A 57,671-nucleotide genomic window follows, 5' to 3' on the forward strand; every position below is an offset into this window, starting at 1 on the left:
CCGCAGGTTGCTCAAAACAGTGTTTTGAGGTTGTGGATAGAACTGACAGAGTCAGTATCATATACCTACGGTAAGGCGACGCTGACGTGGTTTGAAGAGATTTTCGAAGAGTATTAGTCAATCTTATGCTGTTTTTTCCAAGATTGGATGGCCCATTTATGGCTACCACGTTTGAGGTTCTCAATAGCCTCGTCAATAGGGAACCAGGCAATATGATTAAAGTCTTCTAGTGGCTTTTGAACTTCCTTGAAAGAAGTCGCTTCATAGAGGTAGGCAGGATTGTAGTAGTAGGTATCACGGTGACGAGAGTAGAAATATTCGTCAGCTTGTCCATAATAGGTACCAATTTCAGCAGTGAATCCAAGTTCTTCAATCAATTCACGTTTTAGGGCTTCCTGATGATTTTCCCCTGCTTCAATTTCGCCACCTGGTAAGAACCAAGCACCATTAGGAGCTTGAACTAAAACTATTTGTTTTTGTTCAGCGTCAGGAATAACTGCATATACACCGTAACGTGAAACATAGTCTGTATTCGCTTTTTTTTCTCCGAAAGTTGGGTTTGCCATTGCATTTTCCTCATTATCTAGTATCGTTATTATTATCATAATGGACAAAGGCCAAGCTGTCAAGAAATTACAGTTATTTTAGTAAAAAAGAGCAGAAAATTTTCATTTTCTACTCCTTTTCTATAGGATTTATTTTTCTTTTTCAGAAGTTTTAATTTCAGCTTTTTTGGCAGATTTAATTTGAATGTTTCCCTTGCTAGTCATAACTGCCTTGAGGTCTTTTTCGCTTGGATTTTCAAGGTAGTAGTCAGTGATTGCGTCCTCAATATAGTCTTGAATAGTGCGGCGAAGTGGGCGTGCTCCCATTTTTGGATCATAGCCGAGGTCAACTAATTTTTCCTTGACCTTGTCTGTCACATCGAGATGGATATTGTTGCTAGAGAGGCGCTTGTTAACATCTGCTAGCATGAGCTCGACAATCTGAAGGAGATTATCTTTGCTGAGAGCCTTAAATTCGATAATGCCATCAAAACGGTTCATAAACTCTGGGCTAAAGAAGTTACCGAGTTCACCGAGAACAGAGTTGGTACGTCCTTCTCTAGCAGCCCCAAAACCAACGCTGGCTTCGGCCTTACCTGTCCCTGCATTTGAAGTCATGATGATGATGGCATCCTTGAAGCTGACGGTACGTCCTTGCCCATCTGTCAAACGACCATCGTCCAAGACTTGAAGGAACATGTGCATAACATCTGGGTGAGCTTTTTCCACTTCATCGAGAAGGATGAGAGAATATGGATTGCGGCGAACTTTTTCAGTTAATTGCCCAGCCTCATCGTAGCCAACATAACCTGGAGGGGCACCAACTAATTTAGCTACACTGTGTTTTTCCATGTATTCGCTCATGTCAAAGCGTATCATACTGTCAGCAGAACCAAAGAGTTCGATAGCTAGTTGTTTGGAAAGTTCTGTCTTACCGACACCAGTTGGGCCGACGAAGAGGAAGCTTCCGATTGGGCGGTTAGGGGTCCCAAGTCCAACCCGATTACGGCGAATAGCCTTGGCAATCTTATCGACTGCATCATCTTGTCCAATAACATGAGACTTGAGGTCTTCGGCTAGATGGATGAGTTGAGATTGTTCTTTCTCTTTCAAATCCCCAACAGGGATGTTGGTTTTCTGCTCAATAATGTGCTCAATGGTTTTCTCACTGATGATAGGAGTATCTTGGTCTGTGACCTTTTTCTTTTGCATTTCCTTATACTTGGCAATCTGGTCGCGGAAATAAGCCGCCTTCTCAAAATCTTCCTCTCGTGTAGCTTGAGATTTAAGATTTTCAGCCTCAATCAAGCGCTGATCAATGACTTTAGGATCCACAAAATTCAAGGTCAAGTTCATCTTAGAACCAGCTTCATCTAGGAGGTCAATGGCCTTGTCAGGTAAGAAGCGATCTTGTATGTAGCGATTGGAAAGAGTTGCAGCTGCTTCAATTGCAGCATCAGTATATTGAACGTGGTGATAGTCTTCGTATTTCTTTTGAATCCCTTTGAGGATAGTGATTGTTTCGTCCACCGTTGGTTCATCGACTTTGACAGGCTGCATACGACGCTCTAAGGCAGCATCCTTTTCAATGATACGGTATTCATTGAGGGTAGTAGCACCGACCAGTTGCAGTTCCCCACGAGCAAGGGCTGGTTTGAGGATATTTCCTGCGTCCATATTACCATCACTCGCAGAACCTGCACCGACAATTTCATGGATTTCATCGATAAAGAGGATGATGTCTTCACGTTTGCGAATTTCTTCCATGAGTTTTTGCATGCGTTCTTCAAATTGTCCACGGATACCCGTTCCTTGAACCAAGCTAACCACATCCAGACGGATGACTTGTTTACCTTGTAGTTTATGTGGAACGTCGCCATCAACGATTTTCTGAGCTAGACCTTCGACAACGGCAGTTTTTCCGACACCTGGTTCACCGATAAGGACAGGATTATTCTTGGTTCTACGATTGAGAATCTCGATGACACGGATAATCTCATCATCGCGCCCAATAACGGGGTCGATATCGCCACGACGGGCAATTTCAGTTACGTTGATACCAAATTCTTCTAGCAGGCCTTTTTCTTGGCTTGGAGGCGGAGTTTGAGCAGGTCCACGATTTTGGGAACCATAACCGCCGTTTCCACCGTAACCTCCACCTGATTGGGTTGGGGGAGTCGGAGGAGTATTGCTAGAAGGTCTAAAATTGTTTAGGTCATTGAAGAAATCACCAAAGGGATCAAAGTCACGATTATTCAGATCCGTCATGCCTTTAAAGAGGCTATTGTTAGGATCTGTCTTGATAATCTTATAACAGTTTTGACAGAGGTCAATTTGTTTTTGCTTTCCATTAAGATTGGTATAAAGATGAATTGTTGAGTCATTGATTTTACAGTTTTGACAAAGCATACATCTACCTCATTTCTTTCTTTAGCTTGACCTGTCCAAAGGTCAAAAATAGTCAAATTTCTATACTCTCATTATAACAGGATTGGGGTGTAAAGCAAGTAAAAAGATTGCAGCTTTGAGAAGTTGTTACAATGAAAATTTTTGTGAATTTGGACTATAAAAAAATCCTATTTGTGAGACAAAAAGGATTTTGGTTAGACATGCAGGGTGTAATCCCAGCTTGTTTTGTATTAGTAAAGGAGTTCGTAAATCTCCATTGCAATCAAGTCAATGCTATCAAACGTATAAGTTTCGCGAGCTTCGACATCACGAAGGGTAAAGATTGAGCCGTTTTCTTCGTCGTGGCTGTATGCAACTTCTGCAACAACAACTCCTTCGCGTTCAAAATTACGTTTTAAATTTCCGCCATCTTTTGCCATTGCTTCAAGGCGGTTGATGATTCTAACCAAATGTGATTCCATTTTGATTCTCCTTCATTTCTTATCGTTACTATTTTACCATAAAGGAGGCCAACTTGCCTAGAAAAAACTAAGATTTCTCGCTAATTCTACTAGCTTAAAGTTTTTTTGAATAAATCGGATAAAAAGTTTGAATTTTAATTCAACACATGTTATAATCATACAGTATTCTATTTTAGAAAGCAGTGTGACTATGAATTTTTCTTTTTTACCTAAGTATTTACCTTATTTTAACTATGGGGCTGTCGTGACGGTTCTCATTTCTATCTGTGTTGTCTTTTTGGGAACTATTTTGGGTGTTGTCTTGGCTTTTGGGCAACGTTCAAAGTTTAAACCGCTTGTCTGGCTGGCCAACTTGTACGTTTGGATTTTCCGTGGGACACCGATGATGGTTCAGATTATGATTGCTTTTGCCCTTATGCACATCAATGCTCCGACTATTCAGGTTGGAATTTTGGGTGTTGACCTTTCTCGTCTGATTCCAGGGATTTTGATTATCTCTATGAACAGTGGTGCTTATGTTTCTGAGACTGTTCGTGCTGGGATTAATGCGGTTCCAAAAGGTCAGCTAGAAGCGGCTTATTCGTTAGGGATTCGTCCTAAAAATGCGATGCGCTATGTGATTTTGCCACAAGCAATCAAAAATATTTTGCCAGCATTGGGGAACGAATTTATCACCATTATCAAGGACAGCTCCCTCTTATCAGCTATCGGTGTTATGGAGTTATGGAATGGGGCTACAACAGTTTCTACAACAACCTATTTGCCTTTGACACCACTTTTATTTGCAGCCTTTTATTACTTGATTATGACCTCTATTTTGACCGTAGCCTTGAAAGCTTTTGAAAAACGTATGGGACAAGGAGATAAGAAATAATGACAGAAACCTTGATAAAAATTGAAAATTTACATAAATCCTTTGGAAAGAATGAAGTATTGAAGGGCATCAACCTCGAGATTAAAAGAGGAGAAGTTGTCGTTATCATCGGTCCTTCAGGAAGCGGGAAATCTACCTTGCTTCGCTCTATGAATTTGTTGGAAGAAGCAACCAAAGGGAAGGTTATCTTTGAGGGAGTTGATATTACGGACAAGAAGAATGACCTCTTTGCCATGCGTGAGAAGATGGGCATGGTTTTCCAACAATTCAATCTCTTTCCTAATATGACTGTGATGGAAAATATCACCTTGTCACCTATCAAGACCAAAGGTGAAAGCAAGGCAATTGCAGAGAAGAGGGCCAAAGAGCTTTTGGAAAAAGTTGGTTTGCCAGATAAGGCAACTGCTTATCCACAGAGTCTGTCGGGCGGACAGCAACAACGGATTGCCATCGCGCGTGGGTTGGCCATGGAACCAGATGTTTTGCTCTTTGACGAGCCAACTTCAGCTTTGGATCCTGAAATGGTAGGTGAGGTATTGGCTGTTATGCAAGATCTTGCCAAGTCAGGGATGACTATGGTTATCGTAACACATGAGATGGGATTTGCCCGTGAGGTGGCAGACCGTGTCATCTTTATGGCAGACGGTGTAGTTGTTGAAGACGGGACACCTGAGCAGATTTTTGAACAAACCCAAGAACAACGAACTAAAGACTTCTTGAGTAAGGTTTTATAATCTATTTTAAAATTTCAAGACAAGATATTAAAGAAAAGCTCGACCTGAGCTTTTTCTTATAGTTTGAAACTATAGGATAGCCTAGGAAAGAAGTGTTAGAGGGTGCTGGCAGTTTTTGGTATAATGGAAGATATTTGAAAGAAAAGAGAAGTGATATGACACAGATTATTGATGGGAAAGCTTTAGCGGCCAAATTGCAGGGGCAGTTGGCTGAAAAGACTGCAAAATTAAAGGAAGAAACAGGTCTAGTGCCTGGTTTGGTAGTGATTTTGGTTGGGGACAATCCAGCCAGCCAAGTCTACGTTCGCAACAAGGAACGTTCTGCCCTTGCGGCTGGTTTCCGTAGCGAAGTAGTGCGAGTTCCAGAGAACATTACGCAAGAGGAATTGTTAGACCTGATTGCCAAATACAATCAGGATCCAGCTTGGCATGGGATTTTGGTTCAGTTGCCATTACCAAAACACATTGATGAAGAGGCGGTTCTATTGGCTATTGACCCAGAAAAGGATGTGGATGGTTTCCATCCTCTAAATATGGGACGCCTTTGGTCTGGTCATCCAGTCATGATTCCTTCGACACCTGCAGGAATTATGGAAATGTTTCATGAATATGGGATTGACTTGGAAGGTAAAAATGCGGTCGTCATCGGTCGTTCCAATATCGTTGGAAAACCTATGGCCCAGCTTCTTTTGGCCAAGAATGCTACAGTGACTTTGACCCATTCACGCACCCATAATCTTGCCAAGGTAGCTGCTAAAGCAGATATTCTGGTTGTTGCAATCGGTCGTGCCAAGTTTGTGACTGCTGACTTTGTAAAACCTGGTGCGGTTGTCATCGATGTCGGGATGAACCGCGATGAAAATGGTAAGCTCTGTGGGGATGTTGATTATGAGGCAGTTGCCCCACTTGCTAGCCATATTACGCCAGTTCCTGGAGGTGTAGGTCCTATGACCATTACTATGCTGATGGAGCAAACTTATCAAGCAGCACTTCGAACATTGGATAGAAAATAAGAGAAAAATCGCTGAAGAGAGTGTATTTTCTATAGCTATATCTGAAATGGCAGAAATGAGTATTAAATTTTAGAAATAAGTTTATAAAAGGAGGTCTGCGCCTCCTTTTTGTTGTATAATGGAGTGAGGTGATTAGATGATTTTAAAAATTTATAATGGGGAATATAGTTTACAATGGGATGGAATATACTACTTAGCACTAATTGATTATCCAAATATTCAAGAGTGGGAATTAGAAAAAATTGCTAAATTTATAGCTTACGAAAAACTTCATAAACGTCAAACAAGTATTGAGTGTGCTGATTCTTGTTTAAAAAAAGAAATTTTAGATTACATCTGTCAGCATCTCTTTCTGCCACCATTTACCCCTACAGATAAAAGAGTAGCCTCGACTTATGATCTACATAAGAGGTTAGTGACTTCAGACTACTGTAGTCATACTACGACTATAGATGCAGCGATTTCTATCTTTAAAACAGGTCAGCTCTTATCTGCTGTGAAAGCCTTTGGGCGAGATGCTGAGGAGTTGGTTTTGGATAGTAGAAATGCTGCATCGGATCCGATAGATTATTTTGACTATGTCATGTTAGGGTGGTCAAATACAAGTTCTGGTTATCGATTAGCGATGGAGCGTTTATTAGGTCGAGCTCCTTTAGAGAAAGAATTACAAGACAAGTTTATTCCTGGAGTGAGTTTTCATTTTATCTATACAGATTTGATTAAAGTTACTGGTTATATTTTTGATGGCTACCATGTTGCAAAAATTAAGGACATATTGAATTTATTTAGTGAGTTGTATATTTGCATTATTCCAACTCATAATAAGAGCCAATTTGAAAATATTATTCCAAGTCAATTACTGGATAGGGTGTATTATCTTGACCATGATGGAGAAGGTTTGGAGGAGTGGGTTAAAAAAGTATATCGGATTGTTTTAAAACGATCGGGTAAAGGATAGTTGAGGAAAAACGATGAAAGTGATTGATCAAACCTTACTAGAAAAAATTATTATTGAACGTTCTCGTACAAGTCATAAAGGAGACTACGGTCGTCTGCTGTTGCTGGGTGGAACTTATCCTTATGGTGGTGCCATCATCATGGCTGCCTTGGCAGCAGTAAAAAGCGGTGCAGGATTGGTGACCGTTGGAACGGACAGGGAAAATATCCCAGCTCTGCACAGCCATTTACCTGAGGCTATGGCCTTTTCTCTTCAAGACCAGCAATTGTTACAAGAGCAATTGGAGAAGGCAGAAGTTGTCTTGCTGGGGCCTGGTTTACGAGACGATGCTTTTGGAGAAGAACTAGTCAAACAGGTCTTTGCTGGCTTAAAAAAGAATCAGATTTTGATTGTAGACGGAGGTGCCTTGACCATTCTTGCTAGAACAAGTTTGTCATTTCCCTCAAGCCAGCTTATCCTAACTCCTCACCGAAAAGAATGGGAAAAGCTGTCTGGTATTGCTATTGAAAAGCAAAAGGAAGCTGCAACGGCTAGTGTCTTGAGTTCCTTCCCTCAAGGAACTATTTTGGTGGAGAAAGGTCCAGCTACTCGTATTTGGGAAGTTGGTCAATCTGATTATTACCAGTTACAGGTTGGCGGTCCCTATCAGGCGACTGGTGGTATGGGAGATACACTAGCTGGGATGATTGCAGGATTTGCAGGCCAATTCCGACAGGCCAGTCTCTACGAACGTGTGGCAGTATCGACCCATCTTCATTCAGCTATTGCCCAAGAACTAGCTCAAGAACAGTATGTGGTCTTACCAACGGAGATTAGTAATTGTCTTCCTAAAGTAATGAAAATTATTTGTCAAAAAGAGAGGGTAAGCAAAGATAAACTTGTTTAAAATAGACAGATAAATCTACTTCCTTCTCTTAATTTATGATTCTTGAAATGCGCCTGCTTTAATGCTAAACTAGACGTATCAAAGTTAAGGTCTTGTTTTTGGAACTGGAAAGAGATGAACAAAGCAAATACATAAAAGATAAACTCATTTTTATTCGTTTGGTAAAAAGAAAATGCATATTTTTAAAGAAAGATTGATGAAAAATGTAAATTTGATCTTTTCACTTGAATAAAAAGCGGTTTCATAGTAAAATAAGAACTGAGAATGATGGAGGTAAATCGGTGGAAAATCTGAAGAAAATGGCAGGTATCAAGGCTGCTGAGTTCGTAAGCGATGGAATGGTCGTTGGACTTGGAACAGGCTCGACTGCCTATTATTTTGTCGAAGAAATCGGTCGTCGTATCAAGGAAGAAGGATTGCAGATTATAGCTGTAACGACTTCTAGTGTGACCACTAAACAGGCAGAAGGCCTTAATATCCCACTCAAATCTATTGACCAAGTAGACTTTGTCGATGTGACAGTTGATGGCGCAGATGAAGTGGATAGTCAGTTTAATGGAATCAAAGGTGGTGGTGGTGCTCTTCTGATGGAGAAGGTTGTTGCGACACCATCAAAAGAATACATTTGGGTGGTGGATGAAAGCAAGCTAGTCGAAAAACTAGGTGCTTTTAAATTGCCAGTAGAAGTGGTTCAGTATGGTGCAGAACAGGTCTTTCGTCGTTTTGAACGAGCTGGCTACAAACCAAGTTTCCGTGAAAAAGATGGCCAACGTTTTGTGACGGATATGCAGAATTTTATCATCGATCTTGCCTTGGATGTCATTGAAGATCCAATTGCTTTCGGACAAGAATTGGACCATGTCGTTGGTGTCGTAGAGCACGGTTTATTCAACCAAATGGTGGATAAGGTCATTGTTGCTGGACGAGATGGGGTTCAGATTTTAACCTCAAGAAAAGAAAAATAGAAGGGGGCATAAGATGTCTAAATTTAATCGTATTCATTTGGTGGTACTGGATTCTGTAGGAATCGGTGCAGCACCAGATGCTAATAACTTTGTCAATGCAGGGGTTCCAGATGGAGCTTCTGACACACTGGGACACATTTCAAAAACAGTTGGTTTGAATGTCCCAAATATGGCTAAAATAGGTCTTGGAAATATTCCTCGTGAAACTCCTCTTAAGACTGTACCGGCAGAAAGCAATCCAACTGGATATGCAACAAAATTGGAAGAAGTATCCCTTGGTAAGGATACCATGACTGGGCACTGGGAAATCATGGGACTCAACATTACTGAGCCTTTCGATACTTTCTGGAATGGATTCCCAGAAGAAATCTTGACAAAAATCGAAGAATTTTCAGGACGTAAGGTCATTCGTGAAGCCAACAAACCTTACTCAGGAACAGCCGTTATCGATGATTTTGGACCACGTCAGATGGAAACTGGAGAGTTGATTATCTATACTTCAGCTGATCCTGTTTTGCAAATTGCTGCCCACGAAGATATTATTCCTTTGGACGAATTGTACCGTATCTGTGAATACGCTCGTTCAATTACCCTTGAGCGCCCTGCCCTTCTAGGTCGTATCATTGCTCGCCCTTATGTAGGTGAACCAGGCAACTTCACTCGTACAGCCAACCGTCGTGACTTAGCCGTTTCTCCATTTGCACCGACTGTTTTGGATAAATTGAATGAAGCTGGTATCGATACTTATGCTGTTGGTAAAATCAATGATATATTTAACGGTGCTGGTATTAACCATGACATGGGCCACAACAAGTCAAACAGCCATGGAATTGATACACTATTGAAGACCATGGGCCTTGCTGAATTTGAAAAAGGATTCTCATTCACAAACTTGGTTGACTTTGATGCCCTTTACGGCCACCGTCGTAATGCTCATGGTTATCGTGATTGCTTGCATGAGTTTGATGAACGCTTGCCTGAAATTATCGCAGCCATGAGAGAGGATGACCTTCTTTTGATTACTGCTGACCATGGAAATGACCCAACCTATGCAGGAACAGACCACACTCGTGAATATATTCCACTTTTGGCTTACAGTCCTGCCTTTAAAGGAAATGGTTTGATTCCAGTTGGACATTTTGCAGATATTTCAGCGACTGTTGCAGATAACTTTGGTGTTGAAACAGCCATGATTGGGGAAAGTTTCTTAGATAAATTGGTATAAAATGACGCACTATGCTTTGCTGGTGAGGGGTATTAATGTTGGTGGCAAGAATAAGGTCGTCATGGCGGAGCTTCGTCAAGAACTGACAGACTTGGGACTGGAAAAGGTTGAAAGCTACATCAACAGTGGCAACATTTTCTTTACTTCGACAGACTCAAAAGTCAAATTGATTGAAAAATTAGAGACTTTCTTTGGGACTCGTTATCCATTTATTCAGAGCTTTTCTTTACTGAGTCAAGAAGACTATGAAGCAGAAGTGGAGAATCTACCAGATTGGTGGACCAAAGATTTGGCACGAAAAGACGTCCTCTTTTACACTGAGGGCTTGGACGTGGAGCAAGTCATCGCGACAGTTGAAAGTTTAGAGCTGAAAGATGAGGTGCTTCATTTTGGAAAACTTGGTATTTTCTGGGGAAAATTCTCTGAAGAAACCTACTCTAAAACTGCCTATCACAAGTACTTGCTCAAGGTGCCTTTCTATCGCAATATTACTATTCGCAATGCCAAAACCTTTGACAAAATCGGTCAAATGCTAAAAAATAATAATAAAGGAGACACACAATGACATTTTTAGACAAAATCAATGAAACAGCTGCTTTCCTGAAAGAAAAGGGAATCCAAACGCCTGAGTTCGGTCTAATCCTTGGGTCAGGTCTTGGAGAATTGGCAGAAGAAATCGAAAATCCAGTTGTAGTAGACTATGCGGATATTCCAAACTGGGGCCGTTCAACAGTAGTTGGTCACGCTGGGAAATTGGTATATGGTGAACTTGCAGGTCGCAAGGTCTTGGCTCTTCAAGGTCGCTTCCATTTCTACGAAGGGAATCCTCTGGAAGTGGTGACTTTCCCAGTACGTGTCATGAAAGTTCTTGGATGTGAAGGTGTCATTGTAACCAATGCAGCTGGTGGTATTGGATATGGCCCTGGTACTTTGATGGCTATCTCAGACCATATCAATATGACGGGGCAAAATCCATTGATGGGTGAAAACTTGGATGACTTTGGTCCTCGTTTCCCAGATATGTCTAAGGCCTACACACCAGAATACCGTGCTACTGCCCATGAAGTGGCTAAAAAACTTGGTATCAAGCTTGATGAAGGTGTCTATATCGGTGTAACTGGTCCAACTTATGAAACACCAGCAGAAATTCGCGCCTATAAGACACTGGGAGCAGATGCAGTTGGTATGTCCACTGTTCCTGAAGTGATCGTGGCAGCCCACTCAGGTTTAAAAGTTCTGGGAATTTCATGTATTACTAACTTTGCGGCTGGTTTCCAAGAAGAACTTAACCACGAAGAAGTTGTAGAAGTGACTGAACGTGTTAAAGGTAATTTCAAAGGCTTGCTTAAAGCGATTCTTGCAGAATTGTAAGAAAAAAGATTTAAAAGGGGGAATGCCTCTTTCCTTTCATGGTTGACTATTCGGAACAAAGAAGAAACATAGGTAGACTATGGGTTTCTTCCTACTCTTGTACCTGAAAGAATCTGATAGCCAGCATTGTGAAAGACAAGATTCTAGGATACTAGCATTAGCTTCCTAGCCAAGCAGACTAGGATGATAAGAAGAGATAAGAATGAATTTACTTTCTGAATTTCTCAGTCTTATCATATATAGCACAATGAGATTTTGCTTGAGTCTGCTTACAAATAAACGAAAAGAAAGATAAGAAATAATGAAAATTGGTCAACGAATTATGCGCTTTGGCATAAAAAAATTAAGTATCGGGGTTGTATCTGTTGCAGTCGGCTTCGCATTTCTAGCTCCAGCTGGAATTTCAGCCAATGAACTAAAACAAGATGTAACATCTGAAGTAGCAACAAGAGTGCTAGATTCTAAGGAGGAATTGAGAGAGCCGGAAAATGTTGTTCCAAAACTAGAAACTCCTCTTAGAGAGGAGTCAAGACTAGCTCCTCAACCGCTTACGGAAGCAGGTGAAGTTCTTGAAAACAAAAGGGAAGAGTCAAAAGTAGAGACAACAGAGCCAGCTCAAGACTCGCCTATTCTTGCTCCTGTAGAAGAAACTAAAGATGAAGTTGTGACAGAAAAACCAACAAATACTCGTTCTCTAACTGCAGAAGATTTGGTGAAGATTTCCAAAGGGGAATTGCATTTAGAAAATGATTTGATTGATGAATCTCTCTATGGTGAAAAAGTTCTTGATTTGGAAGGGGATGATGACCAAGATGGTATCAAAAACAAAGATGAACTTTATGTGTACAACAAAGATGGTAAGGATTATCTAGGATATAACAGCCATCCCTTGCTAGCAGACAGTGATGGGGATGGTTTGGCAGATGGAGAAGATGACAATAAGAAAGAATGGTATGTCACAGACCGTGATTCTCTTCTCTTTATGGAGTTAGCCTATCGAGACGATGATTATATTGAGAAAATTTTAGATCATAAGAATCCTTTCCCTAGTCTCTATCTTGACCGTCAAGAATACAAACTCATGCACAATGAATTGGCTCCTTTCTGGAAGATGAAAAAAGCCTACCATACAGATAGTGGCTTAGATGCTTTCTTATTTGAGACCAAGAGCGACCTTCCTTATCTCAAAGATGGCACGGTTCATATGTTGGCTATTCGTGGAACGCGGGTTAATGACGCCAAGGATTTAAGTGCAGATTTGGTCTTATTAGGCGGAAATAAACCAGCTCAAGCTGATGATATCCGTAAGGTTGTTGGGGAATTAGCCAAGGATACAAGTATTACGAAACTGTATATGACAGGTCATTCTCTTGGAGGCTACCTAGCTCAGATTGCAGCGGTTGAAGCTTACCAAAAATATCCTGATTTTTATAACAATGTATTGAGGAAAGTGACGACTTTCAGTGCTCCTAAAGTGATTACTTCCAGAACTGTTTGGAATGCTAAGAATGGTTTCTGGGATGTTGGTTTGGAAAGCCGTAAATTAGCTGTTAGTGGAAAAATTAAGCATTATGTGGTTGATAATGATAATGTTGTGACTCCCTTGATTCATAATGATCGTGATATTGTTACATTTACAGGTAATTCACGCTTTAAACACCGTTCTCGTGGCTATTTTGAAAGTCGAATGAATGATATTCCTAACTTTAATATTGGTAAACGAGCTACCTTGGATAAACATGGTTATCGTGATCCAAAATTGGATAAAGTGCGCTTCTTTAAGAAACAGGCTCTGCCTCAATCTGCTAGTCAACCAAGTGCTGAACCAATGGAAAATATTGCCTTAGGGAAACAGGTTAGTCAAAGTTCGACAGCTTTCGGAGGAGATGCTAGAAGAGCTGTGGATGGCAAAGTTGATGGTAACTATGGTCACAATTCTGTCACTCATACAAATTTCCAATCCAAGCCTTGGTGGCAAGTAGATTTGGCTAAAGAAGAAACCATTCGCCAAATCAATATTTACAACCGAACAGACACTGCTCAGGATAGATTGGCAAACTTTGATGTCATTCTTTTAGACAGTTCTGGTAAAGAAATTGAGAGAAAACGAATAACATCTCTTAAAGATGTGTCAGCACAAATTGCAATTAACCATAAAAAAGCGCGCTATGTTCGGATTGAGCTAGAAGGCTATAATGCCCTCAGTCTTGCAGAAGTCCAAGTATATCGTGCTGAGAATATCGCTTGGAAAAAGCAAGCTAAGCAAAGTTCTACTGATTTTGGTGGAGATGCTAGTCGTGCCTTGGATGGCAATACCAATAGTAGTTATAGCCAGCAATCAATTACCCATACAAAATTTGAAAACCAGCCTTGGTGGGAAGTTGATTTAGGTCGTACAGAACAGGTAGGACTTGTTCGCCTTCATAATCGTGGGGATGGAGAACTTTCTAAACGTCTGTCAGACTTTGATGTGATTTTATATGATGAAAAAGGGAAAGAAGTTGCTAGACAGTATGTTTCTAAACTTGACGGAACGAGCTTGGATGTTCAATTAAATGGGAAATTGGGACGCCGTGTTCGTGTGCAACTACGTAAGAACAATCAAGCCCTCAGTCTTGCAGAAGTAGAAGTTTTCCGCTTTATCGCTACGAATGGTGAGACGGCGACACAAATTTCTAAGCCAGTTCAACCAATCAGTCAGACTCCTGCAAAAGACAAAACATTAACAATTCAACATAGTGGAGCTTACATTGCCCGCTACTCTATCACTTGGGAAGAAGTTACAGTAGATAAAGATGGAAACCAAGTTGTTCGTAGTCGTTCTTGGGAAGGAAACGGTCGCAACCAGACTGCAGGATTTGTCCTCAACCTCCCAATCAAAGAAAATATGAGAAATCTGCGAATTAAGATTGAGAAAAAGACAGGTCTACTATGGAATAGATGGCAAACAATCTATGAAAACAGACCAATTTTAGCTCAACCCCACCGTAAAATTACCCATTGGGGAACAACATTAAATTCTAAGATTTCTGATGACGATGTCTTGTAAAAAATCCTACTATTTAATAATGAGATGATTTAGTTTATAAGAGAAGAACTACCTGAGCTTGAATAGAACTCAGGTAGCTCTCTGTGAAAGAACAAAATTAAACAGAAAGGATGGGTTAACTGTATTCACTGAACTGAATACGGGCGGAGAACTGTGTAAAAAAGATAAACTGTCTAGCATCTGCGATGCGTCGTCAGTTTCCTATTTTTACTTTGTTCTCTGTCGCCCTTTATATCTTAACTATGTCTATCCATATTGCTGCTCAGCAGGGTGAAATTGCTGATAAAATTCTTCTTCCTGGGGATCCTCTTCGTGCTAAGTTTATTGCGGAGAATTTCCTTGAAGATGCTGTTTGTTTTAACGAAGTGCGTAACATGTTTGGCTACACTGGTACATACAAGGGTCATCGTGTATCTGTCATGGGAACTGGGATGGGGATGCCATCTATTTCGATTTATGCGCGTGAGTTGATTGTTGACTACGGTGTGAAGAAATTGATTCGTGTGGGAACTGCAGGCTCTTTGAATGAAGATGTCCACGTTCGTGAATTGGTTTTGGCGCAGGCAGCTGCAACTAATTCAAACATCGTCCGTAATGACTGGCCACAGTATGATTTCCCACAAATCGCTAGCTTTGACTTGCTGGACAAGGCCTACCATATCGCCAAAGAACTTGGTATGACAACCCACGTTGGGAACGTTTTATCATCTGATGTCTTTTACTCAAACTACTTTGAAAAGAATATCGAGCTTGGTAAATGGGGAGTCAAGGCTGTGGAAATGGAAGCAGCAGCACTTTACTATCTGGCAGCCCAACACCATGTTGACGCACTTGCCATCATGACTATTTCTGATAGTTTGGTCAATCCAGATGAAGACACGACTGCAGAAGAACGTCAAAATACCTTCACTGATATGATGAAGGTTGGTTTGGAAACCTTGATTGCAGAATAATTATAGCCAAAAAAGGAAGCCCTTCTTTATGAATTGGAGGACTTCCTTTTCTTATCCAGAAATTGATCTAGTTCTTTCTGATTTCGAAGAATAGTGACTTTATGTGAGTATTCTTGGCAAAGTTTTTGGTAATTCTCTTTTTGAGCTTTAGTCCGCCCATCCCAGAGAATCCAACGAATAAATTCCCAGTTGAATTGCTCGGGGCATCCCTTAGCCATACTTTCCCTGACTTTTCCCCGGTATTTAAGATAACGCTTAAAAGCTCGAAAGAGACAGGTAAATGGAGAAAAATTGAGAAAGATGATTTGGTCTGCTTCCTGCATTCGTTCTTGGTAGTAGCACCAAGAATAATTACCATCGATGACCCAAGCTTTATGCTTGGTGAGAAAGTTTTTCATCTCGGTTAACATCCAATCACGCTCACTGTCTTGCCAACCGGGTTGAAATTGGAGTGTGTCCATGTGAAGTTTTGGGATGGAGTAGTAGTTAGATAACTTTTCGGCTAGCGTTGACTTACCAGCACCAGAATATCCGATAATTGCGATTTTCATTTTCTACCTTTTCCTATTTGGAGACAAAAAAACAGCCTCTATGGACTGTTTCTTATTTAGCAAGTTTAGCTGAAAGACGAGCTTTGTCGCGGCTTGCTTTGTTTTTGTGAATCAAACCTTTAGTTTCTGCTTTATCGATAGCTGAGCTAGCAGCACGGAAAAGTTCTTCAGATGGGTTTGCTTCGAAAGCTTTGATAGCAGTACGCATAGCTGATTTTTGAGCTGAGTTCTTTTCGTTTTGTTTAACGTTCAATTCAGCGCGTTTGATAGCTGATTTAATGTTTGCCAATGTTCTTACCTCCATATTTACTAACTATACCATTATATCTGAAAACTTACGTTTTGACAAGGGAAAATTACTTTTTTAAGTAAATTTCATCGATTTCATGGTTCTTACTTTTATGTAGAATCACTTCCGCACGATTTCTAGTTGGTTCAATATAATTTTGTAGATTTGTGAGATTGATACTGGTCCAGACCTGATGGGCAAAGGACTCCACTTCCCCAATCGGCATTTGAGTAAAACGATAATAGTAGCTATCAGGGTCGTTTTGGGCTAGGCTCAGCATCTTCAAGAAACGGTCCAGATACCAACTCTCAATATCATCCACTCCAGCATCTACATAGATGGAAAAGTCAAAGAAGTCAGTGATATAGAGACGATCGTTTTGTGGATTTTGAAAGACATTGATTCCTTCAACAATTACAAAATCAGCAGCTTTGACACTTTGCTTTTCCTCAGGTACGATGTCGTAGACTTCATGAGAATAGACAGGAATATCCACATCTTGTCCATTTTTGATGCAGTCCAAGAAGTTGAGAAGAGCTTCCATATCATAGCTTTCAGGAAATCCCTTACGATTTAAAATCCCTTGTTCAATCAAGGTCTGGTTGGGATAGAGAAAGCCGTCAGTTGTTACCAACTCAACCGTAGCATCTGTCAGTGTACGGGACAGTAGGATTTGAAGTAGGCGACTGGTTGTTGATTTTCCAACGGCAACACTCCCAGAAACCCCAATAATAAAAGGTTGAGATTTACTTTCACGTTGGAGGAAAATTCCTTTTGAAAAGGCCAAATCTTCCTTAGTTCGCTTGTAAATCTGAATCAGATGAGCCAAGGGGAGATAGATATCTGTAACGTCTTGAAGACTGATTTGGTCATTAAAACTCTTGATAGATTCCAATTCTTCTTCTGTCAAAGGAGGTGTTGTCTTTCGATGTAAAGATTGCCAAGTCTGGCGGCTGATTTTTTCAAAATGTAAAAATTCGTTGGTCATTTGTTTTCCCCTAGATATTTTGTCTATCATACCATAAAAAGTTAAAAAAATAAAGCGGTTTCTTGAATGTGGTAAGTCAATAGTATACAATATAAGTAGATAGAGGATGAACAATTTATTGATGAAGTAGGAGCTGCTTTCTACTGACTTATCAGCTATAAAGGGGGCTTTGGGGTTTATAACTTATAGGAGGTGTACTATGAAAATCTTGAAACGTTACCTATTGGAACTCTGTTTTATTTTAAGTTTTGCCTTACCTTTTATAAAAGGAGTCAATGCGGATAATGGTAGACGCTTTGTGGAAATCTATTACGGTTTTACTTTTTTGATGGAACATGCTATTGTAACAGCTATCTTTATCTGTTCGCTCTTGATTGCTTGCCTACTAAAAAAACGGTGGACGAAATGGCTTGCTGCTGGTAGTTATTTCTTTTTAGTTCTATGGATTGCTACAGAGGGTTATTTCTTCCGCATGTCACTAGAAGATTTGATACGACTTTGGACAAGTTTGGAATTCCTGACAAAAACGTATCAGTTGGGCTTTTATCTAAACATTTTGTTGGGAATCCTATTGATAATGAAATATTTAAAAGTAAAGAAATAGCGCTGACAATGCGCCTGATGATAAACAATAAACTTTGTGTTATGTGTTTTATCATGGCAATGATAGCTGTAGTCCTAGATGAAATACTATTTGCTTATAAAAGTTGAAAGAGATTGAAGGGGAGCTATTGTAACGCAACTTCCTTCAATCTTTTTGTTTTATTCTGGATATGTAAACGATTTACAATTCGATCACAAATATGATAGAATAGGGTTATGAATAAAATGTACTATGCAGAAAATCCTGACGCTGCTCACGACATACATGAGTTACGAGTAGAATTGTTGGGAGAAAAAATGACCTTTCTGACGGATGCGGGTGTTTTTAGCAAAAAAATGGTTGACTTTGGAAGTCAACTTTTGCTCAAGTGTCTTGAGGTCAACCAAGGAGAGACAGTCCTAGATGTCGGCTGTGGTTATGGTCCATTAGGTTTGTCCTTAGTCAAGGCTTACGGCGTTCAGGCTACCATGGTCGATATCAACAATCGTGCCTTGGATTTGGCGCGACAAAATGCTGAACGAAATAAAGTAGAAGCGACGATTTTCCAGTCCAACATCTATGAACAAGTTGAAGGGAAATTTGACCATGTCATTTCCAATCCTCCTATCCGTGCAGGCAAGCAAGTCGTTCATGAAATCATCGAGAAAAGTAAAGATTTCTTGGAAACTGGTGGAGATTTGACCATCGTCATCCAGAAAAAACAAGGGGCTCCAAGTGCCAAGTCCAAGATGGAAGATGTGTTTGGCAATTGTGAAATCCTTAAAAAAGACAAGGGATACTATATCCTTAGAAGTGTGAAAGAATGAGAGCAGTTGATTTAATCCAAAAAAAACGAGACGGGCAAGAACTGACTTCAAGTGAAATTGAATGGCTGGTAGAAGGCTATGTGTCAGGAACTGTTCCTGATTATCAGATGTCTGCCTTTGCTATGGCTATCTATTTCAAAGGAATGACGACTCGAGAAATATCTGATTTGACCATGAAAATGGTTCAGACAGGGCAAGAGTTTGATTTATCCGCTATTGATGGGGTTAAGGTTGACAAGCATTCTACGGGTGGTGTTGGTGACAAGGTGACCTTGATTTTGGCTCCTCTTGTTGCTAGCTTTGGTGTGCCTGTAGCCAAAATGAGTGGTCGTGGTCTTGGTCATACTGGGGGAACAATCGATAAATTGGAGTCCATTAAGGGCTATCAAGTCGAGCGCAGTCAAGAAGATTTCATTCGTCAGGTTCAGGATATTGGTGTATCTGTCATTGGGCAATCAGACCAGCTTGTCAAAGCAGATAAGCTTCTCTACGCCCTCCGTGATGTAACCGCAACTGTCGACACGATTCCTTTGATTGCGAGTTCGGTAATGAGCAAGAAAATCGCGGCAGGGGCGGATGCTATTTTGCTAGACGTGACTGTCGGTGAGGGTGCCTTCATGAAGACAGTTGATGAGGCGCGTGAACTGGCTCAAACCATGGTGGAACTTGGTAAGGCTGTTGGACGGAAGACAGTAGCAGTGATTACGGATATGAGCCAGCCCTTGGGACGAGCGATTGGAAATCGTCTGGAGATTCTTGAAGCATTGGAGATTTTACAAGGGCAAGGCCGTCAGGATATTACCCACTTCATCTGTGAATTGGCTCAAATTATGCTTGGCCTGGCAAATGTAAACAAGACAGTTGAAGAAGTTCGCCAACATCTTGAAAATGGTCAAGCGCTGGCTAAGTTTGAGGAGATGGTCCAAGCCCAAGGTGGAGACTTGGAGGACCTCTATCGCCCAGTCAATGTTGCCCATGTGGTGGAAATCCCTGCTCAGGAAACGGGTGTCATTTCTGCTCTTCCAGCTATGGACTTTGGGCTTTATGCCATGAGACTGGGAGCTGGTCGTGCAGTCAAATCTGATGCCTTGGACTATGAAACAGGAATTGTTTTTGAAAAGAAAATTGGAGATTCCGTTCAAAAGGGAGAAATTGTTGCAAAAGTATACACAAATGGAAAAATTTCTCCTCAGCTAGTTACAGATTTTCAAAAATATGTTAAAATAAATGATAGGGTGCAAAGTTTACGAGAAATTATAGAAATTATCTCATAAACCGCAGGAGAATCCGAATATGAAATTAAATAAATATATCGATCATACGCTTTTAAAGCAAGATGCAACAGAAAATCAAATTGATAGTTTGTTGTCTGAGGCTAGAGAGTATGACTTTGCCAGTGTTTGCGTTAATCCGACCTGGGTTGAATATGCTAAAAAAGGACTTGAAGGCACAGATGTCAAGGTTTGCACAGTAGTAGGTTTCCCCTTGGGAGCAACAACTTCAGCCGTGAAAGCTTTTGAGACAAAAGAAGCTATCCAAAATGGGGCTGATGAGATTGACATGGTAATCAATGTTGGGGCTCTCAAATCAGGCAATTTAGCCTTGGTAGAGTCAGATATTCGCGCAGTCGTGGAAGCAAGTGGTGACAAGTTAGTGAAAGTCATTATTGAAGCTTGCCTGCTGACAGATCAAGAAAAAGTTGTAGCTTGCCAATTGTCCCAAAAAGCGGGAGCTGATTTTGTTAAAACATCTACCGGCTTTTCAACAGGTGGCGCTACGGTAGCAGATGTCAAATTGATGCGTGAAACAGTTGGACCTGATATGGGTGTCAAGGCTGCTGGTGGAGCTCGTTCTTATGCAGATGCTCTTGCCTTTGTTGAAGCAGGTGCGACCCGTATTGGAACGTCAGCTGGTGTAGCCATTTTAAAAGGAGAATTGGCAGATGGCGACTACTGAGTTGATTGAACTGGCAATTGAAACCAGCAAACATGCCTATGTCCCCTATTCTCACTTTCCTATCGGAGCAGTTTTAGTAGCCAAAGACGGAAGTGTTTACACGGGAGTGAATATCGAAAATGCTAGCTATCCTTTGACCAATTGCGGTGAGAGAACAGCCATTTTTAAGGCTATATCTGAAGGGCAAAGAGAATTTTCGGAGCTGATTGTTTATGGTCAAACTGAAAAACCGATTTCACCATGTGGTGCTTGTCGCCAAGTAATGGTCGAATTTTTTGAACAAGATCTAAAAGTGACCTTAGTCGCAAAAGATAAATCGACGGTCGAGATGACGGTCGGGGAGTTACTTCCATACTCTTTTACAGACTTAAACTAGTCTGAGTCGCTCTTTGAGTGGCACGGTCCTTGTGACCGATCAATCCATACTTGCAACATCGTTGCACATCTTATTTAGGAGGTTCAGTAATGAACAAGAAACAATGGCTAGGCCTTGGTCTAGTTGCAGTGGCAGCAGTTGGACTTGCTGCATGTGGTAACCGCTCTTCTCGTAAGGCAGATTCATCTTCTGATATGAAGACAAAAGCAGCAATCGTCACTGATACTGGTGGTGTTGATGACAAATCATTCAACCAATCAGCTTGGGAAGGTTTGCAGGCTTGGGGTAAAGAACACAATCTTGCAAAAGATAAAGGTTTCACTTACTTCCAATCAACAAGTGAAGCTGACTACGCTAACAACTTGCAACAAGCGGCTGGAAGTTACAACCTAATCTTCGGAGTTGGTTTTGCCCTTCACAATGCAGTTAAAGATGCAGCAGAAGAGCACACTGATTTGAACTATGTCTTGATTGATGATGTGATTAAAGATAAAAAGAATGTTGCTAGCGTAACATTTGCTGATAACGAAGCTGCTTACCTTGCAGGTGTTGCAGCAGCTAAAACAACTAAGACAAAACAAGTTGGTTTTGTAGGTGGCATTGAGTCAGAAGTTATCTCTCGTTTTGAAGCTGGTTTCAAGGCAGGTGTTGCCTCAGTAGATTCATCTATCAAAGTACAAGTTGACTATGCTGGTTCATTTGGTGATAATGCCAAAGGTAAAACAATTGCAGCAGCACAATACGCAGCTGGTGCAGACGTTGTTTACCAAGTAGCTGGTGGTACAGGTGCAGGTGTCTTTGCAGAAGCAAAATCACTCAACGAAAGCCGTCCTGAAAATGAAAAAGTTTGGGTTATCGGTGTTGACCGTGACCAAGAAGCAGAAGGTAAATACACTTCTAAAGATGGTAAAGAATCAAACTTTGTTCTTGTATCTACTTTGAAACAAGTTGGTACAACTGTAAAAGATATTTCTAACAAGGCAGAAAAAGGTGAATTCCCTGGCGGTCAAGTGATCGTTTACTCATTGAAAGATAAAGGGGTTGACTTGGTAACAACTAACCTTTCTGAAGAAGGTAAAAAAGCCGTTGAAGATGCTAAAGCTAAAATCCTTGATGGAAGCGTAAAAGTTCCTGCAAAATAATGGATGGAAGTCATTTCTTAGGAAGCGGCCCTCGGCCGCTTTTTAAGAGTTGAGACAAAGTCATTTTGTCTCAGTAAAGCTTGCTACTAGACAAACGAGCAAGTTTTATTGAAATAAAATAAGACTCTGAAAGGAAGAGCACATGGCACACGAAAATGTCATTGAGATGCGTGATATTACCAAGGTGTTTGGTGAATTTGTTGCCAACGACAAAATCAACCTGCACCTACGAAAAGGTGAAATTCATGCACTTTTAGGAGAAAATGGGGCTGGTAAGTCCACGCTCATGAACATGTTAGCAGGGCTTCTTGAACCAACCAGTGGTGAAATTGTGGTCAACGGTCAAGTTGTCAACCTCGACTCACCATCTAAAGCAGCTAGCTTGGGAATCGGAATGGTTCACCAGCACTTTATGTTGGTAGAAGCCTTCACAGTGGCTGAAAACATCATTTTAGGTAGTGAATTGACTAAAAATGGTGTGCTAGATATCGCTGGAGCTAGCAAAGAAATCAAGGCTCTTTCTGAACGTTATGGCTTAGCTGTTGACCCTTCTGCCAAGGTAGCAGACATCTCAGTTGGAGCCCAACAACGTGTAGAAATTTTAAAAACCCTTTATCGGGGGGCTGATATCCTTATCTTTGACGAACCAACGGCTGTTTTGACTCCATCAGAAATTGATGAGTTGATGGCTATTATGAAAAATCTTGTCAAAGAAGGAAAATCAATTATCTTGATCACCCACAAGTTGGACGAGATTCGCGCAGTTTCTGACCGCGTTACAGTTATCCGTCGTGGGAAATCAATTGAAACAGTCGAAATTGCGGGAGCTACCAATGCAGATTTGGCAGAAATGATGGTGGGTCGTTCTGTTTCCTTTAAGACAGAGAAGCAAGCCTCTCAACCAAAAGAAGTGATTTTGTCTATTAAAGACTTGGTGGTCAATGAAAACCGCGGTGTTCCAGCTGTTAAAAATCTGTCCTTGGATGTTCGTTCTGGAGAGATTGTTGGGATTGCGGGGATTGATGGAAATGGTCAGTCTGAACTGATTCAAGCCATTACAGGTCTTCGCAAGGTTGAATCTGGAAGCATTGAGCTAAAAGGAGATTCAATTGTAGGCTTGCATCCACGTCATATTACAGAGTTGAGTGTTGGGCACGTTCCAGAAGACCGTCACCGTGATGGTTTGATTTTGGAAATGATGATTTCTGAAAATATTGCCCTTCAAACCTACTACAAAGAACCACATAGTAAAAATGGAATTTTGAACTATTCAAATATTACTTCTTATGCTAAAAAGTTAATGGAAGAGTTTGATGTTCGTGCTGCCAGTGAATTTGTTCCTGCAGCTGCACTTTCAGGAGGAAATCAACAAAAAGCAATTATTGCTCGTGAAATTGATCGAGATCCTGATCTCCTTATCGTCAGCCAGCCAACTCGTGGGTTGGATGTCGGTGCCATTGAATATATCCACAAGCGCTTGATTGAAGAGCGTGATAATGGGAAGGCTGTTCTTGTTGTCAGCTTTGAGTTGGATGAGATTTTAAACGTCTCAGACCGTATTGCCGTTATCCACGATGGTAAGATTCAAGGTATTGTATCACCAGAAACAACCAATAAACAAGAACTTGGTGTCTTGATGGCTGGTGGAAACTTGGGAAAGGAGAAGAGTGATGTCTAAAAAATTACAACAAATTTCGGTTCCCTTGATTTCTGTCTTCCTAGGAATTTTACTTGGAGCCATTGTCATGTGGATCTTCGGCTATGATGCTATTTGGGGCTACGAAGAATTGTTCTATACAGCCTTTGGCAGTCTGCGTGGAATTGGAGAAATCTTCCGTGCTATGGGACCTTTGGTCTTGATTGGTCTTGGTTTTGCTGTTGCCAGTCGTGCAGGTTTCTTTAACGTCGGACTTCCTGGTCAGGCCTTGGCTGGTTGGATTCTTAGTGGTTGGTTTGCCTTGTCGCATCCAGATATGCCACGTCCGTTTATGATTCTAGCAACCATCGTGATTGCCTTGATTGCTGGTGGGATTGTCGGAGCGATTCCGGGTATTCTTAGAGCCTATCTAGGGACATCAGAGGTTATTGTAACCATCATGATGAACTACATTGTCTTGTATGTAGGAAATGCTTTTATCCATGCCTTCCCTAAAGATTTCATGCAAAGTACAGATTCGACGATTCGTGTCGGAGCTAATGCAACCTACCAGACCCCTTGGTTGGCTGAGTTGACTGGGAATTCACGGATGAATATTGGTATTTTCTTTGCCATCATTGCCGTTGCAGTTATTTGGTTCTTGCTCAAGAAAACAACCCTTGGTTTTGAAATTCGTGCGGTTGGTCTTAATCCTCACGCATCAGAATACGCTGGTATTTCTGCCAAACGGACTATTATCCTATCAATGATTATATCAGGTGCCTTGGCTGGTCTTGGTGGTGCTGTTGAAGGACTTGGAACCTTCCAGAACGTCTATGTTCAAGGGGCATCTTTAGCTGTCGGATTTAACGGTATGGCGGTTAGTCTGCTTGCGGCCAACTCACCAATTGGTATTCTCTTTGCAGCCTTCCTATTTGGTGTTCTCCAAGTTGGAGCCCCTGGTATGAATGCGGCGCAGGTACCGTCTGAGCTTGTCAGCATTGTAACAGCGTCTATTATCTTCTTTGTCAGTGTTCATTATCTTATCGAACGCTTTGTCAAACCGAAAAAACAAGTTAAAGGAGGTAAGTAAAGATGTCTATTACAACCTTGCTCACCCTCTTGGTGTCTTCTATGCTGATTTACTCAGCACCCCTCATCTTTACAAGTATCGGTGGTGTTTTCTCTGAACGTGGTGGTGTAGTAAACGTCGGTCTTGAAGGAATTATGGTTATGGGTGCCTTTTCTGGAGTTGTCTTTAACCTTGAATTTGCAGAACAATTTGGAGCAGCAACTCCATGGCTATCTTTGATAGTTGCAGGATTGGTTGGTGGTGTCTTCTCTATCATCCACGCAGCAGCAACGGTTCATTTCCGTGCAGACCATGTTGTCAGCGGTACGGTATTGAACTTAATGGCGCCTGCCTTGGCTGTTTTCTTAGTGAAAGTTCTTTATAACAAAGGACAAACCGACAACCTAAGTCAGACTTTTGGACGCTTTGACTTCCCAGTCTTGGCAAATATCCCAGTGATTGGTGATATCTTCTTCAAGTCAACTAGTCTACTTGGTTATCTGGCCATTGCCTTCTCATTCCTTGCTTGGTTTATCCTCTTCAAGACTCGCTTTGGTCTTCGTCTCCGCTCTGTCGGTGAACACCCTCAAGCAGCGGACACTTTGGGAATCAATGTCTACAAGATGAGATATTTAGGGGTTATCATTTCAGGTTTCCTAGGTGGAATTGGTGGAGCTATTTATGCTCAATCCATATCAGTTAACTTCTCAGTGACAACTATTGTTGGACCTGGATTTATCGCTCTTGCTGCGATGATCTTCGGAAAATGGAATCCAATCGGAGCCATGCTTTCTAGTCTTTTCTTTGGACTTTCACAAAGTTTGGCTGTTATCGGTTCTCAATTGCCATTCCTACAAGGAGTTCCTGCGGTTTACCTTCAAATCGCACCTTATGTTTTGACAATTCTTGTCTTGGCAGCCTTCTTTGGAAAAGCAGTCGCACCAAAGGCAGATGGTATCAACTATATCAAATCAAAATAAGCATACAAAAAAACGTCAGTTCATTCAAACTGGCGTTTTATTTTTTAGGATCTTGATGGGTTAGGTTCAATCCCCAAGGGACTAAATTTTCAGTCTTGTTTTTGATACGAGCGATATTATCCTTATGACGAATGATAATCAAACTGGCAAGTGCTAGGATAATAGCGATGAAGAGAGGGTCATAATTGCTCAGGATAAAACCAAAAAGTGGAAAGAGTAGAACTCCGATGACAGCCGCGATAGATGCTGTGACACTAGATAGCGAAATCATACTACCAAGATAGAGGGTTCCAAAGAAAACAACTGCAAGGTAGAGACAGAAGACAGGTGCAAATCCGAAAATCACTCCAGCACTGGTCGCGACAGCCTTGCCACCCTTAAATCCTGCAAAGACAGGGAAGGTATGGCCAATAACAGCCAAAAGTCCAAAGATAAGAGGTGAAACACCTTGCAGGTAAAAAATAATCGGAAGAAGCGTTGCTAGGGTTCCTTTGAAAAAGTCAATCACAAATGTTGCCATGCCAGCTTTCTTACCTAAAATGCGAAAGGTATTGGTCGTTCCAGTGTTACCAGAACCATGTTCACGCAGATTGATTTGAAAGAATACTTGTCCAATCCAGAGACCAGACGGAATCGAACCCAGCAGATAGGCTAGGATTAATAAAACTATTGTAATCATACTCCTATTATATCATGAAATGGAGAAGAAAGGCAGAGAATCTCTTCTGAAATTGTCACACCGGAGAAAGAAAAATTTTGCAAAATCCTTGGAAAACCTGTAGAATAGTAAAGATGAACGAATAGGAGGTTCCTTGTGTCAAAAAAGGAAATCAATATTAACAATTATAATGATGACGCCATTCAGGTGCTAGAAGGGTTGGATGCGGTTCGAAAACGTCCAGGTATGTACATTGGGTCGACCGATGGCGCTGGTCTCCATCACCTCGTCTGGGAAATCGTCGACAATGCAGTTGATGAGGCCTTGTCTGGATTTGGTGATCGTATTGATGTGACTATCAATAAAGATGGTAGTTTAACGGTTCAAGACCATGGACGTGGGATGCCGACTGGAATGCACGCTATGGGGATTCCAACAGTTGAGGTAATCTTTACCATTCTTCACGCCGGAGGGAAATTCGGTCAGGGAGGATACAAGACTTCTGGTGGTCTCCATGGGGTTGGATCTTCCGTTGTAAACGCCCTATCAAGCTGGTTGGAAGTTGAAATTACCCGTGATGGAACGGTTTATAAACAACGATTTGAAAATGGGGGCAAGCCTGTTACAACTCTTGAAAAGGTCGGTACAGCACCCAAGTCTAAGACAGGTACTAAGGTTACTTTTATGCCTGACGCGACGATCTTTTCTACGACAGACTTCAAGTACAATACCATTTCAGAGCGTCTCAATGAGTCAGCCTTTCTCTTGAAAAATGTGACCTTGTCTTTGACGGACAAGCGTACAGATGAAGCGATTGAGTTCCATTATGAAAATGGGGTGCAGGACTTTGTTTCTTATCTGAACGAAGATAAGGAAACCTTGACGCCGGTTCTTTACTTTGAAGGTGAAGACAACGGTTTCCAAGTGGAAGTAGCTCTCCAGTACAATGATGGTTTTTCAGATAACATCTTGTCCTTTGTCAATAACGTTCGCACCAAGGACGGTGGAACGCACGAGACAGGACTCAAGTCTGCCATTACAAAGGTTATGAACGACTACGCGCGTAAGACGGGGCTTCTCAAGGAAAAAGATAAAAACCTTGAAGGATCAGACTATCGTGAAGGACTAGCAGCCGTTCTTTCTATCCTTGTTCCTGAAGAACATTTGCAGTTTGAAGGTCAGACCAAGGACAAGCTAGGAAGCCCTCTTGCTCGTCCCGTTGTGGATGGAATTGTAGCTGATAAGTTGACCTTTTTCCTTATGGAAAATGGAGAATTGGCTTCTAATCTTATTCGCAAGGCTATCAAGGCCCGTGATGCTCGCGAAGCGGCACGTAAGGCGCGTGATGAAAGTCGAAATGGTAAGAAAAACAAGAAAGACAAGGGATTGTTATCTGGAAAATTGACCCCAGCTCAGTCCAAGAATCCAGCTAAGAATGAACTCTATCTAGTCGAGGGGGACTCTGCTGGTGGCTCTGCCAAACAAGGTCGTGACCGTAAATTCCAGGCTATACTACCTCTTCGTGGTAAGGTTATTAATACAGCCAAGGCCAAGATGGCGGATATCCTTAAAAATGAAGAAATCAATACCATGATTTATACCATCGGTGCAGGTGTTGGAGCGGACTTCTCTATTGAAGATGCCAACTATGACAAGATCATTATCATGACCGATGCGGATACAGATGGTGCCCATATCCAGACCTTGCTCTTGACATTTTTCTACCGCTACATGCGTCCGCTTGTTGAGGCGGGACATGTCTATATCGCCCTTCCGCCTCTTTACAAGATGTCAAAAGGAAAAGGCAAGAAAGAAGAAGTGGCCTATGCTTGGACGGATGGAGAACTAGAAGAACTCCGCAAGCAGTTTGGTAAAGGTGCTACCCTCCAACGCTATAAAGGGCTTGGTGAGATGAATGCGGACCAGCTTTGGGAAACAACTATGAATCCTGAAACCCGTACCCTCATCCGTGTTACAATCGAAGACTTAGCACGTGCCGAACGTCGTGTCAATGTCCTCATGGGAGATAAGGTCGAACCACGTCGCAAGTGGATTGAAGATAATGTCAAGTTTACGCTGGAAGAAGCGACAGTGTTTTAAATCTGTCTTTAACGAATGGGTATTAACATGAGAACTGAAACAGAAATGCTCGATGTTATTTTAAAAACAGCCAAAACTATACAAGTAGAAGCTGTCGCTATGTCTGGTTCACGGACAAACCAAAATGCTCCAAAAGATGAATTTCAAGACTACGATGTGGTCTATATTGTGGATAACATAGATCATTTAACGAGTGACCTTTCTTGGTTGAATCAGTTTGGAAAACGCATTATCGAGCAAGAAGTTAGTCTTGGTAATCGTCGTCTCTATCTCATGCTCTTTGAAGATGGTAACCGCATTGATTTGACTCTTTGCCCTAAAGAATACATTCAAGAGTGGGTGGGCAGTGAAGCAGGATTCACTGTTTTAGAAGATCCAGAAAATTTATTTGAACCTTATTTCCCAAATCCAGAGCGTTACTGGATGACCCCAGCTATTGAAATGGATTTTAAAAATTCCTGTAATGAATTTTGGTGGGTGTCGGCCTACGTTGTCAAAGGGATTTGTAGGAATCAGCTCATCTACGCGACCGACCATCTCTATGGTATTTGTCAGCAAGAGTTGTTAAAAGTCTTAGCTTGGCAGGTAGCAAGTGATAAGGGAAAAGTAGACGTCGGCAAGAATTATAAGTATCTTTTTAACTATTTACCCACTGGTAAAGAAAAGGAATTTTCAAATCTGCTTGATTTCTCAAGTTTAGATAAAATCACTCAGTCTTTATTTGCTACGATGCAACTTTTCCACCAAGAAGCTCAATACCTTGCTAACAAGATGGAATTTGACTACGATAAGGAAATGGCTGAGAAGATGATTCAGTATGCTGAGGAGAGACTCGAAACAAATGAAACATTTACAAAATAATAAGATAACAAAATTTTTACTGATGAGTTTTCTCATTTCTTGGGGATTTGGTTGGGGATTACTCGCTTTTCTAACGCAAATGAGCCTCTTAAGTCTAACAAGTCCACTAGGAGTTTTTCTCCATTTACTAGGAGGTTTCGGTCCAACCATTGCAGCCATTTCTTGTTTGCCTCAAAAATCCATTAAAAGTATAGTCTCTTTTATCTTAGGGGACTCAAAGAAACATATTTTGTTATTTCTTTTACTAATTTTCGTGCAGACAGGTGTCATTGCTTTCTCATCTAAGGAGCTTAATACGGCTTTTCCACTAGAAAATTTGTTTGTTGTTTTTTTGAGTGCAGTCTGTATTTATGGTGGCGAAGAAGAATTGGGATGGCGAGGCATCTTGCAACCAATTTTGGAAACTAGATTCTCCTTTTGGATCTCCAGTTTGATAACAGGTTGTATTTGGGCAATATGGCATGTACCTTTATGGTTTGTGATTGGAAGTTCCCAAAGTGGGATGCCTTTTATATTATTCAGTCTATTTGCAATTTATCTCAGTATTCTTCTAGCAGCTGTTTTCAAAAAGACTAAGTCGGTCCTTTTTTGCGCCATTTTTCACGGCCTAATCAATACCCTACTTAGCTTATTTGTTATTAAAATTAATCTTTTATTCATTCTAGGATTAGTAGGATTGCTCTTCTTTTCTCACTACCTACAAAGAAACAGTTAAATTTATAAATTATAGATTTACTTTACAATAAAACACTAAAAAGAGAATTATTATGTCCAACATTCAAAACATGTCCCTTGAGGACATTATGGGAGAGCGCTTTGGTCGCTACTCTAAATACATTATTCAAGACCGGGCCTTGCCAGATATTCGTGATGGCTTGAAGCCGGTTCAGCGCCGCATTCTTTATTCTATGAATAAGGATGGTAATACATTTGACAAGAGTTATCGTAAGTCGGCCAAGTCTGTCGGGAACATCATGGGGAATTTCCACCCACACGGTGACAGCTCCATCTATGATGCCATGGTTCGTATGTCTCAGGACTGGAAAAACCGTGAGATTCTAGTTGAAATGCACGGTAATAACGGTTCTATGGATGGAGATCCGCCTGCGGCTATGCGTTATACCGAGGCACGTTTGTCTGAGATTGCTGGTTATCTTCTTCAGGATATCGAGAAAAAGACAGTTCCTTTTGCCTGGAACTTTGACGATACGGAGAAAGAGCCGACGGTTTTACCAGCAGCATTTCCAAATCTCTTGGTAAATGGTTCGACTGGTATTTCGGCTGGTTATGCGACAGATATTCCACCTCATAATTTAGCTGAGGTCATCGATGCGGCGGTTTACATGATTGACCACCCAACTGCAAAGGTTGATAAACTCATGGAATTCTTGCCTGGACCAGACTTCCCGACTGGAGGGATTATCCAGGGTCGTGATGAAATCAAGAAGGCCTATGAAACTGGGAAAGGGCGCGTGGTTGTTCGTTCCAAGACGGAGATTGAAAAGCTAAAAGGTGGTAAGGAACAAATCGTTATCACTGAGATTCCTTATGAAATCAACAAGGCCAATCTAGTCAAGAAAATCGATGATGTTCGTGTCAATAACAAGGTAGCTGGGATTGCTGAGGTTCGTGATGAGTCTGACCGTGACGGTCTTCGTATTGCTATTGAGCTCAAAAAAGACGCTAATACGGAGCTTGTTCTCAATTATCTTTTCAAATACACAGACCTGCAAATCAACTATAACTTTAACATGGTGGCTATTGACAATTTCACGCCTCGTCAGGTTGGGATCGTTCCAATCTTGTCTAGCTACATTGCCCACCGTCGTGAAGTGATTTTGGCGCGTTCACGCTTTGACAAGGAAAAGGCTGAGAAACGTCTCCATATCGTCGAAGGTTTGATTCGCGTGATTTCGATTTTGGATGAAGTCATTGCCCTTATCCGTGCTTCTGAGAATAAGACGGACGCCAAGGAAAACCTCAAAGTCAGCTATGATTTTACAGAAGAGCAGGCTGAGGCCATCGTTACCTTGCAACTATACCGCTTGACCAATACCGATGTGGTTGTCTTGCAAGAAGAAGAAGCAGAACTTCGTGAGAAGATTGCCATGCTTGCGGCGATTATCGGTGATGAGCGGACTATGTACAATCTCATGAAGAAAGAACTTCGTGAGGTTAAGAAGAAGTTTGCGACTCCGCGTTTGAGTGCTTTAGAAGATACTGCGAAAGCAATTGAGATTGATACAGCTAGTCTTATCGCCGAGGAAGATACCTACGTCAGCGTGACCAAGGCAGGTTACATCAAGCGTACCAGTCCACGTTCCTTTGCGGCATCCACTCTGGAAGAAATTGGCAAACGTGATGACGATCGTTTGATCTTTGTACAAGCTGTCAAGACAACCCAGAATCTCTTGATGTTCACTACTCTTGGAAATGTCATTTATCGACCAATCCATGAATTGGCAGATATTCGTTGGAAGGATATCGGAGAGCATTTGAGCCAAACTATTACAAACTTTGAAACGAATGAAGAGATCCTTTATGTGGAAGTAGTGGATCAGTTTGATGATGCGACAACCTACTTTGCGACGACTCGTCTTGGTCAAATCAAACGGGTAGAACGAAAAGAATTCTCTCCATGGCGAACCTACAAGTCTAAGTCTGTCAAGTATGCTAAGCTCAAAGACGAGACAGACCAGATTGTAGCAGTGGCTCCGATTAAACTGGATGATGTTCTCTTGATTAGCCAAAATGGTTATGCCCTTCGTTTCAATATCGAAGAGGTTCCAGTTGTCGGTGCTAAGGCTGCAGGTGTCAAAGCTATGAACCTGAAAGCAGATGATGTCCTCCAATCCGCCTTTATCTGTAATACATCCTCCTTCTATCTCTTGACACAGCGTGGAAGTTTAAAACGTGTTTCTATTGACGAAATTCCGGTAACCAGCCGTGCCAAACGAGGGTTACAAGTCTTGCGTGAGCTAAAAAATAAACCGCATCGTGTCTTCTTAGCAGGAGCAGTTGTAGAACAAGGCTTCGTTGGTGATCTCTTTAGTACAGAAATGGAAGAAAACGACCAAGCTCTGATTGTTCAATCCAACAAAGGAACAATCTATGAAAGCCGATTGCAAGACTTGAATTTGTCAGAACGGACTAGCAACGGTAGTTTCATCTCTGACACGATTTCAGATGAAGAAGTTTTTGACGCTTATCTTAAAGAAGTATTTACTGAAGCTAAATAAGTGAAATGAGGAATCAGTTCTAAGAGCTGGTTCTTTTTATTGAAGAAATTTTCTGAAAATTACAAAATATACTTGCTATTTTAGAAAAATAGTGTAGAATATAAGAAATAGGTTTTTAGAATAAGGAGTGGAATATGACAGTAACGATTGATTGGGAAAACCTTGGTTTCTCCTATATGAAATTACCTTATCGCTATATTGCTCATTTTAAAAATGGACAATGGAATCAAGGAGAGCTTACAGAGGATGCAACTTTGCATATTTCAGAGTCTTCTCCAAGTCTCCACTATGGACAACAAGCATTTGAAGGTTTGAAGGCTTATCGTACTAAGGATGGCAGTGTTCAACTGTTCCGTCCTGATGAAAATGCTAAACGCCTGCAACGTACATGTGACCGTCTCTTGATGCCACAAGTTCCGACAGACATGTTTGTAGAAGCTTGTAAAGCAGTTGTCCGTGCGAATGAAGAATACGTACCACCATACGGAACAGGTGGAACCCTCTATCTTCGCCCTCTTTTGATTGGTGTCGGAGATATTATCGGGGTAAAACCAGCAGAGGAGTATATTTTTACTATCTTTGCTATGCCAGTTGGAAATTACTTTAAGGGTGGTTTGGTCCCAACCAACTTCTTGATTCAGGATGAATACGACCGTGCGGCTCCAAATGGTACAGGTGCGGCTAAGGTTGGTGGAAACTATGCTGCAAGTCTCTTGCCAGGGAAATTGGCCAAGTCACGTCATTTCTCAGATGTTATTTACCTAGATCCATCAACACATACAAAGATTGAAGAAGTTGGATCAGCTAACTTCTTTGGAATTACAGCTGACAATGAGTTTGTAACACCATTGAGTCCATCTATCTTGCCATCTATTACTAAGTATTCTTTGCTTTATTTGGCAGAACACCGCTTGGGCTTGACTCCTATTGAGGGAGATGTCCCAATTGATAACCTGGACCGTTTTGTAGAGGCAGGTGCCTGTGGTACAGCAGCAGTTATTTCGCCAATTGGAGGTATTCAACACGGTAATGATTTCCATGTTTTCTATAGTGAAACAGAAGTTGGTCCTGTGACTCGTAAACTCTATGATGAATTGACAGGTATTCAGTTTGGTGATATTCCAGCGCCAGAAGGTTGGATTGTAAAAGTAGATTAAAAATATATTAAAGGAGATTTTTATGAAATCGAAAAAGTGGCTCTTAACAGCAGGAGTGGTCCTGAGCACAACAGCTCTTTTAGCAGCCTGTGGAAAAGCTGATAAAGAAGCAGATGCTCCGACAACATTTTCTTATGTCTATGCAGTGGATCCAGCATCCTTGGACTACAGCATAGCAACGCGTACATCCACAACAGATATTATCGGGAATGTCGTTGATGGTTTGATGGAAAATGATAAATATGGTAATGTTATTCCTTCTTTGGCTGAGGATTGGTCTGTCTCAAAAGATGGATTGACTTATACCTATAAACTTCGTAAAGGAGTGAAATGGTACACATCAGAAGGCGAAGAATACGCAGAAGTAACAGCCCATGACTTTGTGACAGGACTAAAACACGTCGCTGATGGGAAGTCAGACGGTGTCTCTCTCATCCAAAATTCAATTAAAGGCTTAGACGCCTATATGACTGGTGAAACCAATGATTTCTCTACAGTTGGTGTTAAAGCTTTGGATGACTACACAGTTGAGTATACATTGAATGCGCCAGAAAGTTTCTGGAATTCGAAAGTTACAACAGCGACGATGTTGCCTGTAAATGAAGAGTTTTTAAAGGCATCAGGAAAGAATTATGGAGAGGTTAGCCCAGCAGGGATTCTCTACAATGGTCCTTATTTCTTAAAAACATTGACTTCTAAATCGTTGATTGAATATGAAAAAAATCCAAATTACTGGGATAAAGAAAATGTTAAAATCGAGAAGATTAAATTGACCTACTACGATGGTTCAGATCAGGAGTCTTTGATCCGTAGCTTCTCCTCTGGTGCTTATACGACAGCCCGTCTCTTCCCAAGCAGCTCAAACTTTGCTTCAACTTTGGAACAATACGGAGATAAAATCACTTATAGCCCACAGGACTCAAGTAGTTATTACTTCACCTTTAACGTAAATCGTCAGTCATACAATAAAACTGCGAAAACAAGTGAGGAGCAAAAGACTTCTACAAAAGAAGCGATGCTCAATAAGGATTTCCGTCAGGCTATCAACTTTGCCTTCAACCGTCATTCGTATGCTGCCCAGCTAAACGGTGAAGATGGTGCGGACAAGATTATTCGTAACAGCCTTGTTCCAGATAACTTCGTACAAGCAGGTGGTAAGAACTTTGGTCAAATCGCTCAAGCAGAGTTGGTGAACTATGGGGACCAATGGAAAGGTGTTGAGCTAGTTGACGGTAAGGATTCTATCTATAACCCTGACAAGGCTAAAGCTGCTTTCGAAAAAGCTAAGAAAGACTTGGAATCTAAAGGGGTAACCTTCCCAATTCACTTGGATGTCCCGGTTGAACAAACAGATACTATCGCCGTACAACAAAGCAACTCTTTCAAACAGTCCATTGAATCAACTCTTGGTGCTGAAAATGTTGTCATCGATGTGCTTCAAATGACAGATAATGAAAAAGAAACGATTACATCACAAGCGCGTGTTCCTTCTCAAAAAGACTATGATTTGAACAGTACAGGATGGGCTCCAAGCTATCAAGATCCAGCGTCTTACTTGAATATTATGGATCCAAAATCTGGTTCTGCCATGAAACACCTTGGTATTACGAAAGGAAAAGATAAGGATGTTGTAGCTAAACTTGGTTTGGATCAATATAAGAAATTGTTAGAAGATGCTGTTTCTGAGACCACTGACCTAGAGAAGAGATATGAAAAATATGCCAAAGCTCAAGCTTGGTTGACAGATAGTTCATTATTGATGCCAACAGCTTCATCTGGTGGTTCTCCAGTTGTAAGTAACGTAGTACCATTCTCAAAACCATACTCACAAGTTGGTATTAAGGGGGATCCATATATCTTTAAAGGAATGAAATTGCAAAAAGATATTGTTACAACAAAAGAATATGACGAAGCTCTTAAAAAATGGCAAAAAGAAAAATTGGAATCCAATAGCAAATACCAAAAAGAACTAGAAAAACACATTAAATAAAGCAGAAAACTCTATGTCAGACAAGCCTGATATAGAGTTTTTTCTTGCTAGTTTTAGGATTTTCTTGTAAAATAGAAAAAGTGAAGAGAGGTATGAAATGAGTAAGAAAGATAAAAAAATCGAAATTCAAGTAGCAGATGCCAAAGTTAAGGTAGGAAAAGACAGTTTTGAAGGTTATACGTTGACCATTGGTAAAAAAGTTATCGGAGAAATTGCCGAATTAGACGGACAATTTGCCATCATAAAGAATGGGAATGTCGATAGTTTTTATAAAAAATTGGAAAAAGCTGTGGAAATTTTGATTGAAAATTATAATTTAGCAAAATAAGTCTTGTTTTTTTGAAATTTTCATGATATAATAGTCCATGTTGATTGTAGGAGAGATAGCGAAGAGGCTAAACGCGGCGGACTGTAAATCCGCTCCTTCGGGTTCGGGGGTTCGAATCCCTCTCTCTCCATTTCATCAATGGGGTATAGCCAAGCGGTAAGGCAAGGGACTTTGACTCCCTCATGCGTTGGTTCGAATCCAGCTACCCCAGTTCTTAGGTAATGATCAAGATAAAAAGCAAAATATCTTAGGGTATTTTATTTTTATAATTGAAAGACGTGAACGATATAAACATGTCCTTGCGGGTGCTTAGGAAAAAAATTATAAGTATGTCAAGTTTAAGAAAAACTTGATTGTTGGAGGATTTTTTAGATGAACGAATTTGAAGATTTGCTAAATAGCGTTAGCCAAGTTGAGACTGGTGATGTTGTTAGTGCTGAAGTATTGACAGTTGATGCGACTCAAGCTAACGTTGCAATCTCTGGAACTGGTGTTGAAGGTGTCTTGACTCTTCGCGAATTGACAAACGATCGCGATGCAGATATCAATGACTTTGTTAAAGTAGGAGAAGTATTGGATGTTCTTGTACTTCGTCAAGTAGTTGGTAAAGATACTGATACAGTTACATACCTTGTATCTAAAAAACGCCTTGAAGCTCGCAAAGCATGGGACAAACTTGTTGGTCGCGAAGAAGAAGTTGTTACTGTTAAAGGAACTCGTGCCGTTAAAGGTGGACTTTCAGTAGAATTTGAAGGTGTTCGTGGATTTATCCCAGCTTCAATGTTGGATACTCGTTTCGTACGTAACACTGAGCGTTTTGTAGGTCAAGAATTTGAGGCTAAAATCAAAGAAGTTGACGCTAAAGAAAACCGCTTCATCCTTTCACGTCGTGAAGTTGTTGAAGCAGCTACTGCAGCAGCACGCGCTGAAGTATTCGGTAAATTGGCTGTTGGTGATGTTGTAACTGGTAAAGTTGCACGTATCACAAGCTTCGGTGCTTTCATCGACCTTGGTGGTGTTGACGGATTGGTTCACTTGACTGAATTGTCACACGAACGTAACGTATCACCAAAATCAGTTGTAACTGTTGGTGAAGAAATTGAAGTGAAAATCCTTGATTTTAACGAAGAAGAAGGACGCGTATCACTTTCACTTAAAGCAACAACACCTGGACCATGGGATGGCGTTGAGCAAAAATTGGCAAAAGGTGATGTAGTAGAAGGAACAGTTAAACGTTTGACTGACTTCGGTGCATTTGTTGAAGTATTGCCAGGTATCGATGGACTTGTTCACGTATCACAAATTTCACACAAACGTATTGAAAATCCTAAAGAAGCTCTTAAAGTTGGTCAAGAAGTTAAAGTTAAAGTTCTTGAAGTTAACGCAGATGCAGAGCGCGTATCACTTTCTATCAAAGCTCTTGAAGAGCGTCCAGCTCAAGAAGAAGGACAAAAAGAAGAAAAACGTGCTGCTCGTCCACGTCGTCCAAAACGTCAAGAAAAACGTGATTTTGAACTTCCAGAAACACAAACAGGATTCTCAATGGCTGATTTGTTTGGTGATATCGAACTTTAATCAAATTGAAAATTCACAAAATCCTTTGTTTACTAAACAAGGGATTTTTCTTTTGTCTCTGCTCCTTTTTTTGATATAATAGTTCTATGTTAAAATCAGAAAAACAATCACGTTATCAAATGTTGAATGAAGAATTGTCCTTCCTATTGGAAGGCGAAACCAATGTTTTGGCTAATCTTTCCAACGCCAGTGCTCTTCTAAAATCACGCTTTCCCAATACCGTATTTGCAGGTTTTTATTTGTTCGATGGAAAGGAATTGGTTTTAGGTCCCTTCCAAGGAGGTGTTTCCTGCATCCGTATTGCACTAGGAAAGGGTGTTTGTGGTGAGGCGGCTCACTTTCAGGAAACAGTTCTGGTTGGTGATGTAAGGACCTATCCCAACTATATTTCTTGTGACAGTCTAGCTAAAAGTGAAATTGTGGTGCCGATGATAAAGAATAGCCAACTACTTGGAGTTCTGGATTTGGATTCTTCAGAGATTGAGGATTACGATGCTATGGATCGAGATTATTTGGAACAATTTGTCGCGATTTTGCTTGAAAAGACGGAATGGGACTTTACAATGTTTGGGGAAAAATCTTAATGTATCAAGCACTTTATCGAAAATATAGAAGTCAAAACTTCTCCCAGTTGGTTGGTCAAGAAGTTGTGGCTAAGACTCTTAAACAAGCAGTAGAACAAGAGAAAATAAGTCATGCCTATCTTTTTTCTGGTCCTCGTGGAACAGGAAAAACAAGTGTTGCTAAAATCTTTGCCAAGGCTATGAACTGTCCCAATCAAGTGGGTGGTGAACCTTGTAATAACTGCTATATTTGTCAGGCAGTGACGGACGGTAGTTTAGAAGATGTTATCGAAATGGATGCGGCCTCTAATAATGGGGTGGATGAAATCCGTGAAATTCGTGATAAATCTACCTATGCCCCTAGCCTTGCTCGTTATAAGGTTTATATCATAGATGAGGTTCACATGCTGTCTACAGGGGCTTTTAATGCCCTCCTAAAGACGCTGGAAGAGCCAACACAGAATGTAGTCTTTATTTTGGCCACTACTGAATTGCACAAGATTCCTGCGACTATTCTATCCCGTGTGCAACGTTTTGAATTTAAATCAATTAAGACACAGGATATTAAGGAACATATCCACTATATCTTAGAAAAAGAAAATATTAGTTCTGAACCAGAGGCTGTGGAAATCATTGCCAGACGGGCTGAAGGTGGAATGCGGGACGCCTTGTCTATTTTGGATCAAGCCCTGAGTTTGACACAGGGAAATGAATTGACGACTGCCATCTCTGAAGAAATTACTGGCACCATTAGCCTATCAGCCTTGGATGATTATGTGGTTGCCTTGTCTCAACAGGATGTTACCAAGGCCTTGTCTTGCTTAAATCTTCTTTTTGACAATGGCAAGAGCATGACCCGTTTTGTGACCGACCTTTTGCACTATTTAAGAGACTTGTTAATTGTTCAAACAGGTGGAGAAAACACTCATCATAGTCCAGTCTTTGTAGAAAATTTGGCACTTCCTCAAGAAAATCTGTTTGAAATGATTCGCTTAGCGACAGTGAGTTTAGCAGATATTAAGTCTAGTTTGCAGCCCAAGATTTATGCTGAAATGATGACCATTCGTTTAGCGGAAATTAAGCCTGAACTAGCTCTATCAGGGGCAGTTGAACATGAAATTGCTACGCTGAGACAAGAAGTCGCGCGTCTCAAACAAGAACTCGCCAATGTGGGAACTGTGCCTAAGCCAACCAATCCAGCTCTTAGTCGCCCAGCAACAGGCAAGACAGTCTATCGTGTGGATCGCAATAAGGTTCAATCTATCTTACAAGAGGCCGTTGAAAATCCTGATTTAGCACGTCAAAATCTGATTCGCTTGCAGAATGCCTGGGGAGAGGTAATTGAAAGTCTTGGAGGCCCTGATAAGGCTCTGCTAGTTGGTTCTCAACCGGTTGCAGCCAATGAACACCATGCTATTCTTGCTTTTGAATCTAACTTCAATGCTGGTCAAACCATGAAACGAGACAATCTCAACACCATGTTTGGCAATATCCTCAGTCAGGCAGCAGGTTTTTCACCCGAAATTTTGGCCATTTCCATGGAGGAATGGAAAGAAGTTCGCGCAGCCTTTTCAGCCAAAACCAAATCTTCTCAAACTGAAAAAGAAGCAGAAGAAAGCCTGATTCCAGAAGGATTTGAATTTTTGGTTGATAAAGTGAAGGTAGAGGAAGACTAAAGAAAGAATTCATGATACAATAAGTTTATGAATAAACAACAATTTATTATTATGGCGCTGTTTACAGCTGCTGAGACCTATTTTTTCAATGAAGCCTGGATGACTGGCCGCTATATTATGGCAGCCTTTTGGGCAATTTTACTCTTCAGAAATTTTCGTGTCAGTTATGTGATGGGCAAAATCGTTGATGTCATCGATCAGCATTTTAATAGGAAAGACTAGCCCTCAGCTTCCAGACAAAATCAAAGCCTTTTAGGCTTTTTTTTGTTATACTATAAAAGTATATTTATAGACCTTTTACTCTATTTCTGGGGAAATCAGACGTTTTTCTAGTAAGTACTGTAAAGGCCTTGAAAAAGAAAGGAACTATCATGTCAGTATTAGAGATCAAAGATCTTCACGTTGAGATTGAAGGAAAAGAAATTTTAAAAGGGGTTGACCTGACCCTGAAAACAGGAGAAATTGCCGCTATCATGGGACCAAATGGTACTGGTAAATCGACTCTTTCTGCAGCTATCATGGGAAATCCAAACTATGAAGTGACCAAAGGTGAGGTCTTGTTTGATGGCGTAAACATCCTTGAGTTGGAAGTGGATGAGCGTGCGCGTATGGGACTTTTCCTTGCTATGCAATACCCATCAGAAATTCCTGGAATTACCAATGCTGAGTTTCTTCGTGCAGCAATGAATGCTGGTAAAGAAGATGATGAAAAGATTTCAGTTCGTGAGTTTATCACTAAGTTGGACGAGAAAATGGAATTGCTCAACATGAAAGAAGAAATGGCAGAGCGTTACCTCAACGAAGGTTTCTCTGGTGGTGAGAAAAAACGTAATGAAATTCTTCAACTCTTGATGTTGGAACCAACTTTTGCTCTTTTGGATGAGATTGACTCTGGTCTTGATATTGACGCTCTTAAAGTTGTTTCTAAAGGTGTCAATGCCATGCGTGGTGAAGGTTTTGGTGCTATGATCATCACTCACTACCAACGTCTTTTGAACTATATCACACCAGACGTGGTACACGTGATGATGGAAGGTCGTGTTGTCCTTTCTGGTGGTCCAGAATTGGCTGCGCGTTTGGAACGTGAAGGATACGCAAAACTAGCTGAAGAACTTGGCTACGACTACAAGGAAGAATTGTAATTCCCTCGTATCTTTTAGGAGAAGTAAATGACTAAAGAAAATATTAAACTTTTTTCAGAAATGCACGCTGAACCAAGCTGGTTGGCTGACCTCCGTCAAAAAGCTTTTGATAAGATTGAGAGCCTAGAATTACCAGTTATTGAGCGTGTCAAATTCCACCGTTGGAATCTGGGGGATGGGACGATTACAGAAAGCGAGCCATCAGCAAATGTTCCAGATTTCACTGCACTAGATAACCACTTGAAGTTGGTGCAAGTAGGAACGCAAACTGTTTTTGAGCAAATTCCAGTTGAGTTGGCTGAACAGGGTATCATCTTTACAGACTTCCACTCAGCTTTAGAAGAAATTCCAGAGCTTATTGAGGAATTCTTCATGTCATCTGTCAAGTATGACGATGACAAGTTGGCAGCCTACCATACAGCTTATTTCAATAGTGGTGCTGTTCTCTACATTCCTGATAATGTTGAGATTAAAGAACCAATCGAGGGTATTTTCTACCAAGATAGCGATAGCGATGTGCCGTTTAACAAGCATATTATGATTATCGCTGGTAAAAATTCTAAGATTAGTTATCTGGAGCGTTTAGAGTCACGCGGTGAAGGAAGTGCCGAAGCAACTGCCAATATCACAGTAGAAGTAATTGCACGTTCTGGTGCTCAAGTGAAGTTTGCTGCGATTGACCGTCTAGGTGAGAATGTCACAGCTTATATTAGCCGTCGTGGTAAATTAGGAAACGATGCAAGTATTGACTGGGCAATCGGTGTCATGAACGAAGGAAACGTCGTTGCGGATTTTGATAGTGACTTGATTGGTAATGGTAGCCATGCCGACCTTAAAGTGGTAGCTCTTTCAAGTGGCCGTCAGGTTCAAGGGATTGATACGCGAGTGACTAACTATGGTTGCAACTCAATCGGAAATATCCTACAACATGGAGTTATTCTTGAAAAAGCAACCTTAACCTTCAATGGTATTGGCCACATTATCAAGGGTGCCAAGGGAGCAGATGCGCAACAAGAGAGCCGTGTTCTCATGCTTTCAGACCAGGCTCGTTCAGATGCTAACCCAATTCTTTTGATTGACGAAAATGACGTTACTGCAGGTCACGCGGCTTCTATCGGTCAAGTGGATCCAGAAGATATGTACTACCTCATGAGCCGTGGCTTGGATAAGGCAACTGCAGAACGTTTGGTTGTCCGTGGTTTCCTTGGCTCCGTTATCGTTGAGATTCCAGTCAAGGAAGTTCGTGATGAAATGATTGCGACTATCGAAGAAAAATTGTCAAAACGCTAAGGGGTAGCCTATGTTAGATGTAGAAGTGATTCGCAAGGATTTTCCAATTTTAGACCAGATTGTCAACGATGAACCTCTGGTCTATCTGGACAATGCTGCGACGACACAAAAACCACTAGCAGTTCTGGAAACAATCAACCGCTACTATGAGCAGGACAATGCCAATGTTCACCGTGGTGTTCATACTTTGGCAGAACGAGCGACAGCATCTTATGAAGCCGCTCGTGAAAGCATTCGTAAGTTCATCAATGCAGGTTCGACAAAAGAAGTTCTCTTTACTAGAGGAACGACAACCAGCCTTAACTGGGTGGCACGCTTTGCAGAGGAAATCTTAACTGAGGGTGACCAAGTCTTGATTTCTGTCATGGAACACCATTCCAATATCATTCCATGGCAAGAAGCCTGTCGCAAGACTGGAGCAGAGCTTGTTTATGTCTATCTCAAGGATGGAGCTCTGGATATGGATGATTTGCGAGCTAAATTGACTGATAGAGTCAAGTTTGTCTCCCTTGCTCACGCCTCAAATGTTCTTGGTGTGGTCAATCCAATCAAAGAAATCACTCAATTGGCCCACCAAGTTGGAGCCATCATGGTGGTGGATGGTGCTCAGTCTACTCCTCATATGAAGATTGATGTCCAGGACTTGGATGTGGACTTCTTTGCCTTTTCAGGTCACAAGATGGCTGGTCCGACTGGTATCGGTGTTCTTTACGGCAAAGAAAAGTATCTGGAACAAATGTCACCAGTTGAATTTGGTGGTGAGATGATTGATTTCGTCTATGAGCAATCTGCTAGCTGGAAGGAGTTGCCTTGGAAATTCGAGGCAGGAACTCCAAATATGGCTGGTGCAATCGGACTTGCTGCTGCAGTTGATTATCTGGAAAAGATTGGTATGGATGCCATTGAAGCCCATGAACAGGAATTGATCGCATACGTCTATCCAAAACTGCAGGCGATTGAAGGACTGACCATTTATGGTTCACAGGACTTGGCTCAACGTTCAGGTGTCATTGCCTTTAACCTAGGTGACCTTCATCCGCACGACCTTGCGACGGCTCTGGATTATGAAGGAGTGGCTGTTCGTGCTGGTCACCATTGTGCGCAACCCTTGCTCCAGTATTTGGAAGTCCCAGCAACAGCTCGTGTAAGTTTTTATATCTACAATACCAAGGCTGACTGCGACAAATTAGTGGATGCCTTACAAAAGACAAAGGAGTTTTTCAATGGCACTTTCTAAACTAGATAGCCTCTATATGGCAGTGGTAGCGGACCATTCGAAAAATCCACATCACCAAGGGAAGTTGGAAGATGCTGAGCAAATCAGTCTCAACAATCCGACCTGTGGGGATGTTATCAACCTCTCTGTCAAGTTTGATGCAGATGATCGTTTGGAAGATATTGCTTTTCTAAACTCAGGATGTACGATTTCAACTGCCTCTGCAAGCATGATGACAGATGCAGTTTTAGGAAAAACCAAACAAGAAATCTTAGAACTGGCGACTATTTTTTCTGAAATGGTTCAAGGGCAAAAAGATGACAGACAAGATAGTCTTGGTGATGCTGCTTTCTTGTCAGGTGTTGCCAAATTCCCTCAACGAATCAAGTGTGCAACCTTAGCTTGGAACGCCCTCAAGAAAACAATTGAAAATCAAGAAAATCAATAAGACAAGTTTCTTTTGTCTTATGAATCAGTAGAAATGAAGAATGAAAGAAAGGATATTATGGCTGAAGAAAGAGTAGAACCAAAACCAATTGATCTTGGTGAATATAAATTTGGTTTCCATGATGATGTAGAGCCTGTCCTATCGACAGGAAAAGGATTGAACGAAGATGTCATTCGTGAACTATCAGCTGCCAAGGGAGAACCTGAGTGGATGTTAGAATTCCGTTTGAAGTCTTATGAAACCTTCAAAAAAATGCCCATGCAAACTTGGGGAGCAGACTTATCAGAGATTGATTTTGATGACTTGATTTATTACCAAAAACCATCTGATAAACCAGCTCGTTCTTGGGATGATGTGCCTGAAAAAATTAAAGAAACCTTTGAACGTATTGGGATTCCAGAAGCTGAGCGTGCTTATCTAGCTGGTGCCTCTGCCCAGTACGAGTCAGAAGTGGTTTACCACAACATGAAGGAAGAATTTGAGAAGTTAGGTATCATCTTTACAGATACGGATTCTGCCCTCAAGGAATACCCAGACTTGTTTAAACAATACTTCGCTAAGTTGGTACCGCCGACAGATAACAAGTTGGCTGCCCTTAACTCAGCAGTATGGTCAGGTGGAACCTTTATCTACGTACCAAAAGGTGTCAAGGTAGATATTCCACTTCAAACCTACTTCCGTATCAACAATGAAAATACTGGTCAGTTTGAACGTACTCTGATTATCGTTGATGAGGGAGCAAGTGTCCACTACGTAGAGGGCTGTACAGCGCCAACTTATTCAAGCAACAGCTTGCATGCTGCCATCGTAGAAATTTTTGCCTTGGATGGTGCTTATATGCGTTATACAACCATCCAAAACTGGTCTGATAACGTCTATAACTTGGTAACCAAACGTGCTAAAGCTCAAAAGGATGCTACTGTTGAGTGGATTGATGGTAACTTGGGTGCTAAAACAACCATGAAATATCCATCTGTTTACCTTGATGGAGAAGGGGCGCGTGGTACCATGCTTTCGATTGCCTTTGCCAATGCTGGGCAACACCAAGATACGGGTGCTAAGATGATCCACAATGCTCCACATACTAGCTCGTCTATTGTGTCTAAATCCATCGCTAAAGGCGGAGGAAAGGTTGACTACCGTGGACAGGTAACCTTTAACAAAAACTCTAAGAAGTCTGTTTCTCACATCGAGTGTGATACCATTATCATGGATGACTTGTCAGCATCAGATACCATTCCGTTTAATGAAATTCACAACTCGCAAGTAGCTTTGGAACACGAAGCTAAGGTATCTAAGATTTCTGAAGAACAACTCTATTATCTCATGAGCCGTGGATTGTCAGAATCTGAGGCAACTGAGATGATTGTCATGGGATTTGTAGAACCCTTTACAAAAGAACTTCCAATGGAATACGCCGTTGAGCTGAACCGTTTGATTAGCTATGAGATGGAAGGATCAGTTGGGTAAAATTTGATTTTATACTCTTCGAAAATCTCTTCAAACCACGTCAGCTTCGCCTTGCCGTACTCAAGTACTGTCTGCGGCTAGCTTCCTAGTTTGCTTTTTGATTTTCATTGAGTATTAGATTTACCCAAAATCAAGGACTTTGAAGATGAACTTGTAAGAAAAAATCGCGATTTTAAACCGCGATTTTTTTATAATTTCTCATTAACAAATCGGATAAACTGATTCCACCAAACTTTTAAGAAGAAGGCTTTTTCAATTTTCTTGTCTGCAACCATTTCGAAACTAGGGCGCTCTGTGGTGATGTAACCTTGACCAATCAAGTCCTTGTCTTCATAAGTCAAATGGCCAACCACTGTTCCAGCTTCAAGTGGTGCTGGGATTGCTTTGGAATCAGGTGTGAATTGAACAGATTGGGAAGATTGATTCCCAACACGTTCAATTAGATAGATATCCTCTGGAGCCACTGCAGTGACCGTATCTTCTTTTCCATCTTGTACAGGTGCTTTGCTATCTTGATAGGCATCGCCTTGCTGAACGATTTTGCGAAGTGTAAATGTAGAAGAAATATAATCCATTAGGGAAGATGTAGCTGTAAATCGAGCGTAAGGATTATTATCTTGATGGTCTGCATTTAAAACAACTGTGATGACTCTCATGCCTTTTTCGACAGTAGTACCAACAAAAGACTCTCCAGCCTTATCTGTTGTTCCTGTTTTCAGTCCATCAAAACCACCACGGTAAGCAGGCATACCTTCTAACATGTAGTTGGTTGAAGTGATTGTTATCCCATCAAAAGTAGAAGAAGGTTTTTTGGTGATTTCCAAAACTTGTGGGTACTTTTTGATGAGGTTGCGGGCAACGATGGCAACATCATAAGCACTGAGCTTATTTTCATCATCTTTATTAGATCCTGGGTAAATATTATCTCCTAGAGTCTCGTTGTTAAGACCAGTTGTATTGACAACCGTGGCATCTTTGATTCCCCATTCCAAGAGTTTTGCTCGCATCATATCAACGAAGTTTTTTTCAGAGCCAGCAATTTTCTCAGCTAGGGCAATAGCGGCGCTGTTGGCACTAGATACTAGGGTTGCTTCAAGCAGTTGTTCGACGGTATAATTACGAGCCTCCATAGGAACGTTACTGGCTTCAGAATTTGTCGTCAATTGATAAGGATAATCAGAAATATCTACTGGGGTGGAGAGTGTGATACTTCCATTTTCTAGAGCCTCATAGACAAGATAAACTGTAAGTAGTTTTGTAATAGAAGCAATTTCGACAGGTTGGGTTGCATCTTTCTCATAGAGAATTTTACCAGTATTTGCCTCAACAGCAATGGCATGTTTTGCAGCAATATTAAAATCTTGAGCAGCAACAGTAGAAGCGCCTCCTAAAAGGGAGACAGTTAATAAAGTTAAACATATTTTTTTCATAGTAGTTTTATTCTATCATAAAGAAAAAAAATATTCTTGCTTTAATAATTCATCCGTTAAGCTTTTTGAAAATATGGTAAAATAGAGTGAGGGAGGTAACTCATGTTTCGTAGAAATAAATTATTTTTTTGGACCACAGAAATTTTACTCTTAACCATCATCTTTTACCTATGGAGACAGATGGGGTCTTTGATTAACCCTTTTGTTAGCGTGCTTAATACAATTATGATTCCATTTTTATTAGGGGGCTTTCTTTATTATTTGACAAACCCTATTGTTACTTTCTTAAATAAAGTCTGTAAACTCAATCGTTTACTTGGTATTTTAATTACCTTGTGTGCTTTGGTCTGGGGAATGGTCATAGGTGTTGTCTATCTCTTACCTATTTTGATTAATCAGTTATCTAGTTTGATTATATCTAGTCAAACTATTTATAGTCGAGTACAAGACTTAATCATAGACTTATCTAATTATCCTGCACTCCAGAATTTGGATGTAGAAGCTACAATTCAGCAACTAAACTTATCCTATGTTGATATTCTTCAGAATATCCTAAATAGCGTATCAAATAGTGTGGGGAGCGTCTTGTCAGCTCTTATCAGTACTGTTTTGATTTTGATTATGACTCCAGTTTTTTTGGTTTATTTCTTATTAGATGGACATAAATTCTTGCCCATGCTTGAAAGAACGATTCTAAAGAGGGATCGCTTGCATATTGCAGGCTTATTAAAGAATTTAAATGCGACGATTGCTCGCTATATTAGTGGAGTTTCGATTGACGCAATCATTATAGGTTGTTTAGCTTATATTGGCTATAGTATTATTGGTTTAAAATATGCTTTAGTTTTTGCTATTTTTTCTGGTGTAGCCAATTTAATTCCTTATGTGGGGCCAAGTATTGGTCTGATTCCTATGATCATCGCAAATATATTCACTGATCCCCATAGAATGCTGATTGCAGTGATTTATATGCTTGTTGTTCAGCAGGTAGATGGTAATATCTTATATCCTCGAATCGTAGGAAGTGTTATGAAGGTTCATCCAATCACGATTTTAGTTTTACTTTTGTTGTCAAGCAATATCTATGGTGTAGTTGGAATGATTGTCGCAGTGCCAACCTATTCTATCTTAAAAGAAATTTCTAAGTTCTTATCCCGTTTGTATGAAAATCATAAAATAATGAAAGAACGAGAAAGAGAATTAGCTAAGTAAAAGTCAGGAGAACCCTGATTTTTCTTTACTGGAAGTGGCCTTTAGATTAGAAGATTGAAAATAAGTTAAAGTCCTAAACTAATTTTCACAGCTAAGAATAGTAGAAGTTAATCTGATAAAAATCGAAAAACCAGTGGAATTCCGTGTCAGGGTAAGTTCCACTGGTTTTCATAGTCTATTAAAGTTTGAATGAAACCTATTTATTTTAGCACAACAAGTAAAAAGTAGTCCGAATAATATAAGGATTGATTTTATAGTTTTTAAACTCAAATGAATTGAAACAAAGAGAGTAGGAAAATTCTCATCTGAAAGTATTTTAGAATAATTCTCTTCGTGAATTTCTTCAAAACAGATAGCTTTATCTTAGGTATGTGTTAATTGGATTTCGTAAGCTCTATTCACAATCGTAAAGTTATGCACTGAGAAAATTGTAGTTAGTCTCCCAGTTTGCTAAATTTCTCGAATAGTATCTTTTTAGGTACGTGATTTCCTTTTTGCATTTTTGTGTTAGATAAGGTATAATGGTTTTATTGTCTTTTGGGGTCGTTACGGATTCGACAGGCATTATGAGGCATATTTTGCGACTCGTGTGGCGACGTAAACGCTCAGTTAAATATAACTGCAAAAAATAACACTTCTTACGCTCTAGCTGCCTAAAAACCAGCAGGCGTGACCCGATTTGGATTGCTCGTGTTCAATGACAGGTCTTATTATTAGCGAGATACGATCAAACTTTGTCTAGCAGTTTGGTAAGAGATTTATAGGCTCGCAGTTCCTAGGCTTGAGTTATGTGTCGAGGAGCTGTTAAAACAATACATAACCTATGGTTGTAGACAAATATGTTAGCAGATGTTTGGACGTGGGTTCGACTCCCACCGGCTCCATTGATAATTTACATTGTTTTGTAAATCTTTCTAAAACGTTGTTTTTACAACGTTTTTTATTTTATTCTTTGGTATTCTTTTGCAAAAAAAGAATACAACATTTTGTTGTATCCTAAATATTAAATCAAGTCCTGAATTTTCTTAAGTTTTTATCATATTTTCTGTTATAATTAAGGTGCCTTAAGAAGAATAATGAAAAAACTAAATGTTTTTCATATAGTTTTCATTGTTTTAATAGTTTAAAGTCAATCTTATTTTTCTCTAATAGAAAATAATGAAAAAGTAGGTTTAGAAAGAGGTAAGTATCTATGTCTTCTCATAAAAAAGTGTCACTCTCTGAGATTAATCAATCTATCGATACTCCAAATAACAATCATTTCTGGCAAAATTTAAAGGCCTTTTTAGGTCCGGGTGCTCTTGTTGCAGTTGGTTATATGGATCCAGGAAACTGGATTACCAGTGTAGTCGGTGGTGCTTCCTATAAGTATAGTCTCTTGTTTGTTATCTTGATTTCATCTCTCATTGCCATGCAACTTCAGCAGATGGCAGGAAAGCTTGGTATTGTAACCCAGATGGACCTGGCTCAAGCAACGGCTCATCATTCACCTAAATGGCTTCGTTATAGTCTATGGGTGATTTTAGAATTAGCCTTGATGGCGACAGATCTGGCAGAAGTTCTAGGTTCAGCGATTGCTCTCAATCTTCTCTTTAAGATTCCGATTATGATAGCAATTCTCTTGACCGTGTTGGATGTTTTTCTCTTATTGCTTCTGATGAAATTTGGCTTTAAGAAGATTGAAGCTATTGTGACAACACTGATTTTAACCATTCTAGCAATTTTTACCTATCTGGTAGCTTTGTCACATCCAAGCTTCCAAGGAATCGTTGAGGGTTATCTACCGAATGCAACCTTATTTGAAAGTCCCTTGCCAGGGCATGAAAGTCAATTAACCTTGGCACTAGGGATCGTGGGAGCAACGGTTATGCCCCATAACCTCTATTTGCATTCTTCCTTGTCTCAAACTCGGAAAATCAATCACAAGGACAAGAATGATGTTCGAAAAGCCGTGCGCTTTATGACCTGGGATTCAAATCTCCAATTATCCTTGGCCTTTGTGGTTAACTCCCTTCTATTAATTCTCGGGGCGGCTCTCTTTTTCGGCCATGCATCTGAGATTTCTGCCTTCTCTCAAATGTATAATGCCTTGCAGGATTCTACTATTGCAGGAGCTATAGCTAGCTCGACCTTATCAACCTTGTTTGCCTTGGCTTTATTAGCCAGTGGTCAAAATTCGACAATTACGGGTACCTTGACTGGACAAATCGTTATGGAAGGTTTCTTGCATATGAGATTACCTCAATGGTTCATTCGTTTGGCAACTCGTCTCTTTGCCTTGTTGCCTGTCATGATTGTAGCGGTTCTGTTTGGTCATCAGGAAAAAACATTGGATCAGTTATTGGTTTATTCACAAGTCTTTCTTTCGATTGCTCTTCCATTTTCAATCTTCCCACTGATTTATCTAACTTCTAAGAAATCACTGATGGGAGAATTTACCAATGCCAAATGGAATACCATCCTTGGCTATATCGTTTCCATTATCTTAACAATTCTCAATGTGAAATTGTTATTTGATATTTTCTAAGAAATTCACCCGAGTTATAAAACAAGCATATAAGAAAAAAGATACCCAAGATTTCTTGGGTATCTTTTTTAAAATAAACGGAAGACATGGGATTCGAACCCACGCACGCTGTTACACGCCTACCGCGTTTCCAACACGGCCTCTTAAGCCTCTTGAGTAATCTTCCAATACTTACTCAAATAGTCTACCATAAAGGCTCTTATCTTGCAATAAAAATTCTAAAAATAAGAAAAATGATAGAACTTGAAAGAAAATGATAAAAAATGCTTGACTTTAAAAGAAAGTGTGATAGAATGAATAGTGTAAACGATAACAGGAGGTGATTCGGTGTTAAAAACAGAGCGGAAGCAACTGATTTTAGAGGAGTTAAATCAACATCATGTAGTTTCTCTAGAGAAATTAGTTAGTTTGCTAGAAACGTCAGAATCAACGGTTCGCAGAGACTTGGATGAGTTGGAAGCAGAAAACAAGCTTCGTCGAGTGCATGGTGGAGCAGAATTGCCCCATTCCTTGCAGGAAGAAGAAACCATTCAAGAAAAATCTGTCAAAAACCTTCAAGAGAAGAAATTGCTGGCTCAGAAAGCAGCCTCTCTCATCAAGGAACAAGATGTCATCTTTATCGATGCTGGAACAACGACAGCCTTTTTGATTCATGAATTGGTCAATAAGAATGTCACAGTTGTGACCAACTCTATACACCATGCTGCTCAGTTGGTTGAAAAGCAGATTCCAACTGTCATGGTTGGAGGAAGTGTCAAGATGGCAACAGATGCTAGCATCGGGGGCGTTGCTCTTAACCAGATTAACCAATTGCACTTTGACCGTGCCTTTATCGGAATGAATGGTGTGGACGATGGCTATTATACGACTCCTGATATGGAGGAGGGAGCTGTGAAGCGTGCTATTTTAGAGAATGCCAAACAGACCTATGTCTTGGTGGATTCGTCTAAGATTGGACAAACTTGCTTTGCCAAGGTAGCACCACTCAAACGAGCTATTGTTATCACAAGTCAAGGGCATGATCTCTTGCAGGTTATTAAGGAGAAAACGGAGGTAGTAGAAGTATGATTTATACAGTCACACTCAATCCATCCATTGACTATATCGTTCGTTTGGACCAAGTCCAAGTCGGTAGTGTCAATCGAATGGATAGTGATGATAAGTTTGCTGGTGGGAAAGGAATCAATGTCAGTCGTGTCTTGAAACGCTTGGGTATTCCAAATACAGCGACGGGATTTATCGGAGGCTTTACTGGAAAATTTATCACAGATACTCTGGCAAAGGAAGAAATCGAGACACGTTTTGTCCAAGTGGCAGAAGATACTCGTATCAATGTTAAAATCAAAGCAGACCAAGAAACAGAAATCAACGGAACGGGTCCAAATGTGGAACCAGCTCAGCTAGAAGAATTGAAAGCTATTTTATCTAGTCTGACAGCAGAAGATACGGTTGTGTTTGCGGGTTCAAGTGCTAAAAATCTAGGCAATGTCATCTATAAGGATTTGATTGCCTTGACGCGTCAAACGGGTGCGCAAGTGGTTTGTGACTTTGAAGGACAGACCTTGATTGATAGTTTGGACTACCAGCCACTTTTGGTCAAACCAAATAATCACGAACTTGGAGCTATCTTTGGGGTTAAACTTGACAGTTTGGACCAAATTGAGAAATATGCTCGAGAGTTACTGGTTAAGGGTGCTCAAAACGTCATTATCTCTATGGCTGGTGACGGTGCTCTTCTTGTCACATCTGAGGGAGCTTATTTCGCTAAACCAATCAAAGGAACAGTGAAAAATTCAGTCGGAGCTGGTGACTCTATGGTTGCCGGATTCACAGGTGAATTTGTCAAATCAAAAGACGCAGTAGAAGCCTTCAAATGGGGAGTGGCTTGCGGAACGGCAACCACCTTCTCAGATGATTTGGCAACGGCGGAATTTATTAAAGAAACATATGAAAAAGTTGAGGTAGAAAAACGATGAAAATTCAAGACCTATTGAGAAAAGATGTCATGTTGCTCGATTTGCAAGCAACTGAAAAAACTGCTGTCATCGAAGAGATGATTAAAAGCTTGGTAGACCACGGTTATGTGACAGATTTTGAAACCTTTAAAGAAGGCATTTTGGCGCGTGAAGCTTTGACTTCTACAGGTTTGGGTGACGGAATCGCAATGCCTCACAGCAAAAATGCTGCTGTAAAAGAAGCGACAGTTCTCTTTGCCAAGTCAAACAAGGGTGTTGACTATGAGAGCTTGGATGGACAAGCAACTGACCTCTTCTTCATGATTGCGGCTCCAGAAGGTGCAAATGACACTCACTTGGCAGCCTTGGCAGAATTGTCTCAATACTTGATGAAAGACGGTTTTGCTGATAAACTTCGTCAAGCAACATCAGCTGACCAAGTCATTGAACTTTTTGACCAAGCTTCAGAAAAAGCTCAAGAACCAGTTCAAGCTCCTGTAAATGAATCTGGTGACTTTATCGTAGCAGTTACAGCTTGTACAACAGGAATTGCCCACACATACATGGCCCAAGAAGCCCTTCAAAAAGTGGCTGCTGAAATGGGTGTTGGAATTAAGGTTGAAACCAACGGTGCCAGTGGTGTTGGTAACCAACTAACTGCGGAAGACATTCGTAAGGCTAAAGCTGTTATCATCGCAGCAGACAAGGCCGTTGAAATGGATCGATTTGATGGAAAACCATTGATCAATCGTCCAGTTGCTGACGGTATCCGTAAGACAGAAGAGTTGATCAACTTGGCTCTTTCTGGGGATGCTGAAATCTACCGTGCCGCTAATGGTACAAAAACTGCAACAGCATCTAACGAAAAACAAAGCCTTGGTGGTGCCTTCTATAAACACTTGATGAGTGGTGTCTCTCAAATGTTACCATTCGTTATCGGTGGTGGTATCATGATTGCCCTTGCCTTCTTGATTGATGGTGCTTTGGGTGTGCCAAATGAAAATCTTGGAAATCTTGGTTCTTATCATGAACTAGCTTCTATGTTTATGAAAATCGGTGGTGCAGCCTTTGGCTTGATGCTCCCAGTCTTTGCAGGTTATGTTGCCTACTCTATCGCTGAAAAACCAGGTTTGGTAGCAGGTTTCGTGGCTGGTGCTATTGCCAAAGAAGGTTTTGCCTTTGGTAAAATTCCTTATGCCGCAGGTGGTGAAGCAACTTCAACTCTTGCAGGTGTCTCATCTGGTTTCCTAGGTGCCCTTGTTGGTGGATTTATCGCAGGTGCTTTAGTGCTTGCTATCAAGAAATACGTTAAAGTTCCTCGTTCACTTGAAGGTGCAAAATCAATTCTTCTCTTGCCACTTCTTGGAACAATCTTGACTGGATTTGTCATGCTAGCTGTGAATATCCCAATGGCCGCAATTAACACTGCTATGAATGACTTCCTAGGAGGTCTTGGAGGCGGTTCAGCTGTCCTTCTCGGTATCGTCCTTGGTGGAATGATGGCTGTCGATATGGGTGGACCAGTTAACAAAGCTGCCTATGTCTTTGGTACAGGTACGCTTGCAGCGACTGTTTCTTCAGGTGGTTCTGTAGCTATGGCAGCAGTTATGGCTGGAGGAATGGTGCCACCACTTGCAATCTTTGTCGCAACTCTTCTTTTCAAAGATAAATTTACTAAGGAAGAACGCAACTCTGGTTTGACAAACATCATCATGGGCTTGTCATTTATCACTGAGGGAGCAATTCCATTTGGTGCCGCTGACCCAGCTCGTGCGATCCCAAGTTTCATTCTTGGTTCAGCAGTAGCAGGTGGCCTCGTTGGTCTTACTGGTATCAAACTCATGGCGCCACACGGAGGAATCTTCGTGATCGCCCTTACTTCAAATGCTCTCCTTTACCTCGTTTCTGTCTTGGTAGGAGCAATCGTAAGTGGAGTGGTCTATGGTTACCTACGCAAACCACAAGCATAAAACTTAGATAGAAAATGAAAAGATTGGACCGTTTGGTGCAGTCTTTTTCTCTTTCCGAAATGCCTGTGAAATATGGTATAATAGAAGAATGGCAAACAAGAATACAAGTAAAACAAGACGGAGACCGTCTAAAGCAGAACTCGAAAGAAAAGAAGCGATTCAACGGATGTTGATTTCGTTGGGAATCGCCCTTTTATTGATTTTCGCAGCTTTTAAATTAGGAGCTGCAGGTATCACTCTTTACAATTTAATTCGCTTGTTGGTGGGTAGCCTAGCCTATTTGGCAATATTTGGTATCCTGCTCTATCTCTTCTTCTTCAAGTGGATACGAAAACAGGAAGGACTCTTATCAGGATTTTTTACCATATTTGCAGGTTTGCTCCTGATTTTTGAGGCCTACTTGGTTTGGAAATATGGTTTGGACAAGTCCGTTCTAAAAGGGACCATGGCTCAGGTTGTGACTGATTTGACTGGTTTTCGAACGACCAGTTTTGCTGGAGGGGGCCTGATTGGGGTCGCTCTTTATATTCCAACCGCCTTTCTCTTTTCAAATATCGGCACTTACTTTATTGGTTCTATCTTGATTTTAGTGGGTGCTCTCCTAGTCAGTCCTTGGTCTGTTTATGATATTGCTGAATTTTTCAGTAGAGGATTTGTCAAATGGCGGGAAGGTCATGAGCGTCGAAAAGAGGAACGCTTTGTCAAACAAGAAGAAAAAGCTCGTCAAAAGGCTGAGGAAGAGGCTAGATTAGAACAAGAAGCGGCTGAAAAAGCCTTACTCGATTTGCCTCCTGTTGATATGGAAACGGGTGAAATTCTGACAGCAGATGTTGTACTTGACGCTCCACCTTTTCCAGAAGAAGAGTGGGTGGAACCAGAAATTATCCTGCCTCAACCAGAGCTTGAATTCCCTGAACAGGAAGATGGCTCTGATGATGAAGATGTTCAGGTCGATTTTTCGGCTAAAGAAGCTCTTGAATACAAACTTCCAAGTTTACAACTCTTTGCCCCAGATAAACCCAAAGACCAGTCTAAAGAGAAGAAAATCGTTCGGGAAAATATCAAAATTCTAGAAGAAACCTTTGCTAGCTTTGGTATCAAGGTAACAGTTGAACGGGCTGAAATTGGGCCATCAGTGACCAAGTATGAAGTCAAGCCAGCAGTGGGAGTACGGGTCAACCGAATTTCCAATCTAGCAGATGATCTCGCTCTAGCCTTGGCAGCCAAGGATGTCCGAATCGAAGCACCAATTCCTGGGAAATCTTTAGTGGGAATTGAGGTACCAAACTCTGAGATTGCGACAGTTTCTTTCCGAGAACTATGGGAACAATCGCAAACGAAAGCAGAAAATCTCTTGGAAATTCCTCTAGGAAAGGCGGTTAATGGCACTGCAAGAGCTTTTGACCTTTCCAAAATGCCCCACTTGCTAGTTGCAGGTTCAACGGGTTCTGGGAAGTCAGTAGCTGTTAACGGCATTATCGCTAGCATCCTCATGAAGGCGAGACCTGACCAAGTTAAATTTATGATGGTCGATCCCAAGATGGTTGAATTGTCTGTTTACAATGATATTCCCCACCTCTTGATTCCAGTCGTGACCAATCCACGCAAGGCCAGCAAGGCTCTGCAAAAGGTTGTGGATGAAATGGAAAATCGTTATGAACTTTTTGCCAAGGTGGGAGTTCGTAACATTGCAGGCTTTAATGCCAAGGTAGAAGAGTTCAATGCCCAGTCTGAGTACAAGCAGATTCCGCTACCGCTCATTGTTGTGATTGTAGATGAGTTGGCTGACCTTATGATGGTTGCCAGCAAGGAAGTGGAAGATGCTATTATCCGTCTTGGACAGAAGGCGCGGGCTGCAGGTATCCACATGATTCTTGCAACCCAGCGTCCATCCGTTGATGTCATCTCTGGTTTGATTAAGGCCAATGTCCCATCTCGTGTCGCTTTCGCAGTTTCATCAGGGACAGACTCCCGTACGATCTTGGATGAAAATGGAGCAGAAAAACTGCTTGGTCGAGGAGACATGCTCTTTAAACCGATTGATGAAAATCATCCAGTTCGTCTACAAGGCTCCTTTATATCGGATGACGATGTCGAACGCATCGTAAACTATATCAAAGCTCAGGCAGATGCAGACTACGATGAGAGCTTTGATCCAGGTGAGGTTTCTGAAAATGAAGGTGAATTTTCAGATGGTGAATCTGGTGGAGATCCGCTTTTTGAAGAAGCCAAGGCTTTGGTAATCGAAACCCAGAAAGCCAGTGCATCCATGATTCAGCGTCGTTTGTCAGTTGGTTTTAACCGTGCGACCCGTCTCATGGAAGAGCTTGAGATGGCAGGTGTCATTGGTCCAGCTGAAGGTACCAAACCAAGAAAAGTATTGCAACAATAAAAAATAGCTTCTTTCCAAGTTTGGAGGGAAGCTATTTCTGGCTATTGATTGGTTTTATTTTCTGAAGTTGGCGCATTGGACTGTTTTTCGTTTTCAGTAGCAGGTTTACTTGAAGCAGGAGTAGAAGAGTCCTGAGTTGCTGTTTTCTGATCTTCTTTTTTCTCTTCCTTGACGCTAGATTTTGGTGTTTCCTCTTGCTGTGTTTTTTCTTGACTAGTGTTAGTCTCTTTAGTTGGACTGGTGTTTTCCTTAGGGGATTCCTTTTGGATTTCTTTGACAATGGTTGTCGTCTGGCTTGTCGTAGGTTCTTTTTTAATATTTTTGTTATTATCCAAGGCATTCATGATCGTGATAGTCGCAGTAATCAAGCCGAGGATACTACCGATAGTAGCAACGGTTTTTTGAAAGACTGTAAAGCCTTTTTTGATGTGTTCTGTTTTTGGTTTTGAAGTTCTACGATAATTAGACATACATTCTCTCCTTTGATTAAAATTTATTATACCGCAATTCTTTAAAAAAATCTTAAAAAAAGAGGAATTGCCCTTTCTTGTCGCAAGCTCCGTTTCATGATACAATAGAAGAAGTGATTTTAGAAAGCGTGAGAAAACATGATTTACTTTGATAATTCG

52 protein-coding genes, 3 tRNA genes and 1 other RNA gene (1 of these 56 running past the window's edge) are annotated in these 57,671 nt (G+C 40.9%); 46 read left to right on the forward strand and 10 right to left on the reverse strand.

Going from position 1 to position 57,671, the window contains the following annotated elements; genetic code table 11:
* Window positions 1-113: 113 nt before the first annotated feature.
* The 3 genes from HT720_RS04410 to HT720_RS04420 form a co-directional block, all read right to left on the reverse strand.
* Window positions 114-566 carry an NUDIX hydrolase gene (locus HT720_RS04410; protein WP_000013084.1) on the reverse strand — a complete coding sequence of 151 codons (453 nt, stop codon included), beginning with the start codon at window positions 564-566 and terminating at the stop codon, window positions 114-116.
* Between the two features lie 129 nt (window positions 567-695).
* A complete protein-coding gene (locus HT720_RS04415) occupies window positions 696-2,954 on the reverse strand; it encodes an ATP-dependent Clp protease ATP-binding subunit (RefSeq protein WP_173274829.1) in 2,259 nt (752 codons plus the stop codon).
* A 230-nt stretch (window positions 2,955-3,184) separates the two neighbouring features.
* On the reverse strand, window positions 3,185-3,415 hold the full coding sequence (locus HT720_RS04420; RefSeq protein ID WP_000443570.1) for a DUF1797 family protein: 231 nt from the start codon (window positions 3,413-3,415) through the stop codon (window positions 3,185-3,187).
* Window positions 3,416-3,605: 190 nt separating this feature from the next.
* Here HT720_RS04420 and HT720_RS04425 point away from each other — a divergent pair, with 190 nt between their 5' ends.
* The 11 genes from HT720_RS04425 to deoD all read left to right on the forward strand — a co-directional run bounded on the left by HT720_RS04425 (window position 3,606) and on the right by deoD (window position 15,443).
* On the forward strand, window positions 3,606-4,289 hold the full coding sequence (locus HT720_RS04425; protein ID WP_001011642.1) for an amino acid ABC transporter permease: 684 nt from the start codon (window positions 3,606-3,608) through the stop codon (window positions 4,287-4,289).
* Window positions 4,289-5,023 carry an amino acid ABC transporter ATP-binding protein gene (locus tag HT720_RS04430; protein ID WP_023942856.1) on the forward strand — a complete coding sequence of 245 codons (735 nt, stop codon included), beginning with the start codon at window positions 4,289-4,291 and terminating at the stop codon, window positions 5,021-5,023. The genes HT720_RS04425 and HT720_RS04430 overlap by 1 nt, the downstream gene beginning before the upstream one ends.
* 155 nt (window positions 5,024-5,178) lie before the next feature.
* Window positions 5,179-6,036, forward strand: a complete 858-nt coding sequence (locus HT720_RS04435) for a bifunctional methylenetetrahydrofolate dehydrogenase/methenyltetrahydrofolate cyclohydrolase (RefSeq protein ID WP_173274830.1) — start codon at window positions 5,179-5,181, stop codon at window positions 6,034-6,036.
* A 136-nt stretch (window positions 6,037-6,172) separates the two neighbouring features.
* On the forward strand, window positions 6,173-6,994 hold the full coding sequence (locus HT720_RS04440; RefSeq protein ID WP_173274831.1) for a phosphate ABC transporter ATPase: 822 nt from the start codon (window positions 6,173-6,175) through the stop codon (window positions 6,992-6,994).
* Window positions 6,995-7,007: 13 nt separating this feature from the next.
* Window positions 7,008-7,880: an NAD(P)H-hydrate dehydratase gene (locus tag HT720_RS04445; protein WP_173274832.1), complete on the forward strand. Its 873-nt coding sequence runs from the start codon at window positions 7,008-7,010 to the stop codon at window positions 7,878-7,880.
* A gap of 281 nt (window positions 7,881-8,161) precedes the next feature.
* A complete protein-coding gene (rpiA, locus tag HT720_RS04450; protein ID WP_173274833.1) occupies window positions 8,162-8,845 on the forward strand; it encodes a ribose-5-phosphate isomerase RpiA in 684 nt (227 codons plus the stop codon).
* A 13-nt stretch (window positions 8,846-8,858) separates the two neighbouring features.
* Window positions 8,859-10,070 (forward strand): phosphopentomutase, encoded by a 1,212-nt coding sequence (locus HT720_RS04455; RefSeq protein ID WP_173228683.1) that lies wholly within the window; start codon window positions 8,859-8,861, stop codon window positions 10,068-10,070.
* 1 nt (window position 10,071) lies between these two features.
* The gene (locus HT720_RS04460) at window positions 10,072-10,635 is read left to right on the forward strand and encodes a DUF1697 domain-containing protein (RefSeq protein WP_173274834.1); all 564 of its coding nucleotides are present in this window, start codon (window positions 10,072-10,074) and stop codon (window positions 10,633-10,635) included.
* Entirely contained in the window at window positions 10,632-11,441 is an 810-nt protein-coding gene (locus HT720_RS04465) for a purine-nucleoside phosphorylase (protein WP_173274835.1), read from the forward strand. The genes HT720_RS04460 and HT720_RS04465 overlap by 4 nt, the downstream gene beginning before the upstream one ends.
* Before the next feature lie 301 nt (window positions 11,442-11,742).
* A complete protein-coding gene (locus HT720_RS10345; protein ID WP_173274836.1) occupies window positions 11,743-14,490 on the forward strand; it encodes a thiol-activated cytolysin C-terminal domain-containing protein in 2,748 nt (915 codons plus the stop codon).
* A gap of 242 nt (window positions 14,491-14,732) precedes the next feature.
* Window positions 14,733-15,443 carry a purine-nucleoside phosphorylase gene (deoD, locus tag HT720_RS04475; protein WP_000022097.1) on the forward strand — a complete coding sequence of 237 codons (711 nt, stop codon included), beginning with the start codon at window positions 14,733-14,735 and terminating at the stop codon, window positions 15,441-15,443.
* 26 nt (window positions 15,444-15,469) lie between these two features.
* Here the strand turns inward: deoD and HT720_RS04480 are convergent, their stop codons facing one another.
* The 3 genes from HT720_RS04480 to coaA form a co-directional block, all read right to left on the reverse strand.
* Window positions 15,470-15,994 (reverse strand): DNA topology modulation protein, encoded by a 525-nt coding sequence (locus HT720_RS04480; protein ID WP_173274837.1) that lies wholly within the window; start codon window positions 15,992-15,994, stop codon window positions 15,470-15,472.
* 52 nt (window positions 15,995-16,046) lie between these two features.
* Complete coding sequence (gene rpsT, locus HT720_RS04485; RefSeq protein WP_001274000.1) at window positions 16,047-16,283, reverse strand: 30S ribosomal protein S20; 237 nt, start codon at window positions 16,281-16,283, stop codon at window positions 16,047-16,049.
* Between the two features lie 67 nt (window positions 16,284-16,350).
* Window positions 16,351-17,271 (reverse strand): type I pantothenate kinase, encoded by a 921-nt coding sequence (gene coaA / locus HT720_RS04490; RefSeq protein ID WP_173213663.1) that lies wholly within the window; start codon window positions 17,269-17,271, stop codon window positions 16,351-16,353.
* A 199-nt stretch (window positions 17,272-17,470) separates the two neighbouring features.
* Between coaA and HT720_RS04495 the strand changes: the two genes are divergently transcribed.
* From HT720_RS04495 to HT720_RS04535, 9 genes are all read left to right on the forward strand, one after another.
* Window positions 17,471-17,875 (forward strand): hypothetical protein, encoded by a 405-nt coding sequence (locus HT720_RS04495; protein WP_173274838.1) that lies wholly within the window; start codon window positions 17,471-17,473, stop codon window positions 17,873-17,875.
* 215 nt (window positions 17,876-18,090) lie between these two features.
* A complete protein-coding gene (locus HT720_RS04500) occupies window positions 18,091-18,681 on the forward strand; it encodes a class I SAM-dependent methyltransferase (RefSeq protein WP_345890275.1) in 591 nt (196 codons plus the stop codon).
* Window positions 18,678-19,955: a pyrimidine-nucleoside phosphorylase gene (locus HT720_RS04505; protein ID WP_173274839.1), complete on the forward strand. Its 1,278-nt coding sequence runs from the start codon at window positions 18,678-18,680 to the stop codon at window positions 19,953-19,955. The genes HT720_RS04500 and HT720_RS04505 overlap by 4 nt, the downstream gene beginning before the upstream one ends.
* A gap of 19 nt (window positions 19,956-19,974) precedes the next feature.
* Window positions 19,975-20,637 (forward strand): deoxyribose-phosphate aldolase, encoded by a 663-nt coding sequence (gene deoC / locus HT720_RS04510; protein WP_173274840.1) that lies wholly within the window; start codon window positions 19,975-19,977, stop codon window positions 20,635-20,637.
* Complete coding sequence (locus HT720_RS04515) at window positions 20,624-21,013, forward strand: cytidine deaminase (RefSeq protein WP_000246088.1); 390 nt, start codon at window positions 20,624-20,626, stop codon at window positions 21,011-21,013. The genes deoC and HT720_RS04515 overlap by 14 nt, the downstream gene beginning before the upstream one ends.
* A gap of 89 nt (window positions 21,014-21,102) precedes the next feature.
* Window positions 21,103-22,155: a BMP family protein gene (locus HT720_RS04520; protein WP_173274841.1), complete on the forward strand. Its 1,053-nt coding sequence runs from the start codon at window positions 21,103-21,105 to the stop codon at window positions 22,153-22,155.
* A gap of 142 nt (window positions 22,156-22,297) precedes the next feature.
* The gene (locus tag HT720_RS04525) at window positions 22,298-23,833 is read left to right on the forward strand and encodes an ABC transporter ATP-binding protein (protein WP_173274842.1); all 1,536 of its coding nucleotides are present in this window, start codon (window positions 22,298-22,300) and stop codon (window positions 23,831-23,833) included.
* Entirely contained in the window at window positions 23,826-24,884 is a 1,059-nt protein-coding gene (locus HT720_RS04530) for an ABC transporter permease (protein WP_173274843.1), read from the forward strand. The genes HT720_RS04525 and HT720_RS04530 overlap by 8 nt, the downstream gene beginning before the upstream one ends.
* Window positions 24,885-24,886: 2 nt before the next feature.
* The gene (locus HT720_RS04535) at window positions 24,887-25,843 is read left to right on the forward strand and encodes an ABC transporter permease (protein WP_120007870.1); all 957 of its coding nucleotides are present in this window, start codon (window positions 24,887-24,889) and stop codon (window positions 25,841-25,843) included.
* Window positions 25,844-25,880: 37 nt separating this feature from the next.
* On the opposite strand, the gene plsY is transcribed toward HT720_RS04535, so the two are convergent.
* The gene (gene plsY, locus HT720_RS04540) at window positions 25,881-26,522 is read right to left on the reverse strand and encodes a glycerol-3-phosphate 1-O-acyltransferase PlsY (protein ID WP_173274844.1); all 642 of its coding nucleotides are present in this window, start codon (window positions 26,520-26,522) and stop codon (window positions 25,881-25,883) included.
* 135 nt (window positions 26,523-26,657) lie between these two features.
* On the opposite strand from plsY, the gene parE reads away from it, so the two are divergent.
* The 18 genes from parE (at window position 26,658) to sufB (ending at window position 45,556) form a co-directional block, all read left to right on the forward strand.
* Window positions 26,658-28,601: a DNA topoisomerase IV subunit B gene (parE, locus tag HT720_RS04545; RefSeq protein ID WP_049519646.1), complete on the forward strand. Its 1,944-nt coding sequence runs from the start codon at window positions 26,658-26,660 to the stop codon at window positions 28,599-28,601.
* Between the two features lie 27 nt (window positions 28,602-28,628).
* Window positions 28,629-29,462 (forward strand): aminoglycoside 6-adenylyltransferase, encoded by an 834-nt coding sequence (locus HT720_RS04550; protein WP_173274845.1) that lies wholly within the window; start codon window positions 28,629-28,631, stop codon window positions 29,460-29,462.
* Window positions 29,443-30,177, forward strand: coding sequence for a type II CAAX endopeptidase family protein (locus HT720_RS04555; protein ID WP_173274846.1), 735 nt, complete (start codon window positions 29,443-29,445; stop codon window positions 30,175-30,177). The genes HT720_RS04550 and HT720_RS04555 overlap by 20 nt, the downstream gene beginning before the upstream one ends.
* A gap of 52 nt (window positions 30,178-30,229) precedes the next feature.
* Window positions 30,230-32,701: a DNA topoisomerase IV subunit A gene (gene parC, locus HT720_RS04560; RefSeq protein WP_173274847.1), complete on the forward strand. Its 2,472-nt coding sequence runs from the start codon at window positions 30,230-30,232 to the stop codon at window positions 32,699-32,701.
* Between the two features lie 134 nt (window positions 32,702-32,835).
* Window positions 32,836-33,858: a branched-chain amino acid aminotransferase gene (locus HT720_RS04565; RefSeq protein ID WP_173274848.1), complete on the forward strand. Its 1,023-nt coding sequence runs from the start codon at window positions 32,836-32,838 to the stop codon at window positions 33,856-33,858.
* A gap of 22 nt (window positions 33,859-33,880) precedes the next feature.
* A complete protein-coding gene (locus HT720_RS04570; RefSeq protein ID WP_173274849.1) occupies window positions 33,881-35,848 on the forward strand; it encodes a peptide ABC transporter substrate-binding protein in 1,968 nt (655 codons plus the stop codon).
* Window positions 35,849-35,945: 97 nt separating this feature from the next.
* On the forward strand, window positions 35,946-36,176 hold the full coding sequence (locus HT720_RS04575; RefSeq protein WP_000037110.1) for a DUF2969 domain-containing protein: 231 nt from the start codon (window positions 35,946-35,948) through the stop codon (window positions 36,174-36,176).
* A 49-nt stretch (window positions 36,177-36,225) separates the two neighbouring features.
* Window positions 36,226-36,306, forward strand: a tRNA-Tyr gene (locus HT720_RS04580).
* Between the two features lie 9 nt (window positions 36,307-36,315).
* A tRNA-Gln gene (locus HT720_RS04585) sits at window positions 36,316-36,387 on the forward strand.
* A 161-nt stretch (window positions 36,388-36,548) separates the two neighbouring features.
* On the forward strand, window positions 36,549-37,751 hold the full coding sequence (gene rpsA, locus HT720_RS04590; protein WP_173274850.1) for a 30S ribosomal protein S1: 1,203 nt from the start codon (window positions 36,549-36,551) through the stop codon (window positions 37,749-37,751).
* Window positions 37,752-37,837: 86 nt separating this feature from the next.
* On the forward strand, window positions 37,838-38,335 hold the full coding sequence (locus HT720_RS04595) for a GAF domain-containing protein (RefSeq protein WP_173274851.1): 498 nt from the start codon (window positions 37,838-37,840) through the stop codon (window positions 38,333-38,335).
* Window positions 38,335-39,990, forward strand: coding sequence for a DNA polymerase III subunit gamma/tau (gene dnaX / locus HT720_RS04600; protein WP_173274852.1), 1,656 nt, complete (start codon window positions 38,335-38,337; stop codon window positions 39,988-39,990). The genes HT720_RS04595 and dnaX overlap by 1 nt, the downstream gene beginning before the upstream one ends.
* Before the next feature lie 27 nt (window positions 39,991-40,017).
* Complete coding sequence (locus HT720_RS04605) at window positions 40,018-40,212, forward strand: DUF3272 domain-containing protein (protein ID WP_001041547.1); 195 nt, start codon at window positions 40,018-40,020, stop codon at window positions 40,210-40,212.
* Window positions 40,213-40,361: 149 nt separating this feature from the next.
* On the forward strand, window positions 40,362-41,132 hold the full coding sequence (sufC, locus tag HT720_RS04610; protein WP_173274853.1) for a Fe-S cluster assembly ATPase SufC: 771 nt from the start codon (window positions 40,362-40,364) through the stop codon (window positions 41,130-41,132).
* Between the two features lie 27 nt (window positions 41,133-41,159).
* Window positions 41,160-42,422, forward strand: a complete 1,263-nt coding sequence (gene sufD, locus HT720_RS04615) for a Fe-S cluster assembly protein SufD (RefSeq protein WP_173274854.1) — start codon at window positions 41,160-41,162, stop codon at window positions 42,420-42,422.
* 10 nt (window positions 42,423-42,432) lie between these two features.
* Window positions 42,433-43,659, forward strand: coding sequence for a cysteine desulfurase (locus HT720_RS04620; RefSeq protein ID WP_173274855.1), 1,227 nt, complete (start codon window positions 42,433-42,435; stop codon window positions 43,657-43,659).
* Complete coding sequence (sufU, locus tag HT720_RS04625; RefSeq protein ID WP_023936697.1) at window positions 43,646-44,086, forward strand: Fe-S cluster assembly sulfur transfer protein SufU; 441 nt, start codon at window positions 43,646-43,648, stop codon at window positions 44,084-44,086. The genes HT720_RS04620 and sufU overlap by 14 nt, the downstream gene beginning before the upstream one ends.
* Before the next feature lie 57 nt (window positions 44,087-44,143).
* The gene (sufB, locus tag HT720_RS04630; protein ID WP_000797047.1) at window positions 44,144-45,556 is read left to right on the forward strand and encodes a Fe-S cluster assembly protein SufB; all 1,413 of its coding nucleotides are present in this window, start codon (window positions 44,144-44,146) and stop codon (window positions 45,554-45,556) included.
* A gap of 188 nt (window positions 45,557-45,744) precedes the next feature.
* On the opposite strand, the gene pbp3 is transcribed toward sufB, so the two are convergent.
* Entirely contained in the window at window positions 45,745-46,986 is a 1,242-nt protein-coding gene (pbp3, locus tag HT720_RS04635) for a D-alanyl-D-alanine carboxypeptidase PBP3 (protein ID WP_173274856.1), read from the reverse strand.
* Window positions 46,987-47,088: 102 nt separating this feature from the next.
* Between pbp3 and cozE the strand changes: the two genes are divergently transcribed.
* From cozE to HT720_RS04650, 3 genes are all read left to right on the forward strand, one after another.
* Window positions 47,089-48,198 carry a cell elongation protein CozE gene (gene cozE / locus HT720_RS04640; protein WP_050079225.1) on the forward strand — a complete coding sequence of 370 codons (1,110 nt, stop codon included), beginning with the start codon at window positions 47,089-47,091 and terminating at the stop codon, window positions 48,196-48,198.
* Between the two features lie 539 nt (window positions 48,199-48,737).
* Window positions 48,738-49,085, forward strand: a transfer-messenger RNA (tmRNA) gene (gene ssrA / locus HT720_RS04645).
* Between the two features lie 305 nt (window positions 49,086-49,390).
* Window positions 49,391-50,725: an Nramp family divalent metal transporter gene (locus tag HT720_RS04650; protein WP_004260041.1), complete on the forward strand. Its 1,335-nt coding sequence runs from the start codon at window positions 49,391-49,393 to the stop codon at window positions 50,723-50,725.
* Between the two features lie 78 nt (window positions 50,726-50,803).
* On the opposite strand, the gene HT720_RS04655 is transcribed toward HT720_RS04650, so the two are convergent.
* Window positions 50,804-50,891: transfer RNA gene (locus HT720_RS04655), tRNA-Ser, on the reverse strand.
* Window positions 50,892-51,052: 161 nt separating this feature from the next.
* On the opposite strand from HT720_RS04655, the gene HT720_RS04660 reads away from it, so the two are divergent.
* The 4 genes from HT720_RS04660 (at window position 51,053) to HT720_RS04675 (ending at window position 57,042) form a co-directional block, all read left to right on the forward strand.
* The gene (locus HT720_RS04660; protein ID WP_173274857.1) at window positions 51,053-51,793 is read left to right on the forward strand and encodes a DeoR family transcriptional regulator; all 741 of its coding nucleotides are present in this window, start codon (window positions 51,053-51,055) and stop codon (window positions 51,791-51,793) included.
* Entirely contained in the window at window positions 51,790-52,701 is a 912-nt protein-coding gene (pfkB, locus tag HT720_RS04665; protein WP_173274858.1) for a 1-phosphofructokinase, read from the forward strand. Before HT720_RS04660 ends, pfkB begins: the two co-directional genes overlap by 4 nt.
* Entirely contained in the window at window positions 52,698-54,650 is a 1,953-nt protein-coding gene (locus HT720_RS04670) for a fructose-specific PTS transporter subunit EIIC (RefSeq protein WP_173274859.1), read from the forward strand. Before pfkB ends, HT720_RS04670 begins: the two co-directional genes overlap by 4 nt.
* A gap of 88 nt (window positions 54,651-54,738) precedes the next feature.
* Entirely contained in the window at window positions 54,739-57,042 is a 2,304-nt protein-coding gene (locus HT720_RS04675; protein WP_345890276.1) for a DNA translocase FtsK, read from the forward strand.
* Window positions 57,043-57,083: 41 nt separating this feature from the next.
* Here the strand turns inward: HT720_RS04675 and HT720_RS04680 are convergent, their stop codons facing one another.
* Window positions 57,084-57,512 carry a DUF6556 family protein gene (locus HT720_RS04680; RefSeq protein WP_173250064.1) on the reverse strand — a complete coding sequence of 143 codons (429 nt, stop codon included), beginning with the start codon at window positions 57,510-57,512 and terminating at the stop codon, window positions 57,084-57,086.
* A gap of 138 nt (window positions 57,513-57,650) precedes the next feature.
* Here HT720_RS04680 and HT720_RS04685 point away from each other — a divergent pair, with 138 nt between their 5' ends.
* Window positions 57,651-57,671, forward strand: partial view of a cysteine desulfurase family protein gene (locus HT720_RS04685; protein ID WP_173250066.1) — the 5' portion only. It continues 1,122 nt past the right edge of the window; 21 of the gene's 1,143 nt are visible here — the first part of the coding sequence; the start codon lies at window positions 57,651-57,653; its stop codon lies beyond the right edge, outside the window.

Origin of the sequence: Streptococcus sp. 68 (assembly GCF_013277415.1) — a bacterium.
In the GTDB taxonomy this organism is placed as follows: Bacteria; Bacillota; Bacilli; order Lactobacillales; family Streptococcaceae; genus Streptococcus.

Excerpts from the sequence above, each read along its gene's own strand:
- HT720_RS04410 (WP_000013084.1), bottom strand. The coding sequence starts at position 566 with ATGGCAAACCCAACTTTCGGAGAAAAAAAAGCGAATACAGACTATGTT.
- HT720_RS04415 (WP_173274829.1), bottom strand. The coding sequence starts at position 2,954 with ATGCTTTGTCAAAACTGTAAAATCAATGACTCAACAATTCATCTTTAT.
- HT720_RS04420 (WP_000443570.1), bottom strand. The coding sequence starts at position 3,415 with ATGGAATCACATTTGGTTAGAATCATCAACCGCCTTGAAGCAATGGCA.
- HT720_RS04425 (WP_001011642.1), top strand. The coding sequence starts at position 3,606 with ATGAATTTTTCTTTTTTACCTAAGTATTTACCTTATTTTAACTATGGG.
- HT720_RS04430 (WP_023942856.1), top strand. The coding sequence starts at position 4,289 with ATGACAGAAACCTTGATAAAAATTGAAAATTTACATAAATCCTTTGGA.
- HT720_RS04435 (WP_173274830.1), top strand. The coding sequence starts at position 5,179 with ATGACACAGATTATTGATGGGAAAGCTTTAGCGGCCAAATTGCAGGGG.
- HT720_RS04440 (WP_173274831.1), top strand. The coding sequence starts at position 6,173 with ATGATTTTAAAAATTTATAATGGGGAATATAGTTTACAATGGGATGGA.
- HT720_RS04445 (WP_173274832.1), top strand. The coding sequence starts at position 7,008 with ATGAAAGTGATTGATCAAACCTTACTAGAAAAAATTATTATTGAACGT.
- HT720_RS04455 (WP_173228683.1), top strand. The coding sequence starts at position 8,859 with ATGTCTAAATTTAATCGTATTCATTTGGTGGTACTGGATTCTGTAGGA.
- HT720_RS04460 (WP_173274834.1), top strand. The coding sequence starts at position 10,072 with ATGACGCACTATGCTTTGCTGGTGAGGGGTATTAATGTTGGTGGCAAG.
- HT720_RS04465 (WP_173274835.1), top strand. The coding sequence starts at position 10,632 with ATGACATTTTTAGACAAAATCAATGAAACAGCTGCTTTCCTGAAAGAA.
- HT720_RS10345 (WP_173274836.1), top strand. The coding sequence starts at position 11,743 with ATGAAAATTGGTCAACGAATTATGCGCTTTGGCATAAAAAAATTAAGT.
- deoD (WP_000022097.1), top strand. The coding sequence starts at position 14,733 with ATGTCTATCCATATTGCTGCTCAGCAGGGTGAAATTGCTGATAAAATT.
- HT720_RS04480 (WP_173274837.1), bottom strand. The coding sequence starts at position 15,994 with ATGAAAATCGCAATTATCGGATATTCTGGTGCTGGTAAGTCAACGCTA.
- coaA (WP_173213663.1), bottom strand. The coding sequence starts at position 17,271 with ATGACCAACGAATTTTTACATTTTGAAAAAATCAGCCGCCAGACTTGG.
- HT720_RS04495 (WP_173274838.1), top strand. The coding sequence starts at position 17,471 with ATGAAAATCTTGAAACGTTACCTATTGGAACTCTGTTTTATTTTAAGT.
- HT720_RS04500 (WP_345890275.1), top strand. The coding sequence starts at position 18,091 with ATGAATAAAATGTACTATGCAGAAAATCCTGACGCTGCTCACGACATA.
- HT720_RS04505 (WP_173274839.1), top strand. The coding sequence starts at position 18,678 with ATGAGAGCAGTTGATTTAATCCAAAAAAAACGAGACGGGCAAGAACTG.
- deoC (WP_173274840.1), top strand. The coding sequence starts at position 19,975 with ATGAAATTAAATAAATATATCGATCATACGCTTTTAAAGCAAGATGCA.
- HT720_RS04515 (WP_000246088.1), top strand. The coding sequence starts at position 20,624 with ATGGCGACTACTGAGTTGATTGAACTGGCAATTGAAACCAGCAAACAT.
- HT720_RS04520 (WP_173274841.1), top strand. The coding sequence starts at position 21,103 with ATGAACAAGAAACAATGGCTAGGCCTTGGTCTAGTTGCAGTGGCAGCA.
- HT720_RS04525 (WP_173274842.1), top strand. The coding sequence starts at position 22,298 with ATGGCACACGAAAATGTCATTGAGATGCGTGATATTACCAAGGTGTTT.
- HT720_RS04530 (WP_173274843.1), top strand. The coding sequence starts at position 23,826 with ATGTCTAAAAAATTACAACAAATTTCGGTTCCCTTGATTTCTGTCTTC.
- HT720_RS04535 (WP_120007870.1), top strand. The coding sequence starts at position 24,887 with ATGTCTATTACAACCTTGCTCACCCTCTTGGTGTCTTCTATGCTGATT.
- plsY (WP_173274844.1), bottom strand. The coding sequence starts at position 26,522 with ATGATTACAATAGTTTTATTAATCCTAGCCTATCTGCTGGGTTCGATT.
- HT720_RS04550 (WP_173274845.1), top strand. The coding sequence starts at position 28,629 with ATGAGAACTGAAACAGAAATGCTCGATGTTATTTTAAAAACAGCCAAA.
- HT720_RS04555 (WP_173274846.1), top strand. The coding sequence starts at position 29,443 with ATGAAACATTTACAAAATAATAAGATAACAAAATTTTTACTGATGAGT.
- parC (WP_173274847.1), top strand. The coding sequence starts at position 30,230 with ATGTCCAACATTCAAAACATGTCCCTTGAGGACATTATGGGAGAGCGC.
- HT720_RS04565 (WP_173274848.1), top strand. The coding sequence starts at position 32,836 with ATGACAGTAACGATTGATTGGGAAAACCTTGGTTTCTCCTATATGAAA.
- HT720_RS04570 (WP_173274849.1), top strand. The coding sequence starts at position 33,881 with ATGAAATCGAAAAAGTGGCTCTTAACAGCAGGAGTGGTCCTGAGCACA.
- HT720_RS04575 (WP_000037110.1), top strand. The coding sequence starts at position 35,946 with ATGAGTAAGAAAGATAAAAAAATCGAAATTCAAGTAGCAGATGCCAAA.
- rpsA (WP_173274850.1), top strand. The coding sequence starts at position 36,549 with ATGAACGAATTTGAAGATTTGCTAAATAGCGTTAGCCAAGTTGAGACT.
- HT720_RS04595 (WP_173274851.1), top strand. The coding sequence starts at position 37,838 with ATGTTAAAATCAGAAAAACAATCACGTTATCAAATGTTGAATGAAGAA.
- dnaX (WP_173274852.1), top strand. The coding sequence starts at position 38,335 with ATGTATCAAGCACTTTATCGAAAATATAGAAGTCAAAACTTCTCCCAG.
- HT720_RS04605 (WP_001041547.1), top strand. The coding sequence starts at position 40,018 with ATGAATAAACAACAATTTATTATTATGGCGCTGTTTACAGCTGCTGAG.
- sufC (WP_173274853.1), top strand. The coding sequence starts at position 40,362 with ATGTCAGTATTAGAGATCAAAGATCTTCACGTTGAGATTGAAGGAAAA.
- sufD (WP_173274854.1), top strand. The coding sequence starts at position 41,160 with ATGACTAAAGAAAATATTAAACTTTTTTCAGAAATGCACGCTGAACCA.
- HT720_RS04620 (WP_173274855.1), top strand. The coding sequence starts at position 42,433 with ATGTTAGATGTAGAAGTGATTCGCAAGGATTTTCCAATTTTAGACCAG.
- sufU (WP_023936697.1), top strand. The coding sequence starts at position 43,646 with ATGGCACTTTCTAAACTAGATAGCCTCTATATGGCAGTGGTAGCGGAC.
- sufB (WP_000797047.1), top strand. The coding sequence starts at position 44,144 with ATGGCTGAAGAAAGAGTAGAACCAAAACCAATTGATCTTGGTGAATAT.
- pbp3 (WP_173274856.1), bottom strand. The coding sequence starts at position 46,986 with ATGAAAAAAATATGTTTAACTTTATTAACTGTCTCCCTTTTAGGAGGC.
- cozE (WP_050079225.1), top strand. The coding sequence starts at position 47,089 with ATGTTTCGTAGAAATAAATTATTTTTTTGGACCACAGAAATTTTACTC.
- HT720_RS04650 (WP_004260041.1), top strand. The coding sequence starts at position 49,391 with ATGTCTTCTCATAAAAAAGTGTCACTCTCTGAGATTAATCAATCTATC.
- pfkB (WP_173274858.1), top strand. The coding sequence starts at position 51,790 with ATGATTTATACAGTCACACTCAATCCATCCATTGACTATATCGTTCGT.
- HT720_RS04670 (WP_173274859.1), top strand. The coding sequence starts at position 52,698 with ATGAAAATTCAAGACCTATTGAGAAAAGATGTCATGTTGCTCGATTTG.
- HT720_RS04675 (WP_345890276.1), top strand. The coding sequence starts at position 54,739 with ATGGCAAACAAGAATACAAGTAAAACAAGACGGAGACCGTCTAAAGCA.
- HT720_RS04680 (WP_173250064.1), bottom strand. The coding sequence starts at position 57,512 with ATGTCTAATTATCGTAGAACTTCAAAACCAAAAACAGAACACATCAAA.